This window comes from Streptomyces laurentii (assembly GCF_040635425.1).
In the GTDB taxonomy this organism is placed as follows: domain Bacteria; phylum Actinomycetota; class Actinomycetes; order Streptomycetales; family Streptomycetaceae; genus Streptomyces; species Streptomyces laurentii.
Window position 1 is genome coordinate 1 of record NZ_JBEYHT010000038.1, and the last position, 57,671, is coordinate 57,671.

47 protein-coding genes and 3 tRNA genes (1 of these 50 running past the window's edge) are annotated in these 57,671 nt (G+C 73.0%); 26 read left to right on the forward strand and 24 right to left on the reverse strand.

Going from position 1 to position 57,671, the window contains the following annotated elements:
- Positions 1-53 precede the first annotated feature (53 nt).
- Both ABZ693_RS22475 and ABZ693_RS22480 read right to left on the reverse strand, forming a co-directional pair.
- Positions 54-126, reverse strand: a tRNA-Arg gene (locus tag ABZ693_RS22475).
- Between the two features lie 339 nt (positions 127-465).
- A tRNA-Ser gene (locus ABZ693_RS22480) sits at positions 466-556 on the reverse strand.
- A gap of 279 nt (positions 557-835) precedes the next feature.
- On the opposite strand from ABZ693_RS22480, the gene ABZ693_RS22485 reads away from it, so the two are divergent.
- Both ABZ693_RS22485 and ABZ693_RS22490 read left to right on the forward strand, forming a co-directional pair.
- Positions 836-1,351 carry an SSI family serine proteinase inhibitor gene (locus ABZ693_RS22485; protein ID WP_359880037.1) on the forward strand — a complete coding sequence of 172 codons (516 nt, stop codon included), beginning with the start codon at positions 836-838 and terminating at the stop codon, positions 1,349-1,351.
- Positions 1,352-1,530: 179 nt separating this feature from the next.
- Complete coding sequence (locus ABZ693_RS22490; RefSeq protein WP_359880039.1) at positions 1,531-5,325, forward strand: PAS domain-containing protein; 3,795 nt, start codon at positions 1,531-1,533, stop codon at positions 5,323-5,325.
- A gap of 42 nt (positions 5,326-5,367) precedes the next feature.
- Here ABZ693_RS22490 and ABZ693_RS22495 read toward each other — a convergent pair whose 3' ends face one another.
- The 8 genes from ABZ693_RS22495 to ABZ693_RS22530 form a co-directional block, all read right to left on the reverse strand.
- Positions 5,368-7,020, reverse strand: coding sequence for a long-chain fatty acid--CoA ligase (locus tag ABZ693_RS22495; RefSeq protein ID WP_359880041.1), 1,653 nt, complete (start codon positions 7,018-7,020; stop codon positions 5,368-5,370).
- A gap of 337 nt (positions 7,021-7,357) precedes the next feature.
- Positions 7,358-8,038, reverse strand: coding sequence for a SigE family RNA polymerase sigma factor (locus ABZ693_RS22500; protein ID WP_359880044.1), 681 nt, complete (start codon positions 8,036-8,038; stop codon positions 7,358-7,360).
- 302 nt (positions 8,039-8,340) lie between these two features.
- A complete protein-coding gene (locus ABZ693_RS22505) occupies positions 8,341-9,504 on the reverse strand; it encodes a lipid-transfer protein (RefSeq protein ID WP_359880175.1) in 1,164 nt (387 codons plus the stop codon).
- 5 nt (positions 9,505-9,509) lie between these two features.
- Complete coding sequence (locus tag ABZ693_RS22510) at positions 9,510-9,965, reverse strand: hotdog family protein (protein ID WP_359880179.1); 456 nt, start codon at positions 9,963-9,965, stop codon at positions 9,510-9,512.
- 50 nt (positions 9,966-10,015) lie between these two features.
- Positions 10,016-11,053: an acyl-CoA dehydrogenase family protein gene (locus ABZ693_RS22515; protein WP_359880047.1), complete on the reverse strand. Its 1,038-nt coding sequence runs from the start codon at positions 11,051-11,053 to the stop codon at positions 10,016-10,018.
- 1 nt (position 11,054) lies between these two features.
- On the reverse strand, positions 11,055-12,011 hold the full coding sequence (locus tag ABZ693_RS22520; protein WP_359880181.1) for a bifunctional MaoC family dehydratase N-terminal/OB-fold nucleic acid binding domain-containing protein: 957 nt from the start codon (positions 12,009-12,011) through the stop codon (positions 11,055-11,057).
- 53 nt (positions 12,012-12,064) lie between these two features.
- Positions 12,065-13,297: an acyl-CoA dehydrogenase family protein gene (locus tag ABZ693_RS22525; RefSeq protein WP_359880049.1), complete on the reverse strand. Its 1,233-nt coding sequence runs from the start codon at positions 13,295-13,297 to the stop codon at positions 12,065-12,067.
- Between the two features lie 206 nt (positions 13,298-13,503).
- Positions 13,504-13,809 (reverse strand): hypothetical protein, encoded by a 306-nt coding sequence (locus ABZ693_RS22530; protein ID WP_359880052.1) that lies wholly within the window; start codon positions 13,807-13,809, stop codon positions 13,504-13,506.
- Between the two features lie 304 nt (positions 13,810-14,113).
- Here ABZ693_RS22530 and ABZ693_RS22535 point away from each other — a divergent pair, with 304 nt between their 5' ends.
- Positions 14,114-14,656 carry a GNAT family N-acetyltransferase gene (locus ABZ693_RS22535; protein WP_359880055.1) on the forward strand — a complete coding sequence of 181 codons (543 nt, stop codon included), beginning with the start codon at positions 14,114-14,116 and terminating at the stop codon, positions 14,654-14,656.
- Between the two features lie 164 nt (positions 14,657-14,820).
- On the opposite strand, the gene ABZ693_RS22540 is transcribed toward ABZ693_RS22535, so the two are convergent.
- Positions 14,821-14,908, reverse strand: a tRNA-Ser gene (locus tag ABZ693_RS22540).
- A 242-nt stretch (positions 14,909-15,150) separates the two neighbouring features.
- On the opposite strand from ABZ693_RS22540, the gene ABZ693_RS22545 reads away from it, so the two are divergent.
- Complete coding sequence (locus ABZ693_RS22545) at positions 15,151-15,528, forward strand: hypothetical protein (RefSeq protein WP_359880058.1); 378 nt, start codon at positions 15,151-15,153, stop codon at positions 15,526-15,528.
- A gap of 135 nt (positions 15,529-15,663) precedes the next feature.
- Here the strand turns inward: ABZ693_RS22545 and ABZ693_RS22550 are convergent, their stop codons facing one another.
- On the reverse strand, positions 15,664-17,259 hold the full coding sequence (locus ABZ693_RS22550) for a S1C family serine protease (RefSeq protein ID WP_359880060.1): 1,596 nt from the start codon (positions 17,257-17,259) through the stop codon (positions 15,664-15,666).
- Positions 17,260-17,406: 147 nt separating this feature from the next.
- Here ABZ693_RS22550 and ABZ693_RS22555 point away from each other — a divergent pair, with 147 nt between their 5' ends.
- From ABZ693_RS22555 to ABZ693_RS22565, 3 genes are all read left to right on the forward strand, one after another.
- Complete coding sequence (locus ABZ693_RS22555; protein ID WP_359880062.1) at positions 17,407-18,228, forward strand: glycerophosphodiester phosphodiesterase; 822 nt, start codon at positions 17,407-17,409, stop codon at positions 18,226-18,228.
- Between the two features lie 144 nt (positions 18,229-18,372).
- Positions 18,373-18,981, forward strand: coding sequence for an ATP-binding protein (locus ABZ693_RS22560; protein WP_359880064.1), 609 nt, complete (start codon positions 18,373-18,375; stop codon positions 18,979-18,981).
- Between the two features lie 155 nt (positions 18,982-19,136).
- Positions 19,137-20,114, forward strand: coding sequence for a DUF5926 family protein (locus ABZ693_RS22565; protein ID WP_359880066.1), 978 nt, complete (start codon positions 19,137-19,139; stop codon positions 20,112-20,114).
- A 231-nt stretch (positions 20,115-20,345) separates the two neighbouring features.
- On the opposite strand, the gene ABZ693_RS22570 is transcribed toward ABZ693_RS22565, so the two are convergent.
- Both ABZ693_RS22570 and ABZ693_RS22575 read right to left on the reverse strand, forming a co-directional pair.
- Positions 20,346-20,636, reverse strand: a complete 291-nt coding sequence (locus tag ABZ693_RS22570) for a hypothetical protein (RefSeq protein WP_359880068.1) — start codon at positions 20,634-20,636, stop codon at positions 20,346-20,348.
- A gap of 518 nt (positions 20,637-21,154) precedes the next feature.
- Entirely contained in the window at positions 21,155-22,108 is a 954-nt protein-coding gene (locus tag ABZ693_RS22575) for a bifunctional DNA primase/polymerase (RefSeq protein ID WP_435842504.1), read from the reverse strand.
- 440 nt (positions 22,109-22,548) lie between these two features.
- On the opposite strand from ABZ693_RS22575, the gene ABZ693_RS22580 reads away from it, so the two are divergent.
- Positions 22,549-24,165: a SpoIIE family protein phosphatase gene (locus tag ABZ693_RS22580; protein ID WP_359880183.1), complete on the forward strand. Its 1,617-nt coding sequence runs from the start codon at positions 22,549-22,551 to the stop codon at positions 24,163-24,165.
- A gap of 238 nt (positions 24,166-24,403) precedes the next feature.
- Positions 24,404-25,879, forward strand: a complete 1,476-nt coding sequence (locus tag ABZ693_RS22585; protein ID WP_359880074.1) for an aminopeptidase P family protein — start codon at positions 24,404-24,406, stop codon at positions 25,877-25,879.
- A gap of 130 nt (positions 25,880-26,009) precedes the next feature.
- On the opposite strand, the gene ABZ693_RS22590 is transcribed toward ABZ693_RS22585, so the two are convergent.
- Positions 26,010-26,486, reverse strand: a complete 477-nt coding sequence (locus ABZ693_RS22590; protein ID WP_359880077.1) for an ATP-binding protein — start codon at positions 26,484-26,486, stop codon at positions 26,010-26,012.
- Between the two features lie 229 nt (positions 26,487-26,715).
- Here ABZ693_RS22590 and ABZ693_RS22595 point away from each other — a divergent pair, with 229 nt between their 5' ends.
- The 9 genes from ABZ693_RS22595 (at position 26,716) to ABZ693_RS22635 (ending at position 36,636) form a co-directional block, all read left to right on the forward strand.
- On the forward strand, positions 26,716-27,579 hold the full coding sequence (locus ABZ693_RS22595; protein WP_359880079.1) for a hypothetical protein: 864 nt from the start codon (positions 26,716-26,718) through the stop codon (positions 27,577-27,579).
- 125 nt (positions 27,580-27,704) lie between these two features.
- Positions 27,705-28,493, forward strand: coding sequence for a YcnI family copper-binding membrane protein (locus ABZ693_RS22600; protein WP_359880082.1), 789 nt, complete (start codon positions 27,705-27,707; stop codon positions 28,491-28,493).
- Positions 28,494-28,520: 27 nt separating this feature from the next.
- Positions 28,521-29,297, forward strand: a complete 777-nt coding sequence (locus ABZ693_RS22605; protein ID WP_359880084.1) for an SCO family protein — start codon at positions 28,521-28,523, stop codon at positions 29,295-29,297.
- The gene (locus ABZ693_RS22610) at positions 29,294-29,782 is read left to right on the forward strand and encodes a copper chaperone PCu(A)C (RefSeq protein ID WP_359880087.1); all 489 of its coding nucleotides are present in this window, start codon (positions 29,294-29,296) and stop codon (positions 29,780-29,782) included. The genes ABZ693_RS22605 and ABZ693_RS22610 overlap by 4 nt, the downstream gene beginning before the upstream one ends.
- 24 nt (positions 29,783-29,806) lie before the next feature.
- Positions 29,807-31,744 (forward strand): copper resistance CopC/CopD family protein, encoded by a 1,938-nt coding sequence (locus ABZ693_RS22615; RefSeq protein ID WP_359880090.1) that lies wholly within the window; start codon positions 29,807-29,809, stop codon positions 31,742-31,744.
- A gap of 87 nt (positions 31,745-31,831) precedes the next feature.
- The gene (gene efeB, locus ABZ693_RS22620) at positions 31,832-33,064 is read left to right on the forward strand and encodes an iron uptake transporter deferrochelatase/peroxidase subunit (RefSeq protein ID WP_359880186.1); all 1,233 of its coding nucleotides are present in this window, start codon (positions 31,832-31,834) and stop codon (positions 33,062-33,064) included.
- A 101-nt stretch (positions 33,065-33,165) separates the two neighbouring features.
- Entirely contained in the window at positions 33,166-34,101 is a 936-nt protein-coding gene (pheA, locus tag ABZ693_RS22625; protein WP_359880093.1) for a prephenate dehydratase, read from the forward strand.
- Positions 34,102-34,543: 442 nt separating this feature from the next.
- Complete coding sequence (serS, locus tag ABZ693_RS22630; RefSeq protein ID WP_359880095.1) at positions 34,544-35,833, forward strand: serine--tRNA ligase; 1,290 nt, start codon at positions 34,544-34,546, stop codon at positions 35,831-35,833.
- Positions 35,830-36,636 carry an HAD family hydrolase gene (locus ABZ693_RS22635; RefSeq protein WP_359880097.1) on the forward strand — a complete coding sequence of 269 codons (807 nt, stop codon included), beginning with the start codon at positions 35,830-35,832 and terminating at the stop codon, positions 36,634-36,636. Before serS ends, ABZ693_RS22635 begins: the two co-directional genes overlap by 4 nt.
- A 124-nt stretch (positions 36,637-36,760) precedes the next feature.
- On the opposite strand, the gene ABZ693_RS22640 is transcribed toward ABZ693_RS22635, so the two are convergent.
- A complete protein-coding gene (locus ABZ693_RS22640) occupies positions 36,761-37,366 on the reverse strand; it encodes a rhomboid-like protein (RefSeq protein ID WP_435842505.1) in 606 nt (201 codons plus the stop codon).
- A gap of 127 nt (positions 37,367-37,493) precedes the next feature.
- Positions 37,494-38,897, reverse strand: a complete 1,404-nt coding sequence (gene lpdA / locus ABZ693_RS22645; RefSeq protein WP_359880102.1) for a dihydrolipoyl dehydrogenase — start codon at positions 38,895-38,897, stop codon at positions 37,494-37,496.
- Positions 38,898-39,065: 168 nt separating this feature from the next.
- Between lpdA and ABZ693_RS22650 the strand changes: the two genes are divergently transcribed.
- Both ABZ693_RS22650 and ABZ693_RS22655 read left to right on the forward strand, forming a co-directional pair.
- Positions 39,066-39,782, forward strand: a complete 717-nt coding sequence (locus tag ABZ693_RS22650) for a FadR/GntR family transcriptional regulator (RefSeq protein WP_359880104.1) — start codon at positions 39,066-39,068, stop codon at positions 39,780-39,782.
- A gap of 2 nt (positions 39,783-39,784) precedes the next feature.
- On the forward strand, positions 39,785-41,095 hold the full coding sequence (locus ABZ693_RS22655) for a CynX/NimT family MFS transporter (RefSeq protein ID WP_435842506.1): 1,311 nt from the start codon (positions 39,785-39,787) through the stop codon (positions 41,093-41,095).
- Positions 41,096-41,222: 127 nt separating this feature from the next.
- Here the strand turns inward: ABZ693_RS22655 and ABZ693_RS22660 are convergent, their stop codons facing one another.
- The 4 genes from ABZ693_RS22660 to ABZ693_RS22675 form a co-directional block, all read right to left on the reverse strand.
- Positions 41,223-41,942, reverse strand: coding sequence for an ABC transporter permease (locus ABZ693_RS22660; protein WP_359880107.1), 720 nt, complete (start codon positions 41,940-41,942; stop codon positions 41,223-41,225).
- Positions 41,943-41,958: 16 nt separating this feature from the next.
- Positions 41,959-42,873 carry an ABC transporter ATP-binding protein gene (locus ABZ693_RS22665; RefSeq protein WP_359880110.1) on the reverse strand — a complete coding sequence of 305 codons (915 nt, stop codon included), beginning with the start codon at positions 42,871-42,873 and terminating at the stop codon, positions 41,959-41,961.
- Between the two features lie 70 nt (positions 42,874-42,943).
- Complete coding sequence (locus tag ABZ693_RS22670) at positions 42,944-43,924, reverse strand: ABC transporter permease (protein WP_359880113.1); 981 nt, start codon at positions 43,922-43,924, stop codon at positions 42,944-42,946.
- On the reverse strand, positions 43,921-44,931 hold the full coding sequence (locus ABZ693_RS22675) for an ABC transporter ATP-binding protein (RefSeq protein ID WP_359880191.1): 1,011 nt from the start codon (positions 44,929-44,931) through the stop codon (positions 43,921-43,923). The genes ABZ693_RS22670 and ABZ693_RS22675 overlap by 4 nt, the downstream gene beginning before the upstream one ends.
- Before the next feature lie 254 nt (positions 44,932-45,185).
- Here ABZ693_RS22675 and ABZ693_RS22680 point away from each other — a divergent pair, with 254 nt between their 5' ends.
- The 6 genes from ABZ693_RS22680 (at position 45,186) to ABZ693_RS22705 (ending at position 51,654) form a co-directional block, all read left to right on the forward strand.
- The gene (locus ABZ693_RS22680; protein WP_359880114.1) at positions 45,186-46,064 is read left to right on the forward strand and encodes a M24 family metallopeptidase; all 879 of its coding nucleotides are present in this window, start codon (positions 45,186-45,188) and stop codon (positions 46,062-46,064) included.
- Positions 46,065-46,159: 95 nt separating this feature from the next.
- Positions 46,160-47,956 (forward strand): SDR family oxidoreductase, encoded by a 1,797-nt coding sequence (locus ABZ693_RS22685; protein ID WP_359880194.1) that lies wholly within the window; start codon positions 46,160-46,162, stop codon positions 47,954-47,956.
- A 68-nt stretch (positions 47,957-48,024) separates the two neighbouring features.
- Complete coding sequence (locus ABZ693_RS22690) at positions 48,025-48,984, forward strand: MerR family transcriptional regulator (RefSeq protein WP_435842507.1); 960 nt, start codon at positions 48,025-48,027, stop codon at positions 48,982-48,984.
- Positions 48,985-49,073: 89 nt separating this feature from the next.
- Positions 49,074-49,619 carry an RNA 2'-phosphotransferase gene (locus ABZ693_RS22695; protein ID WP_359880117.1) on the forward strand — a complete coding sequence of 182 codons (546 nt, stop codon included), beginning with the start codon at positions 49,074-49,076 and terminating at the stop codon, positions 49,617-49,619.
- 120 nt (positions 49,620-49,739) lie between these two features.
- Positions 49,740-50,639, forward strand: a complete 900-nt coding sequence (locus tag ABZ693_RS22700) for an LLM class flavin-dependent oxidoreductase (RefSeq protein WP_359880119.1) — start codon at positions 49,740-49,742, stop codon at positions 50,637-50,639.
- Positions 50,640-50,793: 154 nt separating this feature from the next.
- Entirely contained in the window at positions 50,794-51,654 is an 861-nt protein-coding gene (locus tag ABZ693_RS22705) for a Cof-type HAD-IIB family hydrolase (protein ID WP_359880122.1), read from the forward strand.
- A 74-nt stretch (positions 51,655-51,728) separates the two neighbouring features.
- Here ABZ693_RS22705 and ABZ693_RS22710 read toward each other — a convergent pair whose 3' ends face one another.
- The 3 genes from ABZ693_RS22710 to cydB all read right to left on the reverse strand — a co-directional run.
- Positions 51,729-53,432, reverse strand: coding sequence for a sensor histidine kinase (locus ABZ693_RS22710; protein ID WP_359880124.1), 1,704 nt, complete (start codon positions 53,430-53,432; stop codon positions 51,729-51,731).
- Between the two features lie 20 nt (positions 53,433-53,452).
- Positions 53,453-57,115 (reverse strand): thiol reductant ABC exporter subunit CydD, encoded by a 3,663-nt coding sequence (cydD, locus tag ABZ693_RS22715; protein ID WP_359880127.1) that lies wholly within the window; start codon positions 57,113-57,115, stop codon positions 53,453-53,455.
- Positions 57,116-57,205: 90 nt separating this feature from the next.
- Positions 57,206-57,671, reverse strand: partial view of a cytochrome d ubiquinol oxidase subunit II gene (gene cydB / locus ABZ693_RS22720; protein WP_359880129.1) — the end only. It continues 539 nt past the right edge of the window; 466 of the gene's 1,005 nt are visible here — the last part of the coding sequence; its start codon lies beyond the right edge, outside the window — the gene reads right to left on this strand; the stop codon is at positions 57,206-57,208.

A 57,671-nucleotide genomic window follows, 5' to 3' on the forward strand; every position in this document is an offset into this window, starting at 1 on the left:
CCCGTTGATGTCAGAAGCCCCCCGGGATGATCCCGGGGGGCTTCTGACCTGTGTGCACTCGGCAGGATTCGAACCTGCAACCTTCTGATCCGTAGTCAGATGCTCTATCCGTTAAGCTACGAGTGCTTGTTTTCAGTTCTTGTCTCCGCTCCCCGGTCTTTCGACCCGCTCGCGGCGACAGGAAGAACATTACATGACTGCCGCCGCCATGTGAAATCCATTGGCAACACCCCACCTGACCTGCGGAAACGTGAATCGCGCGGGCCGCGCCCAGGCGGCGCGGAAGGGGAAGCGGAAGGGCCTCAGGGGGCGGAAACGGCCGGAAAGAGACCGGGGTCACAGAAGCGCAAGAGGGCGTGGCGGGTTTCGGCCGGGGCGAGGTCGCGGGGGCACAGAGGGCTGGGGCGGACAGGGCCGAAAACGGCTGAAGCCCCGGCCTTGGAGGCCGGGGCTTCAGTCTTCGGGCGGAGGCGGAGGGATTTGAACCCTCGATGGGCTTTAAGACCCAAACCGCATTAGCAGTGCGGCGCCATAGACCGGACTAGGCGACGCCTCCCCACACCCCGCGCGCAGGCGAGCGGTGTGTGCAGATGATGACACAGAAGAGCGGCGTGTCACCAATCGCTTATCACCGTACTAGGCCGCGGGCACCCAGAGCAAAGCCCCCGCGCCCCCCGCGTGCCCCGCTCGGCGCACCCCGGTTGCGCAACGGAGCGGGGCCGGGAGCGTTAGTCAGGGCAGAACGCCCCGATGCTCCGGGCGCCGCCGCGGACGACCCGCCCCGGCGTGGCCCGCGGGTTCCGGGGCACCCCAGCACGTCCCGACGGGAGTCCCCATGCTGCGTCGTCCCCGCACTCGTCGTCGTACGCGTACTTCTCGGAGTACCCCGCGTACCTCGCTCCGCGCCGCCACCGCGGCCGCCGTCCTCCTCGCCGCCGCGGCCCTCGCCCCCGCCGCCACCGCGACCGCCGCGGTGCTCGGACCGCTGCCGCCGCTGCCGCTGCTGTCGGCGCCCGCGCCCGACACGCTGACGGTGCGGGTCGAGCGCAGCGGCTCCCGGGAGGCCGACGGCGAGTTCCGGCTGGAGTGCGGCGCCGCGCCCGGCGGGACGCATCCGGCGGCGAAGAGCGCCTGCAAGCGCCTGGAGCAGCTCGCGCGGGCGGACGAGAACCCGTTCGCGCCGGTGCCGGACGGGCAGATGTGCACCCAGCTGTACGGCGGGCCGGCCACCGCGCGCGTCACCGGAACGTGGCAGGGCCGGCGCGTCGACGCCCGCTTCTCCCGCGCCAACGGATGCGAGACGGACCGCTGGGACAACCTCCGCCCCGTCCTCCCCCGTGTCCGCGGCTGAAGCCCCCTCATGTCCGTGCCCCGGCCAGGGCAGAGCCCCCGGCCGACGCCGCCTCCCTTAGAATCCCTCCGTGACACACCGCGGCCCCTTGGGCAAGATGGGGCCCGCCGGCCACTAGGCACCAGCGCAAGCGCAAGAGCTGCAGGGCACCTGCAGTGGGTTCAGGGAGGAAGCGTCTCGTGAGCAGCAGGCCATCCCGAGGCGCTGCTCGCCTCGCCGCCATACTCGACGCGCTCCCCGACGGTCTCGTGCTCGTCAACTGCAACGGCACGATCGTCAACGCCAACACGATCGCGCTCGGCATGTTCGAGACCCCCGGCACCGCGCTCGTCGGGCGCGGTCTGCTCGATCTGCTGCCGGAGTTCGACTCGCGGCTGATCCCGGGTTCGATGCGCCGTCCGGCGGCCACCGACGAGCGGGGCCGCACCCGTCCGGCCCGGATGATCGCCCGTCGCACCGACGGGAGCGAGTTCCCCGTCGAGGTGACCAGCGCGAACCTGGAGGACGGCCGCGAGGCATATGCCTCGCAGAGCAACAGCGGCAGTGGCAGTGGCGGCTACACCGGCGACGAACTCCTCATGCTCGTCGTACGGGATCTCACCGGCACCGTCGACACCGAGGCCGAACTGGCCCGTTCCCAGCGCCAGACCGAGATGATCCTGCGCGCCGCGTCCGAGGGCGTCGTCGGTACGGACACCGACGGCCGCGTCGTCCTCGTCAACCCCGCCTTCGCGCAGATCCTCGGCTACCGGGCCACCGAACTCGGCGGCGCCGAGCTGCACGACCTGATCCTTCCCAAGCGCGCCGACGGCGAGCCCTTCCCGTACGCCGAGTCGCCGCTCGCCGACACCCTCCGCTCCGGCCGCAAGCACCGGGTCCGCGGCCAGGTGCTGTGGGCGAAGAACGGCGACCGGGTGCCGGTCGACCTGACCACCGCGCCGGTACGGGACGGGGACCAGCTCGTCGGCGCCGTCATGACCTTCACCGACCGCCGGCCGCACGAGCAGCTGCTCGAGGAGCACGCCACCGAACTCGCCGACCGCGCCGAGCGGCACGCCACCGAGCTGGAGCAGCAGCGGGAGCGGTACGCGGAGCTCGCCGCCCGGCACGAGCAGCTGACCGCCGTCCTGGCCGACTCGCTGCGCGGGCCCCTGGACGAGCTGCGCGCCGAACTCGGCACCCTCGCCGCCGACGACGCCGGCCAGCTGTGGCCCGAGGCCAACCAGGTGCTGCACCATCTGGCCGCCGGCTACACCCGGATGACCACCCTCGTCGACAACGTCCTCGGCTACCAGCGCCTCGACGCGGGCGCGGAGGAGCTGGACAAGAGCGTGACGCTGCTCGGCGGCATCGTCACGGGCGGCATCGACGGGGCCGTGGAGCTGATCGGGCCGGGCCGGGCGCAGTTCGCCGTGCACGCGCCGCCGATCGAGGCCGAGGTCGACGCGGTACGGCTCACCACCGCGCTCGCGCATCTCGTCGCGGACGTGGCCGGGGTCGACGCGACCGGCAAGAGCAAGGACAAGGCGGCGCACGGCGACTCGACGATCGTGGTCGCGGCGGCGCAGCGCGGTGACGTCGTACGGATCGAGGTGCGCGGCCCGTACCGGGGCGGCGACCCGGTCCACCAGCCGGTGGTACGCGGGATCGTCGCGGCGCACGGCGGTGTGGTGCAGACGCACGAGGTGCCCGGGACGGCCGGCGGCGCGTACGTCGTGGAGGTGCCGCTCGGCGCCGGGCGCGGGACCGTCACGCCGGAGGCCGAGGACGAGGCCGAGTCCGAGACCGAGGCGGACACCGACGCCGACGCCGGCGCCACGGCCGAAGCCCCGTCCGAGGCCGCCCCCGAGCCCAAGGCCGCTCCCGAGCCCGAGGCCGGACACACGACGGAGAACAAGCCCGAGGCGGAGAAGCCCGCCGAGGCCATCGTGCTGCCCGCGCAGGCCGACGCCGCCGCGGGAAGCGGCCGGCGACGGGCCCGCCGGGCGTCCACGGACGCGTTCCTGGAGAGCCCGCTGGCCACCGAGGACGCCGCCGCCCCGGTGCCCCGGCCGACCGGCCGCCGCCGGGGCCGGCACGACGACACCCCGCCCGCCGGTACGCCCAGCGAGCTGATCCCCGCCCAGGCCGGGCCCGCGGGCGCCGGTCCCGGTACGGGCACGGGCACGGGCACGGGTACAGGTACGAACACGGGTGCCGTGACGAGCGGGGGCAACGGCGAGCAGGGCGGGACCGGCCGCCGCCGGGGCCGCCCCGCCGAGAGCGCGGTCGTACCCGCCGCCGAGGCCGTGCCGGCGCGGCCCGCGCTCGGCGCCGTACCGCCGCAGGGTGTTCCGGCCGGTGCCGCCGCGCCCGCTCTGACCCCGGCCCTGGCTCCCGTACCCGCGCAGGCCCCCGCGCCCTCCGCCCTGCCCGCGCTGCCCGCCCTGCCCGCCGTCGCGTCGCCCGAGGCCCCGCAGCAGGGACAGCAGGGACAGCAGGGGCAGCAGGGGCAGCAACCGACCGGGCGGCGCCGCCGGGCTCTCGCCGCCGCGCAGGAGCGGGCCGCGGCCGCCGAGGCGGGACCGCGGACCCCATTCGCGCTGGGGCCGGCCGACGCCGACCGCGGGGCGGAGCACGAGACCGGGCACGAAGCCGTACGGGCGCTGCCGGAGGACGCGCACACGCCGCCGCAGCCGCACCCGCTGCCCGCCCCGCTCAGCACCAACGTGGGCGCGGCGACCGCGACCGGCACCGGCTCCGTACCGCTGCCGCCCGAGGTCCCGGTGCCCCACGACGCGTCACAGGGCCGGGCCATCAGCGTGCGGACCCTCGGGCAGGGCGTCCCGGTCGCCGCGGCGACCGCACCCGCCGCCGCGGCTCCCGCCGCCTCCGGCCGTCGCCGCAAGCTCGGCAACCCGGCCGAGGAGAACCGTCCGGCCGCCGCCGCGCTCCCGCCGTCCCAGCCGCAGCCGACATCCCCGCCGCAAGCGCAGGCCCAGACGCAGGCCCAGCCCCTGCCGGTGCCCGCGCCGGCGGGCGCCCCGATGCCCCAGCCCGTACCGGCGGCCGTCGGTGCCACCGCCGCCGCCCCGGCGGCCGCGCCGATGCCCGTGTCGAAGCTGGGCACGCCCCCGTCCCCCGAAGGCCGCGCCTATGCCATAGAGGCGCCCGCCGAGGGCTCGGCGGAGGGTCCGGAGCCGCTGGACGGCCCGGGCGGTGCCGTGGAGGTGGCGAACCAGCCGCTGCCGCAGCCCGTCGACGACGAACTCCCCCCGGAGCCGCTGGACAACCCGCGCCGGCTGCTCGTCTGGCCCGCGCCGGACGTGGCCACCCAGCAGGCGCTGAGCGACCGCGGCTACCGTCCCGTGATCGTGCACTCCCGCGAGGAGGTCGACGCGCAGATCGCCGCCTTCCCGGCCGCGCTCTTCGTCGACCCGCTGACCGGGCCCATCACCCGCACCGCGCTCCAGTCGCTGCGGCAGGCCGCGGTCGCCGCCGAGGTGCCCGTGCTGCTCGCGGCCGGGCTCGGGCAGGCCACGCGGGAGGCGGCGTACGGCGCCGATCCGGCCGTCCTGCTGAAGGCGCTGGCGCCCCGGGACAGCGAGCAGCACCCGTCGCGGGTGCTGCTCATCGAGGAGAACGAGGACATCGCGCGGGCGCTGGCGGCGACGCTGGAGCGGCGCGGGATGCAGGTCGCACGGGCCGCGGCCGACACCGAGGCGGTCGCGCTGGCCCAGGACCTGCGGCCGAACCTGGTGGTGATGGACCTGATGCAGGTGCGCCGCCGCCGGGCCGGAATCATCGACTGGCTGCGCGCGAACGGGCAGTTGAACCGCACCCCGCTGGTCGTCTACACGTCGGCCGGGGTGGAGGAGTCGGAGCTCGCGAGGCTCGCCTCGGGCGAGACGGTCCTGTTCCTCGCCGAGCGGTCGACCAGTACCGAGGTGCAGGCCCGGATCGTCGACCTGCTCGCGAAGATCGGCACCAACTGACCCTGAGGGAGGGCCGGTCGGTGCCGATCGACGGGAGAACTCCTACAGCTGGGTGACGTCCAGGTCGCCGTCCGCGTACTGCTTGCGGATCACCTTCTTGTCGAACTTCCCGACGGTCGTCTTCGGGACGGTCGGCACGATGGCCCAGCGCTCGGGAAGCTGCCACTTCGCGATGCCGCCCTCGGCGAGGAGGAACGCCCGCAGCTCCGTGTAGTCCGCGCTCGCGCCCTCCTTGAGGACGACGGTGGCGAGCGGCCGCTCGCCCCACTTCTCGTCCGGGACGGCGACGACGGCGGCCTCGGCGACGGCCGGGTGGGCCATCAGGGCGTTCTCCAGGTCGATGCTGGAGATCCACTCGCCGCCGGACTTGATGACGTCCTTCACCCGGTCGGTGAGGGTGAGGAAGCCGTCGGGGCTGATGATGCCGACGTCGCCGGTCTTCAGCCAGCCGTCCGCGCTGAACTTGTCGTCCGGCCGGAAGGGTTCACCGTCGACGCCGCCGTAGTACGCGGCCGCGATCCAGTTGCCGCGCACCTCCAGCTCGCCCGCCGACTCGCCGTCCCAGGGCAGGATCTCGCCGCCGGGGCCGACAAGCCGGCCCTCGACGCTTGCCGGGAACCGGCCCTGCGTGACGCGGTACGGCCACTCCTCCTCGGCGGTGAGACCGGCCGGCGGGTGGGCCACGGTGCCGAGCGGGGAGGTCTCGGTCATGCCCCAGGCGTGGATGAGCCGGACGCCCAGCTTGTCGTACGCCTCCATGAGGGAGGGCGGACAGGCGGCGCCGCCGATGGTGACCCGGGCCATCGAGGTCAGGTCACGGGGGCGGGCCAGGACCTCGGCGAGCAGGCCCTGCCAGATGGTGGGGACGGCGGCGGCGTGGGTCGGCCGCACCTTCTCGATCATGTCGGCGAGCGGCGCCGGCTGGAGGAACCGGTCCGGCATCAGCATGTTGATGCCGGTCATGAAGGCGGCGTGCGGCAGCCCCCAGGAGAGCACGTGGAACTGGGGGACGACCACGAGCGAGGTGTCCTTGTCGTTCAGGCCCATCGACTCCGTCATGTTGACCTGCATGGAGTGCAGGTAGATGGAGCGGTGGGAGTAGACGACGCCCTTGGGATCGCCGGTGGTGCCGGAGGTGTAGCACATGGCGGCGGCGCCGCGCTCGTCGAGCTCGGGCCAGTCGTAGCGGGTGGGGCGGCCGGCGATGAGCTCCTCGTAGTCCCAGACGCGCGCCGTCGCGCCGTCGAGGAGGGAACGGTCGCCGGGGCCGGTGACGACGACGTGCTCAACCGTCGGCAGGTGCGGCAGGAGCGGCGCGAGGAGCGGCAGCAGCGAGCCGTTGACGAGGACGACCCGGTCGGCGGCGTGGTTGACGATCCAGGTCAGCTGCTCGGCGGGCAGCCGCAGGTTGAGGGTGTGGACGACCGATCCCATGGCGGGGATCGCGAAGTACGCCTCGACGTGCTCGGCGTTGTTCCACATCAGGGTCGCCAGAGCGCTTCCGGGCTCGGCCCCCAACTCGTCATGCAGCGCGTGGGCGAGCTGAGCGGCGCGGTCGCCGATCTCGGCGAAGGTACGGCGCTGCGGCTCCGGCTCGCCGGTCCAGGTGGTCACGGTCGACGTGGCATGAACCCGTCGGCCGTGCTCGAGGATCCTGCTGACGGTGAGCGGCACGTCCTGCATGGTGCTGTACACGGGGATTCCTCCCGAGAATGCTACGCGGCGGTAGTGAAGGTGGGGGTGTGCTGATTCTGCGACGTACCACGCGGTATGTCACTACCTGGGAGCATCCAATTCGCCAGTGATCACTGGCGTAACTGAGGGTAACGCTTGTCGGGATGACCTGCCCCTACGCCGAAAGTGGCGGAAGACGAGGTGACGGACTAGGCTTCCGGGCCCCGTTTCAGGGCTTCGGCTCAGGGCTTCGGCTCAGGGCTTCGGCTCAGGGCTTCGGCTCAGGGCTTCGGTTCGAGCTCTGGGCCGGGTTCCGGGTCAGGACCCGGCCCCGGATGCCGAGCGCCGGGCCGGCGGGTCACGCCGCCGGGGACAGCTCCGGGTCGTCGCGGAGCTTGCCGAGCGCCCGCGAGACCGCGCTCTTGACGGTGCCGACCGAGACGCCGAGCACCTCGGCGGTCTGCGCCTCGCTCAGATCCTCGTAGTACCTGAGGACGACCATCGCCCGCTGCCGCTCGGGGAGCTTCATCACCGCGCGCCACATCGCGTCGTGCAGCACCTGCCGCTCCGCCGGGTCCGGCTCGCGGGAGCCGGGGGGCTCCGGCAGCTCGTCGCACGCGTACTCGTCGACCCGGCGCTTGCGCCACTGCGAGGTACGGGTGTTGAGCAGCGCGCGCCGGACGTAGCCGTCCAGGGCGCGGTGGTCCTCGATGCGCTCCCAGGCCACGAAGGTCTTGGCCAGCGCCGTCTGGAGCAGGTCCTCGGCGTCCGACGGGTTCGCGGTCAGCGAGCGCGCGGTGCGCAGGAGGACGGGGCCCCGGGCGCGTACGTACGAGGAGAAGGACGGGTACGCGGCCGGGCGGGCCGGCCCCTGACGCGGGACGCGGGTGACGCCCGTGACGCCCGTGACGCCGCTGACAGCGGCGCCGGCGGCGGCGGGCAGGTCGGGCACGACGGACAGCGTGCCAGAGCGGCCGGCGCGGCGGCCGGCGAGCGACGAGGCACCGGCACAGACAGGGCCGGAGGGTGGCGGAGTCATGACTCCACGTTAAGAGCGGGGGGCTGTGGCGGGGATCGGTCCCAGGTCCCGACCCGTAGTCCCTCTCAGGTTGTAGGGGTGGGGACCGCCACACCTCCTGAGGGTGGAGCCGGTGGGGTGGCGGGTCAGGGTCGGACCCGGAGACGGGTCAGGGGCGTACGGAGCCGGTACGGGTCGGGGGCGGGTCCGGTACGGGGGCCGGCGGCCGGATCCCAGGGGGCCGCGCCGGGGCACCTCAGGGTCGTCTCCGGGCCGTCTCAGGGCCGGAGGCGGCCGCCTCGGGGGCCGTCGGACCCGTTCCCTCAGGTGTCCGTGCCCAGGATCAGCCCGGACGTCGGGACCCCGGTGCCCGCCGTGACGAGGGCGCGGTCCGCGTCCGGGACCTGGTTCACGGAGGTGCCGCGCAGCTGCCGGACGGCCTCCGCGATGCCGTTCATACCGTGGAGGTACGCCTCCCCCAGCTGACCCCCGTGGGTGTTCAGGGGCAGCGCGTCCGCCGCGACGAAGCCGGCGCCCTCGCCCGGCCCGCAGAAGCCGAACTCCTCCAGCTGCATCAGCACGTACGGGGTGAAGTGGTCGTAGAGGATCGCGACGTCGATGTCGCCGGGCGCCAGCCCCGAGGTCCGCCACAGCCGCCGGGCCACCACCCCCATCTCGGGCAGCCCGGTCAGCGCGTCCCGGTAGAAGCCGGTCATCGCCTCCTGGCCGCGCGCCGCGCCCTGGGCGGCGGACACGACCACGGCGGGCGGGCGGCGCAGGTCGCGGGCGCGTTCGGTGGAGGTGACGACGAGAGCCTGGCCGCCGTCGGTCTCCTGGCAGCAGTCGAGCAGCCGCAGCGGCTCGGCGATCCAGCGGGAGGCGGCGTGGTCCGCGAGGGTGATCGGCCGGCCGAAGAAGTACGCGGCGGGGTTGGTGGCCGCGTGGCGGCGGTCGGTGACCGCGACGTGGCCGAAGGCGTCCGGCGAGAGCCCGTACGTGTGGAGGTAGCGCTGGGCGGTCATGGCGACCCAGGAAGCCGGGGTGAGCAGACCGAACGGCAGCGGCCAGCCGAGCGCCGCGCCCTCCGCCGACGGCTCGCGGTGCTGCACGCCGGAGCCGAAGCGGCGGCCGGAGCGTTCGTTGAACGCCCGGTAGCAGACGACGACTTCGGCGACCCCGGCGGCGACGGCGAGGGCCGCCTGCTGGACGGTCGCGCACGCGGCGCCGCCGCCGTAGTGGACCCGGGAGAAGAAGGACAGTTCGCCGATGCCGGCCGCCTGGGCGACGGTGATCTCCGGGCTGGTGTCCATCGTGAAGGTGACCAGGCCGTCGACGTCGCCGGGGACGAGCCCGGCGTCGTCGAGCGCCGCGTGCACGGCCTCCACGGCCAGGGTCAGCTCGCTGCGGCCGGAGTCCTTGGAGAACTCGGTGGCGCCGATGCCGGCGATGGCGGCGCGCCCGCCGAGCCCGTCCGCGCGGGCGGTCAGCGGGCTCACCGGGACGCCTCCCGCGGAGCGCCGTCGGGTACGTCGGCCGGCCCGTCGCCGGGTGCGCCGGTGGGCCCGTCCCCGGGGACGTCCACCGTCACCGTCCCCGTCACGTGGTGGCCGAGCCCGTTGGCGCCGACCACCCGGACCCGTACCGTCGCGCCGTCGACCTCCGTCACCGTGCCGGTCAACGTCATCGTGTCCCCGGGGTAGTTGGGGGCGCCGAGCCGGATGGAGACGGCGCGCAGGACGGCGCGCGGACCGAACCGGTCGGTGATGTAGCGGCCGACGAGACCGTTGGTGGTGAGGATGTTCATGAAGATGTCCGGGGAGCCCTTCTCCCGGGCACGCTCGGCGTCGTGGTGCACGTCCTGGTAGTCACGGGCGGCGATCGCCCCGGCGACGATCAGGGTGCGGGTGACGGGGACGACGAGCGGGTCGAGGACGTCGCCGGGCCGCACCCGTACCCGTACGGCCGGGGCCTGGGACTGCGCCGGGGCGGGGCCTGTCGTCATGCGGGCGTTCCCTTCGCGAGGAGATCGCCGAGTTCGGCGAGGAGTTCGGTGCCGCAGCCGAGGTACACACCGAGCTGCCGCCCCCAGAGGAAGTGCCGGTGGACGGGGTGTTCGAGATCCGCGCCCAGCCCGCCGTGCAGATGCTGTCCGGCGTGCACCACCCGGGTGCCGGCCTCGGCGGCCCACCAGGCGGCCGTCAGCGCCTCCTCGGCGCACGGCAGGCCCTCGTCGTACCGCCAGGCCGCCTCGTAGGCCGTGACCCGGATGGCCTCGGTGTCCATGTGGGCGTCCGCGGCGCGGAGTTGGACGGCCTGGTGGGAGGAGAGCGGGCGCCCGAACTGCTCGCGCACCGAGGTGTACGCGACCGCCCGGGCCAGCGCACCGGCGCACACGCCCGCTTGCAGCCCCGCGAACGCGATCCGGGCGGCGCCCAGCACCCCCGCGTACGCCCCGGGCACGCCCACCCGCTCCCCGCGCGCCCCGTCGAGCACGAGCCGCCCGGCCGACCAGGGCGCGGTCAGCTCGACCGGCTCCACCCCGCAGTCCTCCGCGGCGACGAGCCACAGGGCCCGGGTCTCGTCGGGGACGAGGACGTGGCTGGCGTCCCGTAGCCAGGGCACCCACGGGACGGTGCCGCGGAGCCGGCCCCCCGGCTCCGTACGGACGTCTCCCGGGCCGTCGTACGCCGGGAAGGCGCCGGCCACCACCGTCGTCCCCGCCCGCAGCCCGGGCAGCAGCCGGGCCCGCTGCTCGCGCGTCCCGTGCCGGGCGACGGTCAGCAGCCCGTAGACGGCGCTCGCGGTGAACGGCACCTGCGCCGTCGTACGCCCCTGCTCCTCGGCGAGCAGGACGAGGCCGAGCAGCCCCGTCTCCTCGACGGCCTCGGGCAGGCCCGCCGCGCACAGGCTCTTCCACAGCTCGGGATCGCTGCCCGTACCGGCCGCGGCGAGCCGTTCGTGGGTGGCGAGGTCGCCGAAGATCCGCGCGGCGAGCCCGCGGGCCGCCGCCTGCTCCTCGGTGGGGTCGAAGTCCATGTCAGCCCTGCCCTCCGTCCGCGCCGCCGCTCTCCCCCGCCACCAGGGCGCGGAACAAGGGGAGTTCGAGGTCCTCGTCCACCCGCTGGAACTCCAGCCGGACGGGCATGCCGATGCGCACCTTGTCGTACGGGACGCCCACGATGTTGCTGATCACCCGTACGCCCTCGGCGAGTTCGACGAGCACGACCGCGTAGGGCGGGTCGAAGGCCGGGAACGGCGGGTGGTGCATGACGACATACGAGTAGACCGTGCCCTCGCCGCTCGCCTCCACGGTGTCCCAGCCGCGCGAGCCGCAGCCGTTGCAGCCGGGCAGCCAGGGGAAACGGAGCGTCGCGCAGGTGGTGCAGCGCTGGATGAGGAGGCGGTGCCCGGCCACCCCGTCCCAGAAGCCGGCGTTGTCGCGGTTGACGACGGGGCGGGGGCGGCGGGGTCTCGGCTTCTCCTCGGAGGGCGCGAGGCGGGGTGCGGCACGGGGCGTAGAGCGGGGCGCGGGGGCGTACTTGAGCACGCGGAAGCGGTGGGTTCCGGCGAGTACGCCCCCGGCGCGCACGTCCATGCGGGTGGTGACGAAGTGCCCCGTCCCCAGCTTGGTGGTCTTGCGCGGCGAGACGGACTCGATGACGGAGTCGCAGGTGACCGTGTCGCCGGGCCGCAGCGGCCGCAGGTACTCCTGCTCGCAGTCGGTGGCGACGATCGAGGTGTAGCCGGCCGCGTCGAGGAGGGCGGACAGTTCCTCGTACGCGCCGGACTGGTCCGGGTAACCGGACAGACCGCCCATCGTCCAGGCCTGGAGCATGGTCGGCGGCGCGACGGCGTCGGGCCCGCGGTAGGCGGGGTGGGTGTCGCCCATGGCCTCGCACCAGTGGCGGATCATCGGCTCGTTGACGGGGTCCTTGCCGGCGCGGGCGAGGGAGACGGTCTGCCCCTCGTACGCCGCGAGCCGTTCGTACGGCAGTTCCTGGACGCGCGCGGCGCTGTCACCGCCGGAGCTGTCCTCGGGTGTCGGGTTCACCGGCGCCCCCTCCTCTTCATGCCGAGCCGCATCGTCGCGACGATCTCGCGCTGCACCTCGCTCACGCCGCCGCCGAAGGTGTTGATCTGGGCGGCGCGGTTCATCCGCTCCAGCTCGCCGCCGTCGATCGCGCCGGGCGAGCCGGTGCGGACCAGCCCGGCCGGGCCCGCGATCTCCTGGCACAGCCGGTAGACCTCGACCGCCGACTCCGTCCCCGCGAACTTCACGCCGCTCGCGTCCCCGGGCGCGAGCCGGCCCGCGCCGACGTCGCCGACCAGCCGCCAGTTGAGCAGGCGGGTGGCGGCGAGCCGGGCGTGCGCCTCGGCGGCCCGGATCCGTATCCACGGCTCGTCGATCCGCCGACGCCGCCCGGGCGCGCCGGACGGCCGCCGGGCCTGGTCGAGCGCGGCCTGGTAGAAGTCCTCGGCCTGCATGCCGATGGCGGCGAGGGCGACGCGTTCGTGGTTGAGCTGGTTGGTGATGAGGCCCCAGCCGCCGTTCTCCCGGCCGACGAGGTGGCCGGCCGGGACGCGGACGGCGTCGTAGTAGGTGGCGGTGGTGGTCAGGCCGCCGACGGTCTCGATCGGGGTCCAGGAGAAGCCGGGCGCGGAGGTGGGCACGAGGAGGATCGAGATGCCGCGGTGGCGGTCCTCGGTGGTGCCGGTGCGGCAGGCGAGCCAGATCCAGTCGGCGTTCTGGGCGTTGGAGGTGAAGACCTTCTGCCCGTCTATGCGCCAGCCTCCCTCGCCGCCGCCTCCCTTGCCGTTGTCGCCCTTGCCGTTGTCGCCCTTGCCGTTGTCGCCGCCGCCGTCCCGGGTGGCCCGGGTCCGCAGGGCGGCCAGGTCGGTGCCGGCCTCGGGTTCGCTGTAGCCGATGGCGAAGACGAGCTCGCCGCTCAGGATGCGGGGGAGGAAGTACGCCTTCTGCTCGTCGGTGCCGTACCGCATCAGGGTCGGTCCGACCGTGTTGAGGGTGACCATGGAGACCGGCGCACCGGCCCGGTAGGCCTCGTCGAAGAACACGAACTGCTCGTCGGGGCCGCGCCCTTGGCCCCCGTACTCCCGCGGCCAGCCGATCCCCAGCATCCCGTCGTCGCCGATGCGGCGCAGCAGCGCGCGCTGCGCGGCGGAGTCGGTGGGCGGCGGCGGGCCGTCGGGCATCGCGTCGCGGAAGTACGCGCGGAGCTCGGCGCGCAGCCGCAGCTGGCGTTCGGTCGGGGCGAGGTGCACGGCGTGGCCCTCTCGTGTCTCGGCAGGACTGCCCACTCAGCTTTCTGACTGTCCGTCAGATAACGGAGGGCTGTCAAGGCCGGGCACACGGACACCGAGGCGGAAAACGAACTCCCCGCCCGGAAGCGAGCGGCCCGCGCGTCGGCACCGAAGTGCCGTCGCACGGGCCCGCGTTCACCTCACGCGCCGCCCCCTCGGACCGGTCGTCAGGAGGGATAGAAGAAGTTGACCACCCGGTCCGACTGGTCGATCGGCGTGAAGGCGGAGCCGTTCACGTTCGCCGTGCTGTTCTCGTTGGAGGCACCGCCACCGGTCGCCACCTGCTGGGTGGTGGTCGCGTTGCCGTTGTTGTCGCCGCCGACCCCGCTGCCGGCGACCGAGGCGGCACTGGCGTCCGATCCGTCGTTCGCGAACCCGCCGTCGTCGGCCTGGGCCACCCCGCCGAAGAGCGCGACGGCAAGGGGCAGAGCGGCCGCGGCGGCGAGGACGCGGGCGGTACGGATGCTGGCCATAGGTGATTCCTCCGGGAACTGGGCTGTCGATCCGGAACGGATCTGAAACGAATCAGAAAAGGCGGCTGGGGCTGTGAACAGTGCTTGCTTTCCAAGGCGGTTGGCCGGCCACCCCGGCCTTCCGGACCGTGGTGTTCGGCGTCGCGAGACCAGAGCTGCCCCCGCCCATCCCTGACCAATCGCACCAGAGCCCCCGATTCCCTCTCAGGTGTGAAGACATGTCGATAAACCTCCTCACTCGGCCTTCTCCCGGTGATCGCTTATTGGTTTGCCGCCCGCCGCTCCCGCCGGATAGGAAGCTCACATGCTTCGAGGCGGCAAGGTCGGGCTCCGAGCCCGGCACGAGGAAGACATCCCGGTCCTGCGGGCCGAGCTCTACGACGACGTGGTCAACTCCTCCCGGGCCGAGGGCGGACCGTGGCGGCCGATCTCGCCGGGCTCCAAGGACCCGAGGCTCGTGATGGACGAGCAGAACGAGCGGGTCGTGCCGTTCTCCGTGGTCGAGCTGGACGGCGGCACCCTGGTCGGCACCGCGGCGCTGTGGGGCATCGACCCGCACAACCGCTGCGCCCACATCGGCCTCGGCCTGCTGCCGTCCGCCCGCGGCAAGGGCTACGGCACCGACGTCGTCGCGGCGCTCTGCCACTACGGCTTCGTCGTCCGCAGCCTCCACCGGCTCCAGATCGAGACGCTGGCCGACAACACCGCCATGCTGCGCTCCGCCGAGAGCAACGGCTTCGTCCGCGAGGGCGTGCTGCGCTCCTCGGCCTGGGTGATGGGCGAGTTCCTCGACGAGGTCCTGCTCGGGCTGCTCGTGGAGGACTGGAAGCCGGCCGCGCGGAGCTGACCCGCGCCCACGAGCACGCGGCACAGCCGCTGTCGGGACATCGGCCAGGGCCTTCCGTACGAAGCGGGGGCCCTGGTCCGGGTGCGGCGCCCGTTCGGCCCGCGTCCGCCCGCCGCGCCCCACGGCACGACGAAGGGGTGCCCCGGACCGGGACACCCCTTCTCTGGCGGTGGGTGTGGGATTTGAACCCACGGTGACTCGCGCCACGACGGTTTTCAAGACCGTTCCCTTAGGCCGCTCGGGCAACCCACCGTGCTTCCCGCTCGCCTGGAGCGGAGCGGCTACAGCCTACCGGCTCCGGTGCCGGACGGGGCTCGTGGTCCGCACGGGGTTCGCCGTCCCGGGACCTGTCGCGGCGCCCGCCTTGCCGGAAGCCGGAAGCCGGCCCCTCCCGTCGTCTGCCGGACCCGGCAGACGAGACGTCAGGCGCGAGCGGCCATCCTTGCGGGCGTGGCAGCCCTTCGCGGGGTCCACGCGAGGAGAGCGAGGAACCGATGCCCGGAATCCGGACCGACCTGTGGGACACGGTCGGCGGGGTCTTCATGGTGATCCTCGGACTGGGGTGTGCGGGGTGGGGCGGGCGGGCCCTGCTCCGGCCGCACCGTCCGGAGCAGCCGATCACGGGACCCGCGTGGGCCGTTCGTTCCTGGGGGCTCGGTTACGTGCTGCTGGGCACGGCCCTGGCCGTCAGGATGGCGGGCCTGCTCGTCGGCGCGGAGCCGGCCTGGCCGATGGCCGTGATCCAGTGGGCCGCCACTCCCCTCCTGGTCTGCTCGGTGGCGGCGGCGCTCGTGTCCCGGCGGCGGACGCGGCATCGGGCCGGTCGCGCCGGTCGGCACAAGACAGGCGGCACGACCACCCGCGTCCTCTGACCGCGGGAGCACGGGTGCGGCTGACGGCTACAGGTACGAGTACGGCCCCGAGGCCGAAGCCCCGGGGCCGTACCCGTACTCCCGTACTCGCGTCCGCACTCACGTACCGACGTACTCCCGTACGTGCGTACGGACTCAGCTGTCGCCGGTGCGCGCGCCGAGGACCACCGTCGCGGTGGCGGTCTTCCCGTCCCGCTTGTAGGTGATCTCGACCTTGTCGCCGGGCTGGTGGGTCCAGATCTCGCCGATGAGGGTCCGGCCGTTGTCGATCGGGCGGCCGCCGAAGGAGACGATCGTGTCGCCGCCCTTCAGACCGGCCTTGGCGGCCGGGCCGTCGGCGCTGACGGCGGGGGTGCCGCCGGAGCCCTCCTCGGGGATGACGGCGCCGCTGCCGCCGTCGGGCTGGTCCTGCATGTTCACGGTGGCGCCGATGACCGGGTAGACCGGCTTGCCGGTCTTGATCAGCTGCTCGGCGACGTTGCGCGCCTGGTTGACCGGGATCGCGAAGCCGAGGCCGATCGAGCCCGCCTGGGACTGGCCGAAGCCGCCGCTGGTGGACTGGATGGCGGAGTTGATGCCGATCACGGCGCCGCTCGCGTCGAGCAGCGGGCCGCCGGAGTTGCCCGGGTTGATCGAGGCGTCGGTCTGCAGCGCGCTCATGTACGAGTTCTTGCCGCCGGAGCCGTCGCCGGAGGCGACCGGACGGTTCTTGGCGCTGATGATGCCCGTGGTGACCGTGTTCGACAGGCCGAAGGGCGCGCCGATCGCGATGGTCGAGTCGCCGACGGCGACCTTCTCGGAGTCGCCCAGCGGGATCGGGGCGAGGTTGTCGGGGGCGTTCTTCAGCTTCAGCACGGCCACGTCGTAGCCCTGCGCGCGGCCCACGACCTCCGCGTCGTACGTCTTGCCGTTGGAGAAGGTCGCGGAGAGCGTGCCGCCGTCCGCCGCCGACGCCACCACGTGGTTGTTGGTGACGATGTGGCCTTCCTTGTCGTAGACGAAGCCGGTGCCGGTGCCGCCCTCGCCGTCCCGGCCGCCGGACTTCGCCGTGATGGTGACGACGCTCGGCAGGGCCTTGGCGGCGACCGCGGCGACCGTGCCCGGGTCGCGCTTGAAGGAGGACGGGGAGTCGCCGGCGGCGACCGGGGTCGAGCCGGTGGAACCGCCGTCGCGCTGGGTCGCGGCCCAGTAGCCGACGCCGCCGCCGATACCGCCGGCCACCAGGGCGGCCACGAGGACCGCGGCGACCAGACCGCCGCCGCGCTTGCGCCGCGGGGTCTCGGGGACGGGCTGCTGGGGCGCGCCCCAGGCCGGGGTCGTGGGCGGCGCGGGCGGCCAGCCCTCGCCGGGCCCCGCGGCCGGAGCCTGAGCCGGGGCCTGGGCGGCGTAGTGCGGAGCCTGGGCGGGCGCGGGGGCCTGCGCCGGAGGCTCGGGTACGGGTACGGGGGCGGGCGCCGGGGCCTGCTCGGGCGCGGCGGCCGCGGGGGCCGCGGGGGCCGTCGGAAGCTCCTGCGTGGCCGGGGCGGCCTCGACCGGCGGCGCCACGGGGGCCGTCGGGAGCTCCTGCGTGGCCGGGGCCGTGTGGTCCGGGGCCGGGGCCGGGGCCTCCGGAGCGGCCGCTGCCGGAGGAGTCGCGGGGGACGCGGGAGGGGGAGGCGTGGGGGACGCCGCGGGGGTGGACGGGGTCGGCCGGCTCTCCGGAACCCGCGTCCCCTCGTTCTCGGTGCTCACAGCTCTCTCCTCGTTGCACTGCGCGGACGTCGTCAGGGGTGCTGCGGTCAGCTTTTCCCACAACACGTCAGGCCACTGTAAGCCGGAGCTGTGCATCCGCACCCGATTGTTTACTGCGGACATAACGGGCACCCGTACCATGTCGCGGTGACCCACGCATCGCGGCACCCGAGCCGCCTTCCCGTCCAGGTGGTCGCCCACCGCGGAGCCTCCGAGGACGCCCCCGAGCACACCCTGGCCGCGTACGTGAAGGCCATCGAGGACGGCGCGGACGCCCTGGAGTGCGATGTCCGGCTCACCGCCGACGGCCATCTGGTCTGTGTCCACGACCGGCGCGTCAACCGCACCTCCAACGGCCGCGGCGCCGTCTCCGCCCTCGAACTCGCCGACCTCGCCACGCTCGACTTCGGCACCTGGAAGGGACGCGACGAGGCGGGCGAGAGCCCGGACTGGGGCGATCCCGGCGCCACCTCCGTCCTCACCCTCGAACGGCTCCTCGAACTCGTCGCCGACACCGACCGCCGTATCGAGCTCGCCATCGAGACCAAGCACCCCACCCGCTGGGCCGGCCAGGTCGAGGACAAGCTGCTCCAGCTGCTCGACCGCTTCGGCCTCGCCGCGCCGGCCGCGCCCGAGGAGTCGGCCGTCCGCGTCATGAGCTTCTCGGCCCGCTCGCTGCACCGCGTCGCGGAGGCCGCGCCGACGCTGCCGACCGTCTCGCTCACCCAGTTCGTCACCCCGCGGCTGCGCGACGGACGGCTGCCGGCCGGCGCGCGGATCGCCGGCCCGTCGATCCGGATCGTGCGTCACCACCCGGCCGTGATCCTGCGCTTGCGGCAGGCGGGCCACCAGATCCACGTGTGGACGGTGGACGAACCGGAGGACGTCGAGCTGTGCGTACGGCTCGGGGTCGACGGGATCATCACCAACCGCCCGAAGCAGGTGCTGACGCAGCTCGGCCGCCTGTAGAGGCGGCCGCCCCGGCCCGAATTTCGCGTTTTCTTCGGACCGGTCCCGGACCGGCTCCAAGCCCCTCTTCACCCCCTTTGCCCCAGCAGCCACACGGGTACGGGGTGTGCCCCGGCGCGTTCGGGACGTACGCGATCGTCACGAGTGCGCCACCCTGGCATTACTGGCCGGTTTCCGGCCCAGGCCATCGGGGCATCCACACCGTGGCGTGGGGCAAAGGAGGTCTCGGGGGTGGCGTTGATGGTGGCACAGGCAGTGCCCACGTCGTCGAGCATGGCCGTTCCTCATGGTCCTGCGGGCGTGAGCCAGGCACGGCATCGGATGCGGGAGCAGCTGAATCGCAGCGGAATGGCCGAATCGGTCGTCGACGACGCGGTGCTGATCCTTTCGGAGCTGTTGAGCAACGCGTATCGCCATGGCAGGCCGCTGGGCCGGGCGGACGTCGGCGAGGGTGACGTCCGCGCCGCGTGGAGCATCGACCGCGCGGGCGGTCTCCTGGTCGAGGTGACGGACGGCGGCGGTCCGACCCGCCCGGTCCCCGCCACGCCCTCGGTCACCGCGCACGGCGGCCGCGGGCTGAACATCATCGGAGCGCTCGCGCAGGACTGGGGCGTACGGGACAGCGCGACGGGCGAGGTCACGGTCTGGGTCCGGGTCACCGAGGGCCATCGCCGCGAGGACTTCGCGGCGCGGGTCGGCGGCGGCTCCGGTCTCGGTTTCGGGTTCCTCGACGCGTACGACGATCTGGAATGACTCCGGCCTGACCGGGCTTTCGGGCGGTGGTTCGCTACGGACCGCCGCCTCGGCCGTCTCCCTGTCCGTACGGCGGGGAAAGGGGCGTCGGAGGACACCGGGCGACTAGGCTCGCGGCCGAACACTGGATCGCCGCGATCGGGAGAAAGCCCACCATGGCCAAGAAGCGCCCCCAGACGAAGCCCGGCAAGGCCGGTCAGGCCCAGCTCGCCGACGGGGAGATCCCGGTCGTCGGCGCGCGCGAGCCGTGTCCGTGCGGTTCGGGCCGCCGCTACAAGGCGTGTCACGGACGGGCCGCCGCGCACGCCGTGGCCGAGCTCGTGCAGCGCCCGTTCGAGGGCCTGCCCGGCGAGTGCGACTGGGTCGCGCTGCGCGAGCTGGTGCCCGCCGCGACCGTACCGCTCACCCTCAAGGGCGGGCTGCCCGAGGGCGTCCCGTCGGTGACCCTGGCGACGGTGCTGCCGATGGCGTGGCCCGCGCTGCGCCGCGACGACGGCTCCGTGCTGCTCGCGCTGCAGAACGACTCGTCCACCGGCGACCTCGGCCGCGACCTCGCCGACACCCTGGAGCGCGCCCTGGTGGCCGAGCCGGGGACGCCGGTCACCGCGCGCCGCGTGGCCGCGGAGGGTCCGCGGCTGTCGGATCTGCTCGACCCGAACAGCGATTTTGCGCCTGAAGTGCACACCGGATTCGAATTCTGGATTCCGGAGTCCTCGGACAATTCCAGCCCCGAGGTCACCGCCTCCCTGGAGCGCGCGAACGCCGCCGCCATCCCCACCGTGAAGCTGGCCTCGGTCGACGCCGCGTACTGGTGCGAGACCCCGGACAAGAACCATCTGCGCTGGGTCATGCCGTACCCGGAGGAGAAGCTGCTCGACGCGCTGGCCCGGCTCCAGGCCGCCGGCACCTCCTCGCTCGGCGCGGACACCCGGCTCGTCGGCTCCTTCCGGGCCCACGGTCTGACCGTTCCGGTCTGGGATCTGCCGACCTCGATGACGGCGGAGGACTGCGAGAAGCCGGCGGCCGAGTTCGCCGAGCGGCTCACCGCGGCGCTCGCCGCTGACGCCCCGCTCACCGTCGAGGAGCGCCGGGCGCGTGGCGGTCTCACCAACCGTCAGGTGACGCTCAGCTGATACCCCAGGCGGTATCCGTGACTGACAGACCGGCCAGTCGGTGACGTCCGCCACACGTTCTCGCCGGATGGGCTAAATCCCTGTCCGAATAACCGAGATCGAATTTGCGAACGGCCAATCTCTTGTTACCGTTCTGGAAGCCCGGTCGCTGGTGCATCCCCCGTCGCCAGCGATCGGGCCTTTCCATGCCCTGAGCCGCGCGCCCGTGCTGCGCGCGAAGCCGTACAGGGCTCAACTACCCTCCGTCTCCACGCTGTTGCTCCCCGAACGCAGCAGCAGTGGGGTGCTGTCGCCCTCCCCCGATCCGGCGAATTCCGCGACTGCCGAAAACCCCGTACCCGCGCTCTCTTCCGGCGGTTCCATTGGCGTCTGGCACGTTCCCGGTTCGTCGCGCGCCTCGATCGCGCAGCGCACCTGAACGGTCCGGCCGGCGGGCGCGAGAAAGGTGAGGACGGCGTCCAGTTCCCGTCCCGTGGCGTTGCGGTAGTACGTCCGCGCGCGGATGCCGGCGGCCTCGCTCACCACGCACGTCTGTGCCTCGACACCGTCGGGGGAGGAGAGTTCGGGCCCGCAGCGCGTGACCGTGGAGGACGGACTCGCGGGGGGCGCACTCGCGAGGGACGCACGCGCGGGGGACGGGCGCGCGGGGGACGGGCGCGCGGGGGACGGGCGCGCGACCGTGGGACTCCCGAGCGACGGGAGTACGGGAGCGGGGGACACGGGAGCCGGATGTACTGGCTCGGGTGCGGACGGCACGCCCTCCGCGACGGCCGCCGGGGCGGGCTCCGCCGCCGGGCCGGCCGTCGCCATGACCGGCACCAGGACGGCGACCGGGACCACGAGTCCGAGCGCCAGCGCGCGCAGCGCCGTCGGAGTCACGCGCCTGTGCCTCATACGACGGCCCATCTGTTCACCGGGATGCTCTCCCGGTGAACATATCGGCGCCCGCCCGGCTCCCGGCCGGGCGCGCACACGCCGTCCCGGGATACCGGGACGTCCTCACCCGTTCGGGTGAGGGGACGGCAGAGAGGGTACGAGGGTCAGTACGCCAGCCGGCTGCCGCCGCCCGGCATGCTCGAACTCGCCTCGACGAGCGCGTCCAGGACCGCCTCCACGTCCGGCAGCCAGGGCCGCCCGGATCCCTCCGGCGCCGAAGACCCGCCCTCGTCCCGGCCGTCCCGAGCCGGGTCGGCGTCGTCGGCCGGATCCGGGAGCGGCTCCCGCTCCCAGCGGACCTGTCCGGTCCCGGTGACCGAGGGCGGCAGCGGCAGATAGCCGCCGTCGCCGTGGAAGCGCAGCGAACTGGGCACACCGTCCTTCGCGTAGAGGAGTTCGCCGAGCCGTTCGAGGCGGTACGGGGCGACGAGGATCGCCCAGCGGGTGGGCGTCGCCACCACCGGGCCGAGCCGCAGGCCCCGTGCGTCGAGCGCGGCGAGGGCACGGACGCCCGCGACGGCCGGCAGGCTCACCGCGCACGGGGCGCGGCCGCCGGTGGCGAGCAGCACCGGGGCGTCCGGGCGGCTGTCCCACCACCAGCCGATCATGCGGGCGTCGGTGGTGGCCGCGAGCAGCTCCGGGTCGTGCGGGTGCGCGCCGGGCACCACGCACTCGGGGTCGGGGCAGGCGCAGGACACGACGCCGCCGGGGCCCGCCGCCCGTCCCGGATCCGCCCCGGGGTCCGCATCCAAACGGGCGCCCTTCACGCGAACACGCGTACGCAGAAAGCCCGTCGTCCGTACCTCTCCTGTCCGCAGTCCCACACTCGGCAGCACCGGCCAGCCCCAGGCCGCGCACCGGAGCGCCTCGGCACGGCGCGCCGCGCCGTCGCCCTCCTGGCCACCGTCTCCTCGCGCGCCGTCCGCGCCGCGGCTCACGCCGCTCGCGCTTCCCGCGCCGCGCGCGCCGCTCGTCCTGCCCTCGCCGCTCCCGGTACCCGTTTCGCGCTGGTCACGCCGGAACCGGAGCCTGCGTCGCCTTCCGAGGATCTCGCGCATGAGCGCTCGTTCCTTTCGTTGAACGCCGAATCCACATCACAACACCACGTACACGTGCACAGCCGAGTGCACGGATCTTCGCTGTTCGTACGAGCTGCGCCCGGTCTCACGAGCATCACGAGCTCCGAGCCCATGCGCGCTTCCGGCGGTCGGGCGGTCGTTCCAGGCGGTCGGTCCTGCCGGAACACGTTCCCCGCCACTCGGGGTAAGGGTGCGGCCTGCGGTGATGAGGACGCTCGGGTTCCGCGTCCGTGTCCAGGGGCGTCTCCAACTGCCCCTGCCCGTCACCGATTACGTACCCGTCACGCTTGAAATGACGCGCTTTCAAACGACGCCAGTCGACCGCAAATGGTGCACACCGGGGGCAATTTTCGGCCAACTTCCCCTGAGTTTCAACCCTCTCGTCACGCCTCACGGACACCAGAAGTCCCCACGTGACGATGCTGGACATGCCTCTACATGTGCGTGTAGATGTGGGTCTGTGGATAGCTGAGCAGAATGACTTGGGGGTTTGCGATGCTATTGCAGCAAATGAGCTGGTCGGAAAGACCAGTGCCATGAGTACGCCTCGCGCGCCGAAAGTGGCCGGAATCGATTCCGCCGTTCCCGCTCCCCCGCACACTGCGGAGCCCGTCGGCGCGCCACTCCCCCCACCGCTCCCCGGCGGGCCGCCGTCCGCCGCCGGAACCCTCTCCGGTGACGGTCCGCTCCAGGACCGGCTGGCCGGCTGGGTCTCGGATCTCACCCTGCTCCACGACCTCACCGAGGCCCTGATCCGCACGGCCTCCCTCGACGACGCGCTGCGCGAACTGCTGCGCGCCGGCGCCTCCCTCGTCGGCGCCCGCCGCGGCATGGCCGTCCTCGAACCCGCCGACGGTCTCGGCCCGGCCAGCACCATCGGCCTCGGTCTGGCCCACGCGGACCTCGGCACCATCGAGACCGTGCCGCGCGACGTCACCTCGTACGGCCGCATCCTCGACGGGCTCGACCCGCTGCCCGAAGGCGCCCTGCCCCGCCCGATCGCCGTCCCCGACCTGCGCTCCGCACGGGATCTCGACCCGCGGCACCGCGAGGTCGCCGCCCGCCTCGGCTACGCCGCCAGCTACGCGCTGCCGCTCGCCACCCAGGACACCGGCACGCTCGGCGCCGCCGTCTGGCTGTACGACGAACCCGCCGAGCCCGCCGAACGCCAGCGCCATCTCGTCGGTCTGTACGGCGGACTCGCCACCGCGCACCTCGGCCGTCTCCTCGAAGTCGAGCGCGCCCGCGCCCACTCCACCGCCCTCGCCGAGGAACTCCTGCCCCACCGGCTCCCCCTGGTGCCCGGCGTCCAGCTCGCCGTCCGGCACCGCGGCGGCGGCGCGCGGAACGGCGGAGCACACGGCGGCGGAACACACGGCGGTGGAGCGCCCGGCGGCGGCGACTGGTTCGACGCGCTGCCGCTGCCCGAGGGCGGGCTCGGGCTCGCCGTCGGCTCCGTCAGCGGCGGCGGACCGGGCGCGCTGGCCGCGAAGGGACGGCTGCGCGCCTCCCTGCGCGCGTACGCCGTGATGGAGGGCGAGGATCCGGTCGCCGTCCTGTCCGACCTGGAACTGCTGCTGCGGCTCACCGAGCCGGCCCGCTCGGCCACCGCGCTCTTCGCCTACTGCGAGCCGCGGGCCCGCCGGATCCTCCTCGCCGGCGCCGGCCACGCGCCGCCGCTGCTCGTCGGCGCCCACCGCACCGAGTTCGTGGAGACCTCGCTGTCCGCCCCGCTCGGCATGCTCGCCTGCTGGGAGGCGCCGAGCGTGGAGCTGTCGCCCGCGCCCGGAGAAACGGTGCTGCTCTACACCGACGGGCTGCTGCGCCGTACCGGCGACGACACCGACCGGGCCTTCGCGCGGCTGCACGCGGCGGCCGCGAGCGTGCCGAAGGCGGACCGGGCCGACCCGGGCGCGGTCGCCGACCACGTCCTGCGGACCGTCCTGCCCGAGGGCCGGCGCCCGGGCGCGGAGGGCGTGGCCGGTGGGGCCGGCGAGGGCGACGATGTCGTGCTGCTCGCCGCCCGCTTCGAGTGACGCACGGCGCGAACCATGCGGCATAGAGCCGCATCAACGGCATAGAGCGCACGGGTTGGCATATGCCGGACGTCAACAGGTTGTGCGCACCCCGCGAGCGCTGCGTGACCACCGCGTGAGAACCGTCACCGCCGACAAACAGGCCGCCGCGCGGTAACAGGTCTTCCGCCTCTGGACCCCCTTCCGCACGACCGTACGATGGTGATGGTTCAGAGTCGTACCAAAAGGAGGCAGACCCGTGGCCGAAGAGCTCACGACGGACACCCCGGAGACCCCGGAGCAGTCCGAAGAGCAGGCGATCAAGCAGCGCAAGAACGGCCTGTACCCGGGCGTCTCCGACGAGCTGGCCGAGAACATGCAGTCCGGCTGGGCCGACACCGAGCTCCACGGTCTCGAGCCGATCGCCCAGGCCGCGCACACCGCCGCCCGCCGCGCCGCGCTGTCCGCCCGCTTCCCGGGCCAGCGCCTGGTGATCCCGGCCGGCAACCTCAAGACCCGGTCCAACGACACCGAGTACGCCTTCCGCGCCTCCACCGAGTACGCGTACCTCACGGGCGACCAGACGCAGGACGGCGTGCTCGTCCTGGAGCCGGTCGTCGGCGAGGACCGCCACGAGGCGACGATCTACCTGCTGCCGCGCTCGAACCGCGAGAACGGCGAGTTCTGGCTCGACGGCCAGGGCGAGCTGTGGGTCGGCCGCCGCCACTCCCTCGCCGAGGCGGAGCAGCTGCTCGGCCTTCCGGCGAAGGACGTCCGCGAGCTGCCCGCGCACCTCGCCGAGGCCACCGGCCCGGTCCGCAACGTCCGCGGCCACGACGCCGGCATCGAGGCCGCGCTGGCCGACAAGGTCACCGCCGAGCAGGACGAGGAGCTGCGGGTCTTCCTTTCCGAGGCCCGCCTCGTGAAGGACGCGTTCGAGGTCGCCGAGCTGCAGAAGGCCTGCGACGCCACCGCCCGCGGTTTCGAGGACGTCGTCAAGGTCCTCGACAAGGCCCAGGCCACCAGCGAGCGCTACATCGAGGGCACCTTCTTCCTGCGCGCCCGCGTCGAGGGCAACGACGTCGGCTACGGCACCATCGCCGCCTCCGGCCCGCACGCCTGCACCCTGCACTGGGTCCGCAACGACGGCCCGGTCCGCGCCGGCGACCTGCTGCTCTTCGACGCCGGTGTGGAGACCAACGAGCTCTACACCGCCGATGTCACCCGCACGCTGCCGATCAGCGGCACGTTCACCGACATCCAGCGCAAGATCTACGACGCCGTGTACGAGGCGCAGGAGGCGGGCATCGCCGCGGTGAAGCCCGGCGCCCACTACCGCGACTTCCACGACGCCGCGCAGCGCGTGCTCACCGAGAAGCTCGTCGAGTGGGGCCTCGTCGAGGGCCCGGTCGACCGTGTCCTGGAGCTGGGCCTCCAGCGCCGCTGGACCCTGCACGGCACCGGTCACATGCTCGGCATGGACGTCCACGACTGCGCCGCCGCGCGCACCGAGACGTACGTCGACGCGACGCTGGAGCCGGGCATGTGCCTGACCGTCGAGCCGGGTCTGTACTTCCAGGCCGACGACCTGACCGTGCCGGAGGAGTACCGGGGCATCGGCGTCCGGATCGAGGACGACATCCTCGTCACGGCCGACGGCAACCGGAACCTCTCGGAGACGCTGCCGCGCACCTCCGCGGACGTCGAGGCGTGGATGGCCGGCCTCCAGGGCTGATCCGTCTTTTTGTGCCTCGGTTCTCCTCCGGGGCGCGTCGGGGCGAGCCCGTACCCCTCTGCGGCGGCAGGCACACGGCCCGCCCGTGCCGATCAGGCATGGGCGGGCCTTCGCGTTTCCCGGCGCCGCGTCAGGCGAGCGCGAGCGGAGCGTCCGCCCGCCATTTGACGATCTTGTCGAAGCTGACCAGCGCGCCGCCCCGGCCCGTCCGCCCGAAGTGGACGTGGTCGGCCAGCTCCTCGATCAGCCGCAGCCCCCGTCCGCTCTCCGCGTCCGGGGCCGCGGGCGCCGGCAGCCACCCGCGCGAGCGGCCCGGGGCCCCCGGGAAGCCCGGCCCGGAGTCCGCCACCTCGATCCGGCAGGTCTCCCCGTCGAGATAGGCGGTGACCCGGTACTCCTCGCCGGCGCGCGGCGCGCCCACGGTTCCGTTCAGGGGACGGCCGCCGTGCTCGACGGCGTTCGCGCACGCCTCCGTCAGGGCGACCGACAGCTCGTACGAGACGTCCGGGTCGACGCCCGCCGTCTCCATCGCCCCGAGCAGCAGCCGCCGGGCGAGCGGCACGCTCGCGGCATCGCGCCGCAGATGGAAGGACCACCAGATGCTCATGCTCCAGCCTCCTGGCTGCGGCTCGACATGCTGCGGCACGACATACCGATACGTATTGCCGAACGGAACCCTCCGTAAGCACGCGGGGGGACGAAGTCCGCTCGTCCGGCGGATTCCCGCGCGCTCCGCCCCGGTGTATGGCGGAGCGAACCGCCCGAGGACGACGCAAGAGTGACCTTCCGGACCTGCCGTATCGGTGGGAGGTGCCTGGTGCGATGATGGCCCCGCCATGTCTGCCCCCGCGCTCGCGCCACGCATGCTGAGGGCCGCGGTGTTCACCGCGGTCTGTGTCGTGCTGGGCGCGCTCGGCCACGCGCTGGCCGCCTGCGCGGGCATCGCGGCCTGGTCGCTGATCGCCGGACTGCTCGGCGTCTTCGGGGTCACCGTCCTCTTCACCGGCCGGGAACGCTCCCTGCCGAGCGTCGTCGGCGCCCTCACCGTGGGGCAGCTCGCCCTGCACGCCCTGTTCGGCCTCGGGCAGCGCCCGCTCGGCCAGGGCACCGGGACCGGAACGGGGGCGAACGACGCGCTCGTTCGGCTCGCCGCCACCCTGGTCTGCGGACGCGGCGCCGTCCAGCTGAGCCCCGCCGAGGCCGCCCGGATCGTCGGCGACGCCGGCATCGGCCCGCTCGGTTCCGGGGCCGCGACCGGCGCGACAGGCACCGGGGCGATGACCGGCGGGGCGACGACCGGCGGGGTGAACCCGCACCTGGCCCACGCCATGGGCGCGGCCGACCCGGCCGCCGGACTGCTCCCGAGCCTGCCCATGCTGCTCGGCCACCTGCTCGCCGCGCTGGCCACCGGCTGGCTGCTGCGCCGCGGCGACCTGGCCCTCGGCCGGCTCGTGCGGCTGTCCGCGGAGGGCGCCGCCGGGGTCGCGGGCTGCGCGCTCGTCCGTTCGCTGCGCGCCGCGCTCTCCTTCGTACGGGCCCTGCTCGCCGGTCTGCCGGCCGCTCCGGCCACCGGTCCGCGCGGCCCCGCCCGTACCTCCTTCGACTCCTCGCCGCCGCCCGTCGTGGTGGCCCTCGCGGACACGGTGATCCGCCGCGGCCCACCGGCCGCCGCCCGCTGCGCGCTCGCGCTCGCAGCCTGACGCGGTCCGCTCCGGCGCCTCGGCGACGTCCCACGGGACGGGGAGTGGGACCGCGGACGTCCCCGCATCCGCGGGGACATCCCCCTCTCCCGTATCCCGTTCCCTCCGTCGAGTGGAGTCCTTCCATGAGCACAGCTCTGTCCCGGGCCGTCCTGAACCGGACCGTTCTGTCCCGTATCGCCATCGCCGGCGGTGTCGCCGCCTCCTCCGTCCTGCTGCTGTCCGGCACCGCCTCCGCGCACGTCGGCGTGCAGCCGCAGGGCGAGGCCGCCCAGGGCGGGTACGCGACCGTCAACGTGAAGGTCCCGAACGAGCGCGACGACGCCTCCACCGTCAAGGTCGAGATCAACTTCCCGGCCGACCACCCGCTGGCCTCCGTGATGCCGCAGCCGGTCCCCGGCTGGAAGATCGACGTCACCCGGTCCAAGCTCGCCAAGCCGCTGGAGCTGCACGGCAAGAAGATCACCGACGCCGTCACCAAGGTCACCTGGACCGCGGACGGTTCGAAGATCGGCCCCGGCCAGTTCCAGCAGTTCCCGCTCTCCCTCGGCCAGCTCCCCGAGGACACCGACCGGCTCGTCCTCAAGGCCCTCCAGACGTACGACAACAAGCAGGTCGTGCGCTGGATCGAGGAGCCCGCGGACGGCGCGGCGGAGCCCGAGAACCCGGCTCCGGTCCTGAAGCTGTCGGCCCCGGCCGACGGCGGGCACGGCGCCGCGGCCGCCGGCGCGAAGCCCGGGGCCACCGCCGCGGACAAGGCCGGCGAGAAGGACGACGCCGGCCGCCAGGAGACCGCCGCCTCCGAGACGTCGAGCACCGACGCCACGGCCCGCGTGCTCGGTGTCGTCGGCATCCTCGTCGGGATCGCCGGAGTCGCCTTCGGCCTCCTGGCCGGGCGCCGCCGCTCGGCCTGACGCTCATCCCCGAACCGAAAGACGCACATGTCCGACAAGACACCACCGGCCGTCAAGGCGGCCGGAAGCGCAGGAAACGCGGGAAGCGCCGGGGGCTCCGGCGGCGGCGAGGGCCGCCGCCCGGGCCGTCGCGCCCCGCTGATCATCGCCGTGGTGGCGATCGCCGCCGCCATCGGCATCACCGCCGTCGTCGGCTCCGACGGCGGTGACGACAAGAAAACCGACGCCACGGCCAGCGGCGTCACCCAGATCACCGGCGGCAGCGACCCCGACAAGGCGGGCACCGCCCTCGACCGGCCGTTCGCCAAGCCCGACCTGGTCCTCACGGACACCCAGGGCAAGAGCTTCGACCTGCGCGAGCGGACCAAGGGCAAGGCGACGCTCGTCTACTTCGGCTACACCCACTGCCCCGACGTCTGCCCGATGACGATGAGCAACATCGCCATCGCGCGCAAGCAGCTCCCCAAGGCCGACCAGGACAAGCTCCAGGTCGTCTTCGTCACCACCGACCCCGAACGCGACACCGCCGCCGAACTCGGCAAGTGGCTGCCCGCCGCCGGGGACCCCTCGTTCATCGGGCTCACCGGTGACTTCCCGGCCATCCAGGCCGGCGCCCGGTCCATCGGCATCGGCATCGACCCGGCCACGAAGGACAAGAACGGCAACGTCGTCTCCATGCATGGAGCGCAGGTGATCGCTTTCTCGCCGACCACCGACCAGGGCTACGTCCTGTACGGCGAGAACACCAGCTCCGACGACTACGCCAAAGACCTGCCGAAGCTCATCAAGGGAGAGACCCCGTGAACCGCCGCACCACCAGCCTGTCCGCCTTCTCCGCCATAGCCGTCGCCGCCGCGCTCACCCTGACCGGCTGCTCCTCCGACTCCGGCTCGGACGCTCCGGCGAAGGCCGACGCCGGCAAGCCGCAGCTGAAGGTCAGCGGCGCGTTCATGCCCCAGCCCGTGATGGACATGGCCGGCGGCTTCCTCACCATCACCAACACCGGGGACACCGCCGACAAGCTCACCTCGGTCACCAGTGTCATCTCGGACGACGTCTCGCTCCACGAGACCAAGAACCAGAAGATGCAGCCGGTGAAGTCCTTCGACGTCCCCGCCAACGGCGAGCTGAAGCTCGAACGCGGGGGCAACCACATCATGTTCATGCAGCTGAAGCAGAAGCCCAAGCAGGGCGAGAAGGTCGCCATCGAGCTGCACTTCGAGAAGTCCGACGCCATCAAGGTCGACCTCCCGGTCGAGGCGCCCAACCACAACCCGAAGCAGCACTGAGCCCTGTGAGGGAGTGACCCACCCATGCTGACCACCGCCCCGCGCCTCGGGCCGGCTCTCGCCCGGCTGCTGCTCGTCGTCGCCGCGCTCCTGGGCACGCTGCTCGCCACGGCGGGCCCCGCGTCCGCGCACGCGGCGCTGACCGGCAGCGACCCGCAGGACGGGGCGGTGATCGCCACCGCCCCCAAGGAGGTCAACCTCACCTTCTCCGAGCAGGTCGCCATGAGCGACGACTCCCTCCGGGTACTCGACCCGGCGGGCAAGCGCGTCGACACCGGCGAGATCCGCGACCTGTGCAGCAACTCGACCGTCCGCTACGGGGTCGCCCTGCTGCCCGGCCTGCCCGACGGCACCTACACCGTGGCCTGGCAGACCGTCTCGGCCGACAGCCATCCCATCTCCGGCGCCTTCACCTTCTCCGTCGGCGCACCCTCGAAGACCGCCGTCTCCCTCCCCGACACGGCGGTGGGCGGCGGACTCGTCGGCGCGCTGTACGGGATCGCGCGCTACCTCGCGTACGCCGGCTTCGTCGTCCTCGTCGGTGGCGGCGCCTTCGTCCTGGCCTGCTGGCCGGGCGGCGCGGCCGTACGGCCCGTACAGAAGCTGGTGGTCCGCGGCTGGCTCACGCTGACCGCCGCCACCCTGGCCCTGCTGCTCCTACGGCACCCGTACACCCGTACCGGCAGGCTCGCCGACGTCTTCGACCTGGGCGGGCTGCGGGCCGTCCTGGAGACCAAGACCGGGGCCGCGCTCTCCTCGCGGCTGCTGCTGCTCGGCGCGGCGGCGCTGTTCGTGGCCGTGCTGTTCGGCGCGTATGCCCGGCGGCGCGAGGAGGCGGACCACCGCGACCTCACCTTCGGGCTCGCCCTCGGCGGGACCGTGGTCGCCGCCGGTGTCGCCGGGACCTGGGCCCTCGCCGAGCACGCCTCGACCGGGCTCCAGCCGGGCATCGCCATGCCCGTCGACATCCTGCACCTGCTGGCCGTCGCGGTCTGGCTGGGCGGCCTGGCCACGCTGCTCGTGGCACTCCACCGCGCTCCGGCCGCCCTCGGCCGGGCGGCGGTCGAGCGCTACTCGACGCTCGCGTTCGGCGCGGTCGTCGTCCTCGCCGCCACCGGGATCTACCAGTCCTGGCGGCAGGTGGGCACCTGGTCGGCGCTGACCGGCACCCGGTACGGGCAGCTGCTCCTGGTCAAGGCCGGTCTGGTCGCCGTCCTCCTGGGCATCGGCTGGATATCGCGGCGCTGGGTCCGGCGCCTCGGGGAACCGGCCCCGGCCGGAGACGGGACCGGGGCCGCGGCGGGAAGCGATGCCGAGGCCACCGGCGAGGAGCCGACGGATGTCGTCGAAGCGGACGAGGCCGCCGAGGCCGCCGAGGTGGACGCCGAGCGGGCCGAGCAGCTCGCCCGGCAGCGGGCCGCCGTCGCCACCGCCCGCCGGAAGAAGGAGCGGGACGCCGACCCCGAACGGTCCGGACTGCGCCGCTCGGTGCTCACCGAGGCCTCCGTCGCCGTCGTCCTGCTCGCCGTGACGACCGTCCTGACCTCCACCGAACCCGCCCGTACCGAGGAGGAGGCGGGCCCGGCCCGGACCGCGGCCGGCGCCCCCGCCGTCCCGAACCGTCCCGTCGACGTCCGGCTGCCCTTCGACACGGGCGGCGCGAACGGCAAGGGCACCGTGCAGCTCACCCTCGACCCCGGCCGTACGGGGGCCAACGCGCTGCACATCTATGTCGTACGGCCCGACGGGAGTGCCCTGGACGTCCCGGAGGTGAAGGTCGCCTTCACTCTGACGGCCAAGGGCATCGGCCCGCTCCCGGTCGTGCCCGACCGCATCCAGACCGGCCACTGGAGCGCGTCCGGCGTCCAGTTGCCGATGCCGGGCGAGTGGCTGATGCGGGTGACGGTCCGTACCTCCGATATCGATCAGACCACCATCGAGAAGAACGTGAAGATCGGCTGACCCGTGAGCAAGCCCAAAAGAACGCCTGTGAGCACGCCTGTGAACACGTCCGACGACACCCCTGGGAACGACGGCACCACCGTGGAGATGTCCCGGCGCCGGGTGCTCGGCACCCTCGGCGCGGCCGGGGCCGGCGGCCTGGTGGTCGGCGCGGTCAGCGGCGCCGGCATCGCCTCGGCCGTCTCGGGGGAGAGCGCCCCCAGTGCGCCCGCCCTCACGACGGTCGGGTCGACCGAGGTGATGTTTCACGGGAAACATCAGGCGGGGATCACCACGCCGCTGCAGTCCCGCGGCCATCTGATCGCCTTCGACCTCGTGCCGGGCGCGGGGCGCAAGGAGGCCGCCGCGCTGCTGCGCCGCTGGTCGACGACGGCCGGGACGCTGATGGAGGGCAAGCCGGCGAACGGCGCCGACACGGACATCTCGCTGGACGCCGGCCCTTCCTCCCTGACGCTGACGTTCGGCTTCGGCCGTACCTTCTTCGACCGCACCGGGCTCACCGCCCGCCGTCCCGCGCAGCTCGACCCGCTGCCCGCCTTCTCCTCCGACGTCCTCGACCCCAAGCGGTCGGAGGGCGATCTGTGGGTGCAGATCGGCGCGGACGACGCGCTCGTCGCCTTCCACGCGCTGCGCGCCGTCCAGAAGGACGCGGCCGGGGCGGCCCGGGTGCGCTGGCAGATGAACGGTTTCAACCGCTCGGCCGGCGCCACCGCCAAGCCGATGACCGCCCGGAACCTGATGGGCCAGGTCGACGGCACCAACAACCCCGTCCCCGCCCAGTCCGGCTTCGACCAGCGGATCTTCGTCCCCGACGGCGCGTCCGGCGCCCAGGCGTGGATGGCGGGCGGCTCCTACGCGGTCGTCCGGCGGATCCGGATGCTGCTCGACGACTGGGAGGGGCTGAGCCGGCCGGAGCAGGAGCAGGTGATCGGCCGGCGGAAGTCGGACGGCGCGCCGCTCTCCGGCGGCTCGGAGACGACCCCGCTCGATCTGAACAAGCTCGGCGCGGACGGCAAGACCGTCATCCCGAACAACGCGCACTCCCGGATTTCCGCCCCCGCACAAAATGGCGGGGCGGCGATGCTGCGCCGTCCGTTCTCGTACCACGACGGGATCGGGGCGGACGGGACGCCGGACGCCGGACTGCTGTTCATCGCCTGGCAGGCGGACCCGCTGCGCGGCTTCGTGCCGGTGCAGCGCAAGCTCGACCGGGGCGACGCGCTGTCCGCGTTCATCCGGCACGAGACGAGCGGTCTGTTCGCGGCGCCGGGCGGACCGGCGACGGGCGAGTACGTGGGACAGCGGCTCCTGGAGGCGTAGTCCCCAGGTGATCGTGCACGGTCCCGGCAGGCCGCCGGGACCGGGTGCCAAGGCGTGGACGGGCCCCGGGACCGGGGCCCGCTGCCGTTAGGGTGACTCGCATGTCAGCCACCCGGTATACGTATCTCGGTCCCGAAGGCACGTTCACGGAGGCCGCGTTGCGCACGCTGCCCGAGGCCGCGACGCGGGTGCTCGTCCCGATGGTCTCGGTGCCGGCCGCGCTGGACGCCGTACGCAACGGGGAGGCGGCCGCGGCGCTCGTCCCGATCGAGAACTCGGTCGAGGGCGGGGTGACCGCGACCCTGGACGAGCTGGCGTCCGGCGAGCCGCTGATGATCTACCGCGAGGTGCTGCTGCCGATCGCGTTCGCGCTGCTCGTACGGCCCGGGACGAAGCTCTCGGAGATCAAGACGGTCACCGGGCACCCGGTCGCCCAGCCGCAGGTGCGGAACTGGCTGCGGGCCCATCTGCCGGACGCGGTGTGGGAGTCGGCCGCCTCCAACGCGGACGGGGCCCGGCTGGTGCAGGAGGGCCGGTTCGACGCGGCCTTCGCGGGCGAGTTCGCGGCGGCGACGTACGGCCTCGAACCCCTGGTCACCGAGATCCACGACGCCGAGAACGCCGAGACGCGCTTCGTACTCGTGGGCCGGCCGGCCCGCCCGGCGGCGCCGACGGGCGCCGACAAGACCTCGGTGGTGCTGTGGCTCGGCGACGACCACCCGGGTGCCCTGCTCGAACTCCTCCAGGAATTCGCGGTCCGCGGGGTCAACCTGATGCTGATCCAGTCCCGTCCGACGGGCGCGGGCATCGGCAACTACTGCTTCGCCGTCGACGCCGAGGGCCACATTTCCGACCGCCGGGTCGGGGAGGCGCTGATGGGGCTGAAGCGCATGTGCCCGAAGGTGCGTTTCCTCGGCTCGTATCCGCGGGCGGGCGTCGAGGCCGGGGATCTGCCGCCGCTGCGGCGCGGGACCTCGGACACCGCGTTCACGGCGGCCTCGGACTGGCTGGCTCGCGCGCAGGACGGCCGGGCCTGAAACCGGGGCCGGAGGGCCGAGAGCGGAGGCCGGGGGCGTGTTCCCCAGCTCACCTCTAGTTATCCACAGGGACACACCTCGACCTGGGGATAAGTCGACTTGCTTACACAGTCATCACCACCCCCTCCAGCCTCACCCCCGGCCGCTCCGAGCCGCCCCTTCATCCCCTATTTTCCCTGTTCGGAGCCCATTTCCTCCGGTCAAAACCTTTCCCCGACCGCGAAACCGAGGAATTCCTCCACCCGATCGCCCCCTTCCCTCGTCCACAGATTTCCCGCACAGCCTGTGGATAACTTGAGCGGGGTGGGGACGGGCGGCGCGGCTCCGCCCCGCCCGGAAGTCCGAATAGGGAAAGGAAAGAAAGAAATCAATTCGGGCAAAACGCCATAGAACTCCCTTTTATGGAGGGCGACGCTCCCGGCCGCACCGGTAGCCTGGTGGGGTGATTGACCTTCGCCTGCTCCGTGAGGACCCCGACCGTGTTCGCGCCTCCCAGCGCGCCCGTGGAGAGGACGTCGACCTCGTCGACGCCCTGCTCTCCGCCGATGAGCGGCGCAGGTCGTCCGGCGTCCGCTTCGACGAGCTCCGTTCCGAGCAGAAGGCGCTCGGCAAGCTCATCCCCAAGGCCACTCCCGAAGAACGGTCCGAACTGCTGCGCAAGGCCGAGCAGCTGAAGACCGACGTGAAGGCCGCCGAGGCCGAGCAGAACGAGGCCGACGAGACGGCCCGCACGCTGCTGCTCCAGATCGGCAACCTCGTCCACACCGACGTCCCCGTCGGCGGCGAGGAGGACTTCGTCGTCCTCGAGACGCACGGCACGATCCGCGACTTCGCCGCCGAGGGCTTCGAGCCCAAGGACCACTTGGAGCTCGGCGAGGCGCTGGGCGCCATCGACGTCGAGCGCGGCGCCAAGGTCTCCGGCTCGCGCTTCTACTACCTGACCGGCGTCGGCGCCCTGCTGGAGCTCGCGCTCGTCAACGCGGCGATCGCCCAGGCCACCGAGGCCGGCTTCACCCCGATGCTCACCCCGGCGCTGGTCCGCCCGCGCGCCATGGAGGGCACCGGCTTCCTCGGCCAGGCCGCCGAGAACGTGTACCACCTGGAGAAGGACGACTTCTACCTGGTCGGTACGTCCGAGGTGCCGCTCGCCGCGTACCACATGGACGAGATCATCGAGGCCGACAAGCTGCCGCTGCGCTACGCCGGCTTCTCGCCGTGCTTCCGCCGCGAGGCCGGCACGTACGGCAAGGACACCCGCGGCATCTTCCGCGTCCACCAGTTCGACAAGGTCGAGATGTTCTCGTACGTCGCGCCGGAGGACGCCGAGGCCGAGCACCGCCGGCTCCTGGAGTGGGAGAAGCAGTGGCTCACCTCCCTGGAGCTGCCCTTCCAGGTCATCGACGTCGCCACCGGCGACCTCGGCGCCTCCGCCTCGCGCAAGTTCGACTGTGAGGCGTGGATCCCGACCCAGGGCAAGTACCGCGAGCTGACCTCCGCCTCCAACTGCGACGGCTTCCAGGCCCGCCGCCTCTCCATCCGCATGCGCGAGGAGAAGGACGGCAAGAAGGCCGTGCAGCCGCTGGCCACCCTGAACGGCACGCTGTGCGCCGTCCCGCGCACCATCGTGGCGATCCTGGAGAACCACCAGCTCCCCGACGGCTCGGTGCGCGTGCCCGAGGTGCTGCGTCCGTACCTCGGCGGCCGTGAGGTCCTGGAGCCGGTCTCCAAGTGAGCGCGTTCCCCTACCGTCTGGTCGCGACGGATCTCGATGGCACGCTGCTGCGGGCCGACGAGTCCGTCTCGGTCCGGACGCGCGACGCGCTGAAGGCGGCCGCGGCCGCCGGCGCGGCGCACATCATCGTGACCGGCCGCGGTGTTCCCTGGACCCGGCCCATCCTCGACGACCTCGGCTACGAGGGGATCGCGGTGTGCGGGCAGGGCGCGCAGGTCTACCACGCGGGCGAGCGCCGGCTGCTGACCTCGCTGACGCTGGACCGGAAGCTCGGCGCGCTCGCCATGGCCAAGCTGGAGGCGGAGGTCGGCCCGCTGGCCCTGGCCGCCAGCCGCGACGGCCTGGACGGCGAGGTCCTGGTCGGCCCCGGCTACCGGCACCAGGACGGGCCGCTGCCGTACGTCCCGTTCGAGGACCCGGCCGCGGTGTGGGCGGAGCCGCTCACCAAGCTCTACATCCAGCATCCGACGCTGAGCGACGACGAGCTGACCCGGGTCGCCCGGCAGACCGTCGGCGGGCTCGTGGACGTCGTCCTGGCCGGTCCCGACATCGTGGAGATCGTCCCGCTCGGCCTCAGCAAGGCGACCGGTCTGTCGCTGGCCGCGCGCCGGCTGAAGGTGAAGCCCGTGGACACGATCGCCTTCGGCGACATGCCCAACGACATACCGATGTTCGGCTGGGCGGCCCACGGCGTGGCCATGGCCAACGCCCATCAGGAACTCAAGGCCGTGTCCCACGAGGTGACCGGCTCGAACGAGGAGGACGGCATCGCGACCGTCCTGGAGCGCCTGCTCGACGCCTGACGTCATATGCCTGACGTCAGGCATATGACGTCCTGAGGCACCCGTACGGACACGCGTACGGGAACGGGGCGGCCCGCGCGGTTCGCCGCCGCGCGCTCGAAGCGGCCGCCCCGTTCCCGTGTCTCTAGTGTGCGCCGCCCGACCCGGCCTCCTCCAACGGTTTTCCCCTGCTCAGCGGCCAGAAGGCCAGCCCGATCAGCAGCGAGATCGCGTGCCCGAGATCGGTGTACGTATGGCTGCTGACCAGCGGCACGACGAAGAACACCACCACGCCGACCAGGTAGAACCAGCGCCAGGGCCGCGGCAGCCGGTACGTGAGGATCCCGGCAGACGCCGCGAGTCCGTAGCTCACCCCGATGTCGACGACGTGCGCCATGCTGCGCGGCACGTCGTGGTCCTGGATCGCCTGCAGGACCACCTTCTGGCTGATGAGGGTGGCGGCGACGTGCGCGGTGGCGACGACGACCAGCCATTTCAGGGTGCCGAGCCAGCGCTCCACGGGCGCGTGGAGCAACTCGAAGAGCAGGGCGTAGAAGAACAGGCTCTCCGGGTTCTCGATCCAGAAGGCGCTGCCGATGAGCGCCCGCATCGGGTGGCGGGCGAGCTCGTAGAGGTTGCTGCTGTTGCGGTGCAGCAGATAGTGGTCGACGCCTTCGGGGGCGAGCGCGATGACCAGGCTGGTGAGCGCGATGACGGCCAGCCACACATGCGTACCGGGTGACGATCGCACCCACGACCTGATCGGTCGGGACGGTTCGCCACCCGGTACGGGGGAGTCGGTGTCGCTCGGCACGTTCCCGTGCCTATCACCCCGTCCGGGGTGTTTCATGAGCGAAACCGGAGTAAAGCGGAGAAACTCAGAAATTGATCATGTGACCGGCGATGCCGTGGATCGCTTCCTTGACCGCCTCGCCCAGGGTCGGGTGGGCGTGCACGTTGCGCGCGACCTCGTGGACCGTGAGGTCCCACTGCTGCGCCAGGGTCAGCTCGGGCAGCAGCTCGGTGACGTCCGGGCCGATCAGGTGGGCGCCGACGATCTCGCCGTACTTCGCGTCGGCGACGATCTTCACGAAGCCGGTCGGGTCGCCGAGGCCGTGCGACTTGCCGTTCGCGGTGAACGGGAACTTGGCGACCTTGACGTCGTAGCCGCGCTCGCGCGCCTGCTTCTCGGTGTAGCCGAAGCTGGCGATCTGCGGCTGGCAGTAGGTCGCGCGCGGAATCATCGCGTAGTCGAGCTCCATCGTCTCGGCGTCCGAGAGGGTCTCGGCGGCGATGACACCCATGGCCTCGGCGTTGTGCGCGAGCATCAGCTTCGCGGTCACGTCGCCGATGGCGTAGATGTGCGGGACGTTGGTGCGGCAGCGGCCGTCGACGTCGATCGCGCCGCGCTCGGTGAGGGCGACGCCGGTGTTCTCCAGGCCGTAGCCGGCGACATTCGGGGCGAAGCCGATGGCCTGCAGGACCTTGTCGGCCTCCAGGACCTTCTGCGCGCCGTCCTTGCCGGTGACGGTGACGCGGACCTGCGGGCCGGACTCGTCGATGGACTCGACACGGGTGGAGGTGAGGACGTCGATGCCGAGCTTGCGGTACTGCTTCGCCAGCTCCTTCGACACCTCCTCGTCCTCCAGCGGAGCGACCCGGTCGAGGAACTCGACGATGGTGACCTTGGTGCCGTAGCTGTTCAGCACGTACGCGAACTCGATGCCGATGGCGCCGGCGCCGGCGATGACGATCGACTGCGGGGCGTCCTCGGCGAGGATCTGCTGCTCGTACGAGACGACGCGGTCGCTCAGCGCGGTGCCGGGCAGCAGGCGCGGGGAGGCGCCGGTGGCGATGATGCAGTTGTCGAAGGTGATCGTCTGCGTGGTGCCGTCGGCCTTCGCCACCTGGAGGGTGTGCGCGTCGAGGAAGGTGCCCCGGCCGTCGAACTCGGTGATGCCGTTCTTCTTCATCAGGTAGTGGACGCCCTTGACGCGGCCGTCCGCGACCGTGCGGCTGCGGCGGAACGCCTCGCCGTAGTCGAAGGAGACCGTGCCGTCGACCTTGATGCCGAAGGTCTTCGCCTCGTGCGTGAAGATGTGGGCGAGCTCGGCGTTGCGCAGCAGGGCCTTGGTCGGGATGCAGCCGACGTTCAGGCAGACGCCGCCCCAGTACTTCTCCTCGACGACCGCGACCCGCTTGCCCAGCTGGGCGGCGCGGATGGCGGCGACATAGCCGCCGGGGCCAGCTCCGAGTACGACGACGTCGAAGCGGTCTGACATGGCTGACTCCCGAAGGTGATGAGGGTGTTCGGTCCGCGTACGTGCCCACAGTAGCTCCGACATCCGGCGGCAGACGGGGCGGCGGTGAGCGCAGTTGTAGGATGACTGGGCAACCGGGTGAATGACTCCCGGCCGGGACAGGAATCCAAGGGACCGCGGAGGACGGCGATGGCATTGAAGGCGGCGGGGCGGACCTCGCTGGTGGACTCGGTGGTCGGGCAGCTGCGCGCGCAGCTCACGAACGGCGAATGGGCCGTGGGCGACCGCATCCCCACCGAACACGAGCTCGCCCAGCTCCTCGGCGTCGGCCGCAACACCGTCCGCGAGGCGGTCCGCGTCCTCGTCCACGCCGGGCTCCTGGAGTCCCGGCAGGGCAACGGCACATTCGTCAGGTCCACCGCCGACCCGGCCGCCGTGCTCAACAGCGTGCGGCACGCGGGCGCGCGCGACGTCCTGGAACTGCGCGCCGCCCTGGAGGCCGAGGCGGCCCGCCTCGCGGCCGTCCGGCGCGACACCCACGACCTGCTGCGGCTGCGGGCGGCCCTGGCCACCCTGCGCGAGGAGGGCGACCGGGACGCGGACGCCGACCTGGCCTTCCACCTCGCGGTCGTCGAGGCCACCCACAACGCGGCCTTCCGCGAGGTGTACCGCTTCTTCTCCACCCAGGTGCACGAGGTGCTGAGCAGCTCGCTCGACGACACCGCGATGCCGCCGGTGGACATCGACGCGCACGAGGCCGTGGTCGCGGCCATCGAGCGGGGGGACGCGGAGGCCGCGCAGGCGGGCGCGCGCGAGCTGCTGCGGCTGCCGATGGCGACGCATCTGCTGCTGTCGGAGACGGACGACCCGCCACAGGCCCCGGCGGACGAGGAGGTGTCCCGGTGACGGTGACCGAGGGAAGTACCACCGCATCGGCCCCGGCCGGCGCACCGGCCACGATCCGGTCCTCCGCCGGGACGGACGCGCCCCGCCGCTCCCCGCTCGCGCACCCCGCGCTGCTGCTCGTCGGCATCGTGCTGGCCTCGCTCAACATGCGCGCCGCCCTGTCCAGCGTCTCGCCGCTGGTCGGCGAGCTGGCGCAGGAGTACGGACTGTCGTCGGCCACCAGCTCCCTGGTGACCTCGGTGCCGGTGCTCTTCCTCGGGCTCGGCGCCTTCGTCGCGCCCTGGCTCGGGCGGCGCTTCGGCCCCGAACGGGTGCTGTTCGGCGCCCTGCTGCTGCTCGCCGCGGGCGCCCTCGTCCGCGCCCTGCCGTCGGTCACCGCGCTGTACGGCGGCGGTGTCCTCGTCGGCACCGCGATCGCCGTCCTGAACGTCCTGATGCCCGGCCTGGTCAAGCGGGACTTCCCGGACCGGGCCGCGGCCATGACCTCCGTCTACACGGGCTCGATGATCGCGGGTGCCACCCTCGGCGCGGCCGCGTCCGTCCCGCTGGAGCACGCCCTCGGCGGCTGGCGCGGTTCGCTGGCCTCCTGGTCGGTGCTCGCCTGCTTCGCGGCCCTCGCCTGGCTGCCGCAGCTCCTGATCCGGCGGGCGCCGCTCCAGGTGCGTACGGTCGCGGGTACGGGCTCCGGTTCGGGCGCGCGCCCCGCGGTGGCCCCGGGGACGGCGGCCCGGGCCCTGGAGCACCGTTCGGTGTGGCGGTCGCCGCTCGCCTGGCAGGTGACCCTCTTCATGGGCTTCCAGTCGCTGTGGACGTACGTCCTGATCGCCTGGATGCCGACGATCTTCACGGACCACGGGATGAGCCGGTCGACGGCCGGCGTCATCTTCGCCTTCAACAACCTGGTCCAGGTCGCGGGCGCCTTCGCCGTGCCCCTGCTGGCCGGCCGGATGCGCAGCCAGCGCCCGCTGGTCGTGCTCGTCACGTCCATGGTCGCGGCCGGATACGTGGGCCTCATGGTCGCCCCGGTGCAGGGCGCCTGGCTCTGGTCGGCGGCCCTCGGCGTGGGCCAGGGCGGGGCGGTGGGCCTCGCGCTCACCCTGATCGTGCTGCGCTCGGGCGACGCGATGACGGCCGCCCGGCTCTCCGGCATGTCCCAGACCGTCGGCTACCTGCTCGCCGCCTTCGGCCCGCTGGCCGCCGGCACCCTGCACCAGGCGACCGGCTCCTGGACGGCGCCGATCATCGCGGTTCTCGGCATATGCGTGGCGGCCCTCGGCGTGGGCCTGCTCGCGGCCCGCGACCGTACGGTCTGACGTACGAACGACGGGTGAAGCAGCTCTACGGGTACGGGCTCCGGGCGCGCCTCCTGAGGGAGACCGCGCCCGGAGCCCGTACCCGTACCGCTCCTCACAGGAAGCGGGCATATGCCTGCCTGAGGGGCTACTCCTCGCCCGCCAGGCTCATCGTCCGCAGCTTGTACCCCGCGAACCAGGTCGCCCCGATCGTCACGGCGACCAGCAGCGTCACGGACGTCGGCAGCCCGACCTCGGAGCTGACCAGCCCGTCCCCGGTGACCTTCTCGGCCAGCGCGAGCGCCCACTGCTGGACGCTGAGGGTGCGGGCGCCCGCGATCAGCGAGCCGAACAGGGCCTCCCACACCAGGGCGTAGACCAGGCCGATGACGACGGCGTGCCGGCTGACCGTGCCGAGGAGCAGGAAGAGCGCGCTGTACGCGATGGAGGCGACCAGCGACGCCACGGTGAAGGCGACGGCCACCTGCTGCCCGTTGCCGTTCAGGATGTATCCGGCGATCAGGGTCGGCAGCGCCGAGAAGACCATGGTCACGGCGATGGCGACGATCAGCTTGGTGAACACGATCGTCGGCCGCTTCACCGGCTTGGCCAGCAGATAGACGATCGAGCCGTCGTCGATCTCCGGACCGATCGCTCCGGTGCCGGCGATCACGCCGATCAGCGGCACCATCGTGGCGAGCGCGAACCCGCCGAGGACGTCGGCGGCGACCTGGTCGTCGGCGCCGTTGAACATCCGGACCGCGGCGGCGATCACGATCAGCATCGCGGGCAGCGCGAACAGGATCAGCGCCCGCCTGCGGCCCAGGAGGGCCCGGTAGGTGAGCCGGGCGACGGTGGGGTTGTACATGGGAGTCGGGCTCCTTTCAGGCCGCTACGAGATACGAGAAGACGGATTCGAGGGACTCGTCCGACGGCGAGACCGTCAGCAGCCGGATGCCGCGCTCCTGGGCGACCTTCGGCAGCAGTTCGGTGAACCGGCCGAAGTCCACGGCCTGGACGCGCAGCCCTCCGCCGTCCGCGTGGTCGACCTCGATGCCGGCCGTCGACGGGTCGGCGATCAGCGCGGCGGCCAGCGCCCGGTCGTCGCTGGACCGCACCAGATAGCGGTGCGGCCGGTCGGTCATCAGCCGGCGGATCCGCCGGAAGTCGCCGGAGGCGGCGTGCCGGCCGGCCACGATGACCTCGATGTGCGAGGCGAGCTGCTCGACCTCCTCCAGGATGTGCGAGGAGAACAGGACCGTACGGCCCTCGGCGCCCATCCGGCGCAGCAGGTCCATCAGCTGCATGCGCTGGCGCGGGTCCATGCCGTTGAACGGCTCGTCGAGCAGCAGCACGGACGGCTCGTGGACGAGCGCCGAGGCCATCTTCACGCGCTGCCGCATGCCCTTGCTGTACGTGGAGATCTTGCGATCCTGGGCATATTCCATCTCGACCGTGGCCAGCGCCCGCCGCGCCTCCTCGTCCCCGAGGCCCTGCAACTCGGCGTTGGCGACGACGAACTCGCGTCCGGTGAGGAAGTCGTACATCGCCTCCCGCTCGGGGACGATGCCGATCGAGCGGTAGACGGACTCGTTGCGCCAGATCGTCTCCCCGTCGAGGGTGACGCTGCCGGCGGAGGGCGCGAGGAACCCGCCCATCATGTTGATGAGAGTGGACTTCCCGGCGCCGTTGGGGCCGAGCAGACCGGTGACGCCCGGGCCGACGGTCATGGTGACGTCGTTGACGGCCACGACGTTGCCGAACCAGCGGGAGACGTGGTCGATGGTGAGAACGCTCATGGGCGCGGCCCGTTCTGGAGAAGGGGGCGGGTAGGCGACGGGGAGTACGCCGGGGTCGGCGTCGTGCCGATCACAGGCCGACCTTCCGGTAACGGCGCATCAGCACCCCGTACGAGCCGGCGATCAGCGCGAGGACGACCAGCAGGTAGACCACGCCGGCCCCGGCGCCCGGCGCCACGGACGCGCCGCCGGGGAACGCCGTCGGCGCCTCCAGGAAGGCCGACTGCACCCCGTCGATGAGGGTGATCGGCGAGAAGAGGCCGATCCACTGGATGGCACCCGGATTGTCGGTGCCGTACGCGATGCCCTGGAGCGTGGAGACCGCGCCGTACGAGATCACCAGCGTGGCGATGACGGCGGCGACACCGAAGCCGCGGCGCGGCGTGAGGGCGGCCATGACCAGGCCGATGCCGCCGAACAGCAGCGACAGCAGCGCCACCGAGGCCAGGCCCTCGCCGAACATCGTGGTCTGGGTCCCGAAGTCCATCTTGGCGAGCAGCGATCCGATCCACATGATCAGGAGGGGCGAGGCGGTGAGGATGAACAGCGCCGACGTCATCGCGCCGAACTTGGCGAGGACGTAGTCCACCCGCTCGATCGGGCGGGCGAAATACAGCGGCACCGTACGGAAGCGCAGGTCGCGGGAGACGGACTGCGGGGCCTGGGCGGCCACGAAGATGCCGATGACCATCTGCAGGAACACCGCGTACTGGGTGTACTCGATGGCCAGCTTCGAGGACTTGGTGAAGACCGCGACCGCCACGATGATCAGCGCGGGCACGCACATCACGGCGAACAGCAGCATCGGCAGCACCTTGGACTTGGCGCTGCGGCCCAGTCCGAACGCGCCGCGCAGCGACTGCGAGAACAGCGCCTTGCGGGCGGACGCGCGGCCGAGGCGGGGGCCGTCGTAGCCGCGGTATCCGATGTTGTGGATACGGGTGGCCTCGGGGCCCGCCTGACCGGCCGTTCCCGCCGGTCCTGCCGTTCCTGTCCGGCCTGCCGTTCCTGTCTGTCCGGCCTGGACGGAGCCGGGAGTCGGGGACGTCATCGCGTCGGCACCTCCTTCTCCTTCTGCTGCTCTGCCTGGGCCGGCACCTGCGTCTGCGGCTGTGCCTGCGTCTGGTCGCCGGTCGTGAAGACCTCGGCGATGTGGTGACGGCGCTGTTCCATGCGGACCAGGCCGAGGCCGAGGCCGGCGACGGTGTCGCGGACCAGGTCGTACGTCTCCTCGCCGGGCGCCTCCAGGAGGAGGATGTGCCCCGCGCCGGGCAGTCCGTCCTCCACGCCCGCGTGGAGGGTGACTCCGGCGGTGGTGAGCGCGGCGCGCAGCGCCTCCGCGCCGTCCGGGTGCGCGTCGGAGTCGGTGACCTCGACCGCGAGGGTGGTGGTGGTGCGGGTGAAGTCGCTGGTGGAGCTGGAGCGCAGGAGCCGGCCGCCGTCGATGACGACGACGTGGTCGCAGGTCCGCTCCAACTCGCCGAGCAGGTGCGACGTGACGAGGACCGAGATCCCGAAGTCCGTCCACACCCGCCGGATCAGGCCGAGCATCTCGTCGCGGCCGACCGGGTCGAGGCCGTTGGTCGGCTCGTCGAGCAGCACCAGGCGCGGGTCGTGGACCAGGGCCTGGGCCAGCTTCACGCGCTGCTTCATGCCGGTCGAGTAGCCGCCCATGGGGCGGTAGCGCTCCTCGTACAGGCCGACGTGGCGCAGGGTGTCGGCGGTCCGTTCGCGGGCGGCGGTCGCCGGCAGCCCGGACATGCGCGCCATGTGGACGACGAACTCGGTGGCCGAGACGTCGGGTGGCAGGCAGTCGTGCTCCGGCATGTAGCCGACCTGTTCCCGGATCCGGTCGCCGGCGGTGGCGACGTCGAGTCCGAGGACCTCGGCGCGGCCCTCGGTGGCCGGGGACAGGCCGAGCAGGATCTTGATCATCGTGGACTTGCCGGCTCCGTTGGCACCCACCAGTCCGGTCACGCCGGGCCCGATGTCCAGGGAGAGCCGGTCAAGCGCGGTCACCCGGGGGAACCGCTTGCTGAGGCTTTCGGTCGCGATCACAGTCACGTTCTCGACGGTAGTGGCGTGCGTCACGGGCGTCGTCAGACCAACGGTCCGATCCGTCTCCCCCTCCAGATGTACGGGGGCCGTAGGGGATCCACGACGAGAAGCGGACGGTGGCGGCGGCTCCCCTGGTTGTCCACAGGCTCGCGCACACCCCTTGACGCAGCCGCCGACCATTGTCACATTCATCAGTGTCAAGTTACGGCTACGTAGCGCGGCCGGCGCTCATACGGGACGGGCGGGGTGGTGGCATGGCAGCGGCGGGTACGGCGGGCGGCACGGGAGTGGGCACGGCGGCGACGCGTGAACTCACGGCGGAGCTGCGGGGGTTCAGGGAGACGCAGCGGCTCGCGTACGCGTGCGCGGAGGCCGTCGCGGCCCAGCTGAGGCCCGGGGTGACGGAGCGCGACGCGGCGCGGATGCAGCGGGAGTGGCTGTACGCGCGCGGGGTGAAGGACTGGTTCCACCGGCCCTTCGCCTGGTTCGGCGACCGCACGGCGTTCGTCGACTTCAGGATCCCGCTCCAGTTCTTCCCCACCAACCGGCGCCTGGAGGCGGGGATGCCGTTCATCCTCGACATGGCCCCGGTGTACAAGGGCTACACGGCGGACATCGGCTACTCCGGCTGCCTGGGCCTCAACCCCGTCCACGACAAGCTGCTCGCCGACCTGGAGGAGCACCGGGCGCTGATCCTGCGCGAGGTGCGCGAGCGCCGCACCCTGCGGGAGATCTACGAGGACGTGGACCGGCTCATGGTCCGCCAGGGATACGCCAACCGGCACCGCGCCTACCCCTTCGGCGTCATCGCCCACAAGGTCGACCGGGTGCGCGAACGCCGTTTCGCGCCCACCCTGTTCGGCTTCGGCGCCGAGTCCCTCAAGGGGCTGGCGAGCGACGCCCTGCACGGCCACCGGGACGGCTGGTCGCCGCTCTGGTCGCCGTACAAGTTCTCCGACCACCCGCCGAAGCCGGGCCTGTGGGCGGTCGAGCCGCACCTCGGATTCCGGGGCACGGGCGCGAAGTTCGAGGAGATCCTCGTCGTCACCGACTCCCGGGACCCCGAGGAGAGCGCGTTCTGGCTCGACGACGACCTGCCGCACGTACGGCGCTGGAACGAGGCGGCGGCATGAGCGACGCGCGCGAAGCGAAGGGCCCGGCCCGTACCGCGGGCGATCACGACCACGAACACGACAGCAGTGGCAAGGCGAGGGGAAGGGGAGAGCCGATGACGGACGGCACCGGGCTGAGCGGGGCGCGCGAGCGCCGGATCCGCACGGGCGGAATCGAGCTGTGCGTGGCCGAGTTGGGCGACGCGAGCCGGCCGACGGTCCTGCTCGTCCACGGCTTCCCGGACTCCAAGGAGGTGTGGTCGAAGGTCGCGCCGCGGCTCGCCGAGCGCTTCCACGTGGTGCTGTACGACGTCCGGGGCCACGGCCGCTCGACGGCTCCGGTCCCGCTGCGCGGCGGGTTCACCCTGGAGAAGCTGACGGACGACTTCCTTGCCGTCGTGGACGCGGTCAGCCCGGACCGGCCGGTCCACCTGGTCGGCCACGACTGGGGTTCGGTGCAGTCCTGGGAGTTCGTGACGGTGGCGCGGACCGAGGGCCGGATCGCGTCCTTCACCTCGATGTCCGGACCGTCCCTCGACCACTTCGGGCACTGGATCAAGAAGCGGATGACCCGTCCCACCCCGCGCCGGGTGGGGCAGCTCCTCGGCCAGGGCGCCAAGTCCTGGTACGTGTACGCGCTGCACACGCCCAAGCTGCCCGAGCTGGCCTGGCGCGGACCGCTCGGCAAGCGCTGGCCGGCGCTCCTGGAGCGGATGGAGGGCATCCCGGCCGGCGGCTACCCGACCGACACGCTGGGCTCGGACGCGGCGAACGGCGCCTGGCTCTACCGGGACAACGTGCGCGCCCGGCTCACGCACCCGCGCCCCGACGCGTACGCGCACGCGCCCGTCCAGCTGATCACGCCGACCGGTGACGCCTTCCTCTCCGAGCGGCTCTACGACGAGCTGGGCGACTGGGTGCCGGACCTGACCCGGCGCACCCTGCCCGCCAAGCACTGGGTGCCGCGCACCCGGCCCGACCAGCTGACGGCCTGGATCACCGCGTTCGTCGACCGGCACGAGCGGTCCGACGGCCCGGCGGCGGCTGCCCCGAAGACGGCGAAGAGCGGGACGCGGCCGGAGTACGCGGAGCGGTTCGGCGGCCAGCTGGTCCTGGTGACCGGGGCGGCGAGCGGCATCGGCCGGGCCACCGCGTTCGCCTTCGCGGAGGCCGGCGCGCGGGTGATCGCGGTGGACCGGGACGCCGAGGGCGCGGCCCGTACGGCCGAGATGTCCCGGCTCATCGGGGCGCCCGCGGCCTGGGGCGAGACCGTCGACGTGGCCGACGAGCAGGCGATGGAGAAGCTCGCCGCGAAGGTCGCGGAGGAGTACGGCGTGGTCGACGTCCTCGTCAACAACGCGGGCATCGGTCTGACCGGCTCCTTCTTCGACACCACCAGCGAGGAGTGGCAGCGGGTCCTCGACGTCAATCTGTGGGGCGTGATCCACGGCTGCCGCTTCTTCGGGGAGCGGATGGCCGAGCGCGGCCAGGGCGGCCACATCGTCAACACGGCCTCGGCCGCCGCCTTCCAGCCGTCGCGCGCCCTGCCCGCGTACAGCACGTCGAAGGCGGCGGTGCTGATGCTGAGCGAGTGCCTGCGGGCCGAGCTCGCCGAGCGGGGCATCGGGGTCTCGGCGATCTGCCCGGGCATCGTGAACACCGGCATCACGTCCACCGCCCGGTTCGCGGGCGTGACGGACGCGGCCGAGGAGAAGCGGCGGCAGAAGAAGGCCTCGCGGCTGTACGGGATGCGCAACTACCCGCCGGAGAAGGTCGCGGACGCGATCCTGCGCGCGGTGCTGCGCGACCAGGCCGTGGTGCCGGTGACCCCGGAGGCACGCGGGGCGCACGCGCTGTCCCGGCTCTCGCCGGGCGTGCTGCGGGCGTTCGCGCGCTGGCAGCCGCCGGCGTAGGGCGTCCGCCCGTACAGGGGTCGGCTGGTTCGGGGGCGGGTCGTACCATCGGGTGGAAGGATCGGTCGGTGGGAGCGGATTTGTCGGAGCAGTCGGTACCCGCGGAGTACCGGATCGAGGATCTGGCCCATCGCAGTGGGGCCACCGTGCGCACGATCCGTGCCTACCAGGACCGCGGCCTGCTGCCCCGCCCGGAGCGTCGCGGCCGGTCGAACGTCTACGGCGACGCCCATCTGGCCCGGCTGCGGCAGATCGCCGACCTGCTCGACCGCGGCTACACCCTCGCCTCCATCAAGGAGCTCCTGGAGGCGTGGGACGCCGGGCGCGGGCTCGGCGGGGTGCTCGGTCTGGTCGCCGAGGTCGACGGGCCGTGGACGGACGAGGAGGCCGACCGGATCTCGCGCGCCGAGCTCGACGCGCGGTTCGGCGGCGAGCCCGACGAGGACGCGGTCCGGGAGGCCATCGAGCTGGGTGTCCTGGAGCGGGTCGCGGGCCGGGAGAGCGAGGAGTACCTGGTCCCGAGCCCCCAGGAGCTGGCGGTGGCGGCCGAGTTGTACGCGGCGGGCGTGCCGCTCGGCGCGATCACCGGCCATCTGCGGGAACTTCGCGGCCAGGTCGAGCACATCGCCGCCCGTTTCCTGGAGTTCACGAGCGAGCATGTCTTCGCCCGCTATCTGGAGCACCGCCCGCCGACGGACGCGGACGCGACGGAGGCGGCGACCCTGGTCCGGCGGCTGCGGCCGCTCGCCCAGCAGACCGTGGACGCGGAACTGGCCCGCGCGATGCGCCTGTTCGCGACCCGCCACCTCCAGTTCCACCTCTCCCCGGACGCGCCCGCGCCGAGCGACCACGAGCCCCGCGCGGTGACCCTGCCGGGGGAGACGATCCGCGCCGTGCAGAAGCTCGTTGGCGAGCGGAACGTGTCGGCGTTCATCGCCGCGGCTGCCGAACGGGAAGTCCAGACACGAACATTGGATGCACTTGCCTCAACTGGGGCCGAGAGTAACGAAATCCATCAGACTGGTTGATTTCGCACCCCACTTGTCCACAGAAACGCCAACGAGCCTGTGGATAAATCCACTTGGCTGTGGATCAAACCTGGGGATTCAATGAATTCGTGAATGATGAGAAACGTATCGTGCGAGTGTCGAAGTACCTCTCGAAACATCTACGGCACCAGCCCGAACGCATCGGACTGACCCTCGACGCCCACGGCTGGACCGAGATCGACGCGCTCCTGCGCGCCGCCGCCGACCACGGCTTCCGGATCACCCGCGCCGAACTCGACCACGTCGTCGCCGCCAACGACAAGAAGCGCTTCACCATCGAGGGCACCCGCATCCGCGCCGCCCAAGGCCACACCGTCCCGGTCGACCTCGACCTGCCGCCCGCCGAACCGCCCGCGTACCTCTACCACGGTACGGTCGCCGCCCGGCTCCCCGCCATCCGGACCGAGGGCCTGCGCCCCATGGCCCGCCACCACGTCCACCTCTCCCCCGACCGCGAGACCGCCACCCGCGTCGGCGCCCGCCGCGGCCGCCCCGTGGTCCTCGCCGTCGACGCGGGCGCGATGCGCCGCGCCGGCCACGTCTTCCACGTCAGCGCCAACGGCGTCTGGCTCACCGCGACGGTCCCCCCGCAATTCATCCGCTTCACCGGCTGACCCGGGACGGAGACCGGTCAGCTCACACGCATGCCCCGTTCGGGCCACCCGCCGCGTTCCTCGCGCGGGCAGTCCGGAGTCCGAGCCTGACGCTCCCGGGTCCGTCGTAGGCTCGACACCATGACTCTGCGCCTGAGCACCGTGATCCTCCCCACCGACCGTTGGGCCGAGGGAAAGAAGAAGTGGCAGCGGGCCGAGGAACTCGGCTTCCACGCCGCGTACACCTACGACCACCTGTCCTGGCGGACCTTCCGCGACGGCCCCTGGTTCGGCGCGCTGCCCACCCTCACCGCCGCCGCGACCGCCACGGAGCGCCTGCGCCTGGGCACCCTCGTCACCTCGCCGAACTTCCGGCACCCGGTGACCCTCGCCAAGGAGCTGATGTCGCTCGACGACATCTCGGGCGGCCGGGTCACCCTCGGCATCGGCGCCGGCGGCAGCGGCTTCGACGCCACCGCGCTGGGGCAGGAGCCGTGGACGCCGAAGGAGCGGGCGGACCGGTTCGCCGAGTTCGTGCCGCTGCTCGACCGGCTGCTCACCGAGGGCACGGTCACCCAGCCCGGCACCTTCTACTCCGCCGACGAGGCCCGCAACATCCCCGGCTGCGTGCAGCGCCCCCGGCTGCCGTTCGCGGTCGCCGCGACCGGCCCGCGCGGGCTCAGGCTCGCCGCCCGGCACGGGCAGGCGTGGGTGACGACCGGCGACCCGAAGCTGTACGAGGAGGGGACCCCCGAGCAGTCGCGGGCGGCCCTGGCCGGCCAGGTCGAGCGGCTCGGCAAGGCGTGTGCCGAGACCGGCCGGGACGCCTCGGAACTGGACAGGATCCTGCTTCACGGCTTCACCCCGGACCGGAACGCGCCTCTGGAGTCCCTCGACGCCTTCGTCGACTTCGCCGGCCGGCACCAGGAGCTGGGCTTCACCGAGATCGTGATCCACTGGCCGGTCCCCGATTCCGACTTCGCCGTCGACCAGGCCGTCTTCGAGGAGATCGCCACCGAGGCCGTCGCCCAGCTCGGCTGACGGCCCCGCCCGCCCCGTGTTCTCCGGCCGGTCGGCGCCCGCGCGAAGCGCCCCGGGTGACGACCGGCCGGAAACCACCGGATAAGCACCGACTCCGGCACTCAGATGTGCGGCCTCCCGCACGCCCGTGCACTTCGTGCGGAACAATGAAGCGGTGACCTCATCTGACTCCGCGCACCCCGAAAACCGGTCCGTCCGCCTGATCGCCACCGACCTCGACGGCACCCTGCTGCGGGACGACAAGACCGTCTCGGCGCGCACCGTCGCGGCCCTCGCGGCCGCCGAGCAGGCCGGCATAGAGGTCTTCTTCGTCACCGGCCGCCCCGCCCGCTGGATGGACGTCGTCAGCGAGCACGTCCACGGTCACGGCCTCGCCATCTGCGCCAACGGCGCCGCGGTGGTCGACCTCCACGGAGGAAAAACGTTTCTGGACGTGCGCCCGCTGCTGCGGCCCACCGCCCTGGACGTCGTCAAGGCACTGCGCACCACCGTCCCCGGCACCACCTTCGCCGTCGAGATGACGTCCGGGATCCACTACGAGCCGGGTTACCCGCCGTTCTTCCTCGACCCGGGCGCCACCGTCGCCGCCGCCGAAAAGCTCCTGTTCGAGGACGTTCCCGGCACCGCCGACCCCGTGCTCAAGCTGCTCGCCCAGCACCCCGAACTCGACCCGGACGCCTTCCTCGGCACGGCCCGCGAGGCCGCCGGCGGGCTCGCCTCCTTCACCCGGTCCAGCCCCACCGCGCTCCTGGAGATCAGCGGCCTCGGCGTCTCGAAGGCCTCCACCCTGGCCCGGTGCTGCGCCGAGCGCGGCATCGCGCCCGAGGAGGTCGTGGCCTTCGGCGACATGCCCAACGACATCGAGATGCTCGGCTGGGCCGGCCGTTCCTACGCCATGGGCAACGCCCACCCCGACGCCGTCGCCGCCGCCACCGGCCGCACCGCCGGCAACAACGAGGACGGCGTGGCCCTGGTCATCGAGCGGCTGGTCGCCGAAGCCGTCCACGGCCGCTGACCGCCGTTCCCCGGGGCCGGCACCCGTCCCGGTCCGGTCCCGGGACCCGGGACCCGGGACCCGGGACCACGACGTCAGAGCGGCGCCTGCCACACCACCGTCGTACCGGCGCCGTCCTCCCCGATCCCCGGGTCGCACCAGCTCGCGCCGCCCAGGGACTCGGCGCGCCGGGCCAGGTTGCGCAGCCCGCTGCGGCGGCCGCCCGACGGGATCCCGATCCCGTCGTCCGCGACCGACAACCGGACGCCCGAGGTACCGTCCGGCAGCGTGACGGTGGCGTCCAGGACCACCTCGATCCGGCTCGCCTCCGCGTGCCGGAAGGCGTTCGACAGCGCCTCGCGCAGCGCGGCGATCAGGTTCTTGCCGGTCAGCTCGCCCACCGTCGCGTCGATCGCGCCGAGGAAGCGGTGCGCGGGCTTGAAGCCGAGCGGCACGGCCGCCATGTTGATCTCCCGCAGAACACGGGTCCGCAGCCCCGACGGCGCCTCGGCCGGGCCCTGCTGGAGCGCGAAGATGGCCGTACGGATCTCCTGGATGGTCACGTCCAGCTCGTCGACCGCCTTGCCGACGCCCTCCCGCACGGCCGGCACGATCGACTTGCGCTGGGCGCTCTCCAGCATCATCCCGGTGGCGAACAGCCGCTGGATCACCAGATCGTGCAGGTCACGGGCGATCCGGTCACGGTCCTCGTACACGGCGAGCCGTTCCCGGTCCCGCTGCGCCTCGGCCATCATCAGGGCGAGCGCCGCCTGCGAGGCGAACTGCGCGGCCAGCGTCCGCTCGGCCTCCGTGAACTGCCGCGCGCCCCGGAGCCTCGGCACCGCGAGCGCGCCGAGCACCCGGCCGCCGCTCTGCAGCGACAGCAGCATCGCCGGCCCGTACCGCACGAGCGGCGTGGTCGTCCGGGAATCGCTGGAGGCGTCGGCGAGGAACACCGCCTCGCCCTCCAGCAGGCTCTCCACCACCGGGCTCTCGGGCGGGATCACCAGGCCCAGGGCCCAGACCGGCTCGTCGGCGGAGACCGCGACGACCTCCAGACCGCCCTCCCCCGCCGGCAGCAGCACGATCCCCGCGTCGGCGTCGGCGAGCCGACGGGCCTGCTCGGCGACCACGGTGAGCGCGTCGTCGGCGTCACCGCCGGACAGCAGGGCGGTGGTGACGGCGACGGAGCCGTCGATCCAGCGCTCGCGCTGCCGCGCCGCCTCGTACAGCCGCGCGTTGCCAATGGCGATCCCGGCCTCGGTGGCGAGCACCCGGACCATGTGGACGTCGTAGTCGTTGAACTCGCCGCCGTCCTTCTTCTCGGCGAGGTAGAGGTTGCCGAAGATCTCGCCCTGCACCCGTATCGGGACGCCGAGGAAGGTCCGCATCGGCGGATGGCCCGGCGGGAACCCGGCCGAGCGCGGATCGTCCGACACGTCGGCGAGCCGGATCGTCTGCGGATCGCGGATGAGCGCGCCGAGCAGTCCGGCGTGCCCGTCGGGGCGGTGGCCGATCCGGTGGGCGGTGTCCTCGCCGACGCCGTACGTGACGAAGTCGGACAGGCCGTCGCGCTCCTGGTCGACGACGCCGATGGCCGCGTACCGGGCACCGGCCAGTTCCGCCGCCGTCTCGCAGATCCGGTCGAGGGTGGTGTGCAGTTCGGGGCCTGTGCCGACGGAGCGCATCGCCTCCAGGAGCAGGGGCACGCGCGCGGTCAGCTCGGTCGACAGCCCGTGCAGGCTGCGCGTCGCCTGGGTCGCGGCGTCGAGCGGATCCGGTGCGTCGGGCGCGGTCATGTCGATGAGCCCTCGGATTCCTATGGGGCGAGAAGAGTCGGCTGAGCGGACTGCGGCGGAACCGGGGGCGTGGGCCGGGCCGGCTCTGCCCCCGGTACGACGGTAGCGCCGTCGCCGACAGGGCCGTCGGCGGGCCCGGCCGTGAGCAGCCGGTCGCTCGCCCGTTCCTGCTCCCGCATCCGCCGCAGCGGCCCGTCGGCCGCCGTCAGCTCGGCGTACGTGCCGCGCTGCACGATCCGGCCCCGGTCGAGGACGACGACCTCGTCGACGGCGTCGAGGCCGTGCAGCCGGTGGGTGATGAGGACGGTGGTACGGCCCTCGGTGGCGCGCAGCAGGTCGTCGGTGAGCGCGTCGGCGGTGGCCAGGTCCAGGTGCTCGGCCGGCTCGTCGAGGACGAGGACGGGGAAGTCGGCGAGCAGCGCGCGGGCGAGCGCGAGGCGCTGCCGCTGGCCGCCGGAGAGCCGCGATCCGTGCTCGCCGACCAGGGTGTCGAGCCCGTCGGGCAGGGTGTCCACCCAGTCCAGGAGCCGAGCGCGGCGCAGCGCGGCGCGCAGTTCGCCGTCGCTCGCGCCGGTCCGGGCGAGCCGCAGGTTCTCGCGCAGGGTGCTGTCGAAGAGGTGGGCGTCCTGGGCGCACAGGCCGACGAAGCGGCGGACGTCGTCACTGTCGAGGTCCCGGGCGGGCACCCCGCCGAGCCGGTACGCGCCGGACTCGGTGTCCAGGAAGCGCAGCAGCACCTGGGCGAGCGTGGTCTTGCCCGAGCCGGACGCGCCGACCACGGCCACCCGGCGTCCGGCCTCCAGACGGAGCCCGAAGCCGTCGAGCGCGGGCCGGTCCTGTCCGGCGTACCGGGCCGTGAGGCCGTCCAGTTCCAGCGGGAACGGGCTCGCCGGGGGAGCGGCGGGCGTGGCCGGCTCGGGGACGGGGACGGGCGCGTCGAGCACGTCGAGGACCCGCTCGGCGCTGCGTCGCACCCGCTGGCGGAACTGCAGCGCGAGCGGCAGTCCGGTGACGGCCTCGAACGCGGCGAGCGGGGTGAGGACGACCACGGCGAGCGCGACGCCGTCGAGCCGGCCGTCGTGGACCGCCGGGATGCCGACGAGCGCGGCGCCGGTCACGGTGAGGCCGCAGACCAGGGCGGACAGACCGGCGCTCAGCGCGGTGGCGGCGGACTGCCGGGAGGCGATGGCGGTGAGGGTACGGTCGGCCGCGGCGGCCCGTTCGACGCGGCCCTTCAGGGCGCCGGCGACGGTCAGTTCGGCGCAGCCGTGCAGCAGGTCGACGACCGTGGTGGTGAGCGCGCCGCGGGCGGGGGCGAGCTGCCGTTCCGCGCGCCGGGCGAGCACGGCGCCGACCAGCGGCACGGCGACTCCGGCGAGCAGCAGACCGACGGCGAGGACCGCTCCGGCCTCGGGCAGCAGCCAGCCGGTGAACGCGACCGATCCGGCACCGACGACGAGCGCGGCACCGGCCGGGAGCAGCCAGCGCAGCCAGTAGTCCTGGAGCGCGTCGACGTCCTGGACCAGCCGGGTCAGCAGGTCACCGCGCCGGGTGCGGCGCAGCCCGGCGGGCGCGATCCGCTCCAGCCGCCGGAAGACGGCGACCCGCAGATCGGCGAGCATCCGCAGCACGGCGTCGTGCGAGACGACACGCTCGGCATAGCGGAACACGGCCCGCCCGATGCCGAAGGCGCGGGTCGCGGTCACCGCGACCATCAGATAGAGCACGGGCGGCTGTTCGGAGGCCCGGGAGATGAGCCACCCGGACACGGCCATGAGACCCACGGCCGAGCCGAGCGCCAGGCTGCCGAGCAGCAGCGCGAGGGCGACCCGTCCCTTGAGCCCGCCGGCCATCGCCCGCACCCGGCCGAACACCCGCCGCGCGGACGGCGTCGCCGGGCCCGCTTCCTCCATGGCCCCGGTCCGCCGCGTCTCCCCCGCGGGATCCGCCACGGCGTCGCTCGCGACGACCGCACCGCCGTCCTTCACCAGGGCCGCGGTTTCACGTGCGACCGGCTTCCGCACGGACGACTCGCCCGCGCTCGGCCCCTCGACACCGATCCGCACCACACGGTCCGCGACCGCGAGCAGGGCCGGCCGGTGCACGACCAGCAGCACCGTACGGCCGACCGCGAGCCGGCGGACGGCGTCGACGACCCCGGCCTCGGTCGCTCCGTCGAGCGCGGCGGTCGGCTCGTCGAGCAGCAGCAGGGGCCGGTCCGCGAGGAACGCCCGGGCCAGGGCGAGCCGCTGGCGCTGACCGGCGGACAGACCGGCGCCGTCCTCGCCGAGCGGGGTGTCGGCCCCCTCCGGCAGGTCGGCGACGAACCCGTCCGCGCCCGCGTCGCGCAGAGCCTGACAGACGGCCTCGTCCGAGGCGTCCGGCCGGGCGAGGCGCACGTTCTCCGCGATGGTCCCGGCGAAGAGATACGGTCGCTGCGGCACCCACGCGATCCGCGAGCGCCACTCCTCCAGGCCCAGCGAGGCGAGGTCGGCGCCCCCGACTCGTACGGTGCCGCCCTCCTCCGGGCGTGCGAAGCCGAGCACCACGTCGAGCAGGGTCGACTTGCCGGCGCCGCTCGGTCCCACGAGGGCCACGGTCTCCCCGGGTTCGACGGTGAGCGAGGCCGCGTCCAGCGAGGGGGTGGCGCGGCCGGGGTGCCGTACCGTCACCTGGTCCAGTTCGAGACGTACGGACGCGGGCACCGCCCCCGTACCCCCGTCCGGCACCGGCTGTTCCAAAACCTCGAAGATCTCCTCGGCGGCGGCCAGCCCCTCCGCCGCCGCGTGGAACTGCGCGCCCACCTGCCGCAGCGGCAGATACGCCTCGGGCGCCAGGATCAGGATGACGAGTCCGGTGGCGAGGTCGAGGCTGCCGTGGACCAGCCGCATGCCGATGCCGACCGCGACCAGCGCGACCGACAGCGTCGAAAGCAGTTCCAGGGCGAAGGAGGAGAGGAAGGCGATCCGCAGCGTCCGCATGGTCGCCCGCCGGTACCCGGCGGTGATCTTCCGGATGTTCTCGGCCTGCGCCTTGGCCCGGCCGAACACCTTGAGCGTCGGCAGTCCGGCCACCACGTCGAGGAAGTGTCCCGAGAGCCGGGAGAGCAGCTTCCACTGACGGTCCATCCGGGCCTGGGTGTACCAGCCGATGAGGATCATGAAGACCGGGATGAGCGGCAGCGTCACCACGATGATCGCCGCCGAGACCCAGTCCTCGGTGACGATCCGGGCGAGGACCGCCACCGGCACCACGACCGCGAGCCCCAGCTGGGGCAGATAGCGGGCGAAGTAGTCGTCGAGCGCGTCCACGCCCCGGGTCGCGAGCGCGGCCAGCGAACCGGCCTTCTGCCCGCTGAGCCATCCGGGCCCGAGGTGCGCGGCCTGCTGAAGAAGCCGGCCGCGCAGTTCGGACTTGACCGCCGCGCTGGCCCGGTGGGCGGCCAGTTCGGTGAGCCAGGAGACCAGCGCCCGCCCCACCGCCACGATGGCGAGCAGCACCAGCGGCGTGGTGAGACCGGAGACCGGCAGGCCCCTCTGGAAGGCCCCGACCACGACCTCGGCGATCAGCATCGCCTGGGCGACGATCAGCAACGCCCCGACGAGGCCGAGACCGACCACCGCGAGGAGGAAGAAGCGAGTCGCCCTGGCGTGACGGAGCAGGCGCGGATCGATCGGTTTCACGTGAAACATCCTTCCCCGGGGGTCTGTTTCACGTGAAACATCTCCCCGGAGAGGGCCGGCCCCAGCGGGGCCGGCCGGCCGGAGGGCGGATTAGTGGGCGGGTTCGGCGATGTGCTGCGTGCCGATCCGCTTGCGGAACACCCAGTAGGTCCAGCTCTGGTAGAGCAGCACCAGCGGTGTCGCGATGCCCGCGCACCACGTCATGATCTTGAGCGTGTACGGGCTGGACGACGCGTTGGTCACCGTCAGGCTCCACGCGGGGTTGAGCGTGGACGGCATGACGTTCGGGAACAGCGTCAGGAACAGCATCGCCACCGCCGCGACGATGGTGACGCCCGAGAACGCGAACGCCCATCCCTCGCGCCCGATCTGGTTCGCCCCGATCGCGGCGAGCAGGGCCACCACGGCGACCAGCATCGCGGCCAGGCTCCAGCCGTCACCGTGGTTCGTCTGGGTCCAGATGAGGAAGCCCAGCGCGGCCACGGCCGTGACGAGTCCCAGCTTGAGCGCGAGCGAGCGGGCCCGGGTGCGGATGTCCCCGACCGTCTTGAGCGCC

Excerpts from the sequence above, each read along its gene's own strand:
- ABZ693_RS22700 (WP_359880119.1), top strand. The coding sequence starts at position 49,740 with ATGACTCTGCGCCTGAGCACCGTGATCCTCCCCACCGACCGTTGGGCC.
- ABZ693_RS22565 (WP_359880066.1), top strand. The coding sequence starts at position 19,137 with ATGGCCAAGAAGCGCCCCCAGACGAAGCCCGGCAAGGCCGGTCAGGCC.
- ABZ693_RS22595 (WP_359880079.1), top strand. The coding sequence starts at position 26,716 with ATGTCTGCCCCCGCGCTCGCGCCACGCATGCTGAGGGCCGCGGTGTTC.
- ABZ693_RS22600 (WP_359880082.1), top strand. The coding sequence starts at position 27,705 with ATGAGCACAGCTCTGTCCCGGGCCGTCCTGAACCGGACCGTTCTGTCC.
- ABZ693_RS22515 (WP_359880047.1), bottom strand. The coding sequence starts at position 11,053 with ATGGACTTCGACCCCACCGAGGAGCAGGCGGCGGCCCGCGGGCTCGCC.
- ABZ693_RS22545 (WP_359880058.1), top strand. The coding sequence starts at position 15,151 with ATGCCCGGAATCCGGACCGACCTGTGGGACACGGTCGGCGGGGTCTTC.
- pheA (WP_359880093.1), top strand. The coding sequence starts at position 33,166 with ATGTCAGCCACCCGGTATACGTATCTCGGTCCCGAAGGCACGTTCACG.
- ABZ693_RS22685 (WP_359880194.1), top strand. The coding sequence starts at position 46,160 with ATGACGGACGGCACCGGGCTGAGCGGGGCGCGCGAGCGCCGGATCCGC.
- ABZ693_RS22615 (WP_359880090.1), top strand. The coding sequence starts at position 29,807 with ATGCTGACCACCGCCCCGCGCCTCGGGCCGGCTCTCGCCCGGCTGCTG.
- ABZ693_RS22530 (WP_359880052.1), bottom strand. The coding sequence starts at position 13,809 with ATGGCCAGCATCCGTACCGCCCGCGTCCTCGCCGCCGCGGCCGCTCTG.
- ABZ693_RS22500 (WP_359880044.1), bottom strand. The coding sequence starts at position 8,038 with ATGACTCCGCCACCCTCCGGCCCTGTCTGTGCCGGTGCCTCGTCGCTC.
- lpdA (WP_359880102.1), bottom strand. The coding sequence starts at position 38,897 with ATGTCAGACCGCTTCGACGTCGTCGTACTCGGAGCTGGCCCCGGCGGC.
- ABZ693_RS22650 (WP_359880104.1), top strand. The coding sequence starts at position 39,066 with ATGGCATTGAAGGCGGCGGGGCGGACCTCGCTGGTGGACTCGGTGGTC.
- ABZ693_RS22670 (WP_359880113.1), bottom strand. The coding sequence starts at position 43,924 with ATGACGTCCCCGACTCCCGGCTCCGTCCAGGCCGGACAGACAGGAACG.
- ABZ693_RS22485 (WP_359880037.1), top strand. The coding sequence starts at position 836 with ATGCTGCGTCGTCCCCGCACTCGTCGTCGTACGCGTACTTCTCGGAGT.
- ABZ693_RS22605 (WP_359880084.1), top strand. The coding sequence starts at position 28,521 with ATGTCCGACAAGACACCACCGGCCGTCAAGGCGGCCGGAAGCGCAGGA.
- ABZ693_RS22680 (WP_359880114.1), top strand. The coding sequence starts at position 45,186 with ATGGCAGCGGCGGGTACGGCGGGCGGCACGGGAGTGGGCACGGCGGCG.
- ABZ693_RS22590 (WP_359880077.1), bottom strand. The coding sequence starts at position 26,486 with ATGAGCATCTGGTGGTCCTTCCATCTGCGGCGCGATGCCGCGAGCGTG.
- ABZ693_RS22580 (WP_359880183.1), top strand. The coding sequence starts at position 22,549 with ATGCTGGACATGCCTCTACATGTGCGTGTAGATGTGGGTCTGTGGATA.
- ABZ693_RS22575 (WP_435842504.1), bottom strand. The coding sequence starts at position 22,108 with ATGCGCGAGATCCTCGGAAGGCGACGCAGGCTCCGGTTCCGGCGTGAC.
- efeB (WP_359880186.1), top strand. The coding sequence starts at position 31,832 with ATGTCCCGGCGCCGGGTGCTCGGCACCCTCGGCGCGGCCGGGGCCGGC.
- ABZ693_RS22665 (WP_359880110.1), bottom strand. The coding sequence starts at position 42,873 with ATGAGCGTTCTCACCATCGACCACGTCTCCCGCTGGTTCGGCAACGTC.
- ABZ693_RS22710 (WP_359880124.1), bottom strand. The coding sequence starts at position 53,432 with ATGACCGCGCCCGACGCACCGGATCCGCTCGACGCCGCGACCCAGGCG.
- ABZ693_RS22535 (WP_359880055.1), top strand. The coding sequence starts at position 14,114 with ATGCTTCGAGGCGGCAAGGTCGGGCTCCGAGCCCGGCACGAGGAAGAC.
- ABZ693_RS22660 (WP_359880107.1), bottom strand. The coding sequence starts at position 41,942 with ATGTACAACCCCACCGTCGCCCGGCTCACCTACCGGGCCCTCCTGGGC.